Genomic DNA, 56,355 nt, shown 5'->3' with positions numbered 1-56,355 from the left:
GCAGCATCGGCTATTCGTTCGGGGAGAATCCTTGAACCGGCCTTCGCGTTCGCTCGCGGTACGCATCGCGCTATCGTTCGCGGTGATCGTGTGCGTCGTCGTGGGCATGGTCGGCGCATCGCTGTATCACGCGACGAATCTCGCGCTCTCCACGCGGGCGGATTATCAATTGATCGGACGCGTCGAGCATTTTCGTTCGCTGCTGCACGATCTCTACACGATCAAGGAAATCGAAGCACGTCCCCGCCTCTTCGAAACGATGCTCGGCGACCGGCAGGACGTCATCATCTTTCGCCGCGCGGGCGTCACGCCTTTCATCAACGTGAATCCCGAACAGATGCCGCTGCCGCCGCTGAAGGTCGTGCCGGTGACGCGTCCCATCGGGCTCGACGATCTCTACGAAGGCACGCGCGCGGATGGCGTGCGCATGCGCTGGCTCGGCGCGCAGGCGCGTATCGGTGAAAGCGGCGAGGTCGTGGAGATCATCGCGGCTCACGTGATGACGCAGGAAGCGCATGTGTTATCGACGTATCTGGTGCGCGTGTGGATCAACGTGATCGGCGCGGTGCTCGTCACGCTGCTGCTCGCCTGGTGGGTCACGAGCCGCGGGCTGAAGCCGCTCAGATCGATGGCCGACAAAGCCGCGGAGATCACGCCGAACCAGTTGTCTTCACGGCTCGATGTCGCGCATGCGCCCGCGGAATTGCAGAGTCTCGCCGCTTCGTTCAATGCAATGCTCGATCGTCTGGAGCACGGCTACGAGCGTCTGCTGCAATTCTCCGCCGATCTCGCGCATGAATTGCGCACGCCCATCGGCGTGTTGATCGGCGAAACGCAGGTCACGCTCGCGCATGAGCGCAGCGTCGCGGAATATCGCAGTGTGCTCGAATCGAATCTCGAGGAACTGGAGCGGCTCGCGCGCATCGCGCAGAACATTCTCTTTCTCGCACAGGCCGATCACGGGCCGCAACGCATCGAGCGCGAGCGGCTCGATATCCGCGAGGAGCTTGAAACGATTGGCGCTTATTTCGAAGGTATCGCCGACGAGCGCCGCATCACGTTCGAAATCGACGCTGACGGCGAGATGCTCGCGAATGCGATCATGTGCCGCAGAGCGATCGGCAATGTCGTCGTGAATGCAGTGCGTTATGCGGCGGCGGGGACCGTCGTGCGCCTGAGCGGGCACGCGGACGAAGAAGGCGCGCGCATCGTCGTGGGCAATCATGGCGCGCGCATCGGACAGGAAGAGCTCGAAAAGCTCTTCGACCGCTTCTATCGCGGCGACGCGGCGCGCAGCGAGTTCACCGAATCGAGCGGGCTCGGGTTATCGATCGTGCAGGCGATCATGCGTCTGCATGGCGGCAGCGCGTCCGCCACATGCACGCAAGACGGATGGATCGAATTCACGCTGCACTTTCCGTCCGCTCACGCGATGTGACCGGAATCGCCGCATAACCACGCACGCATCTGCGGCTGGAGCAGATAGTCGACGCACCACGCCCTCACCTTGCCGACGCCATCGGAGCGATGCGCGAGAAACAGCCGCGTCGCATGCTTCTGTTCCTGAATCGACTTGCTGACGAGGCGGGCGTCGCTGAATGCCGCGCGAATGTGTGCCGGCACATAACCGATCGCCGCGTTGCGCGCGATGATGCGCACGGCCATCGAGAAATCGGGAACGAAGATCGGCTTCTGTCCTTCGAGGAGCCACGCATGCATCGAATCGAAATCGATCGACGTGTCCTTGATGCACACGGCCGGATATCTGCGCAGTTCAGCGCTTGGCAGCATATGACTCGCATCCGCGAGCGGATGTTCCGCGCCCACGAGGAACTCCCATGCGAGATTGCCGAGCGGAACGCTCGTGATGCCATCGGTCTTCGGCACGAAGTGCGGCGCGCCGATCACGAGATCCGCCTTGTCGGCATATAGCGCGTCCCAGCAGCCGTTGTAGACCTCCTGTTGAATCGTCACGCGTGTCGCCGGAAACGCCTGTTCGAGATCGCACACGAACTGGATGAGCGCATCGCGCGGCACGATGTTGTTGACGGCCACGGTGAGCTCGGGCTCGACGCCGCCCTGAACGATGGCGAGATTGCACTTGAGCGCCAGCAGGTCATCGAGAATCGACTTGCTGTGCGCGATGAAATATTCGCCGGCGGCCGTGAGCCTGATATAGCAGCCGCGCCGCTCGAACAGCTTCGCGCCGAACGATTCCTCCAGCTTCCTGACCGTATAACTGATCGCCGACGGCACCTTGTTCAGACGTTCCGCTGCCGCCGTGATGCTTTCGTACTGCGCCACCATCCGGACTATCCGGATGCTTTCGTCCGATGTGAACATCGAGCCTGATCCCACATGAGTGTTCTTCTTCCGACACGCGAAAAGGGCGCGGATGCACCGCGCCCTTTTCGCTCACATAATCCGCGTCAATGCCGGCTTGGCCTGACGGCGCCGCGCGCCGGTGCGATGCGGCTCAGAATCATGTAGCCGACGCACGCGACGAGAATCGAATCGAGCGACGGGATCGACGTGACCGTGAACATGCCCTTCACGGTGGCGAAACCCGTCAGCGATCCGAGAATCCACGCGACGAACGTCATGAACTTGACCTGCGGCTCGCGCACGAGCGCGGCGGGATCATACCCCGCGCGGCGATACATCGCGAAGTCGGCGATATAGATGCCCGCGACGGGCGGCGTCGCGATGCCGAGGAACAGCAGAAACGGAATGAACCACGACATGATGTCCATGCTGCCGACGATCGCAGCGAGCACGCCGAGCGCCACGGTGATCTGCCACTTCGGAAAGCGCGTGAGGAGTGTCGAGGTGACGAGCGTGCCCTGAAACATGTTGCCCGCGTTGCCAGTCACAGTCGCGAAGATCAGCATCAGTGCGGCGGGCAGGGTCGCACCGAACATCGCCATCGCGGCGAGCAGCGAGTTCTTGCCGGTCAGTGCGCTCGGTGTCGCGCCAGCCCAGTAGAGCAGCGGATAGGCGATCAGGAACGCGAGCAGCGCGCCGCCGATTGCATGCTTGCGGTTGTGCGTGAAGCTGCCGAAATCCGGCAGCGTCGCGACGAGCACGATGATCGTTCCGACCACCGACGACACCGCGACGCCCATCGGCATGGCCGACATCATCTCGACGGAGGGCGCCTGGCCCCCGAGCGCTACGCGCACGAGATAGCACAGCATCAGTGCGATGACCGGAACGGCGAACTGTGCGATCTTGCCGAGCACGGCGAAGCCGAACGCGGTCGACGCGACGAAGATCACGCAGCCGATCGCGACCAGCAGCGGCACGGGCACATGCACGCCGTGCTGCGCGAGCAGATCGGCGACCGAATGGCCGAACATGCTGGCGGTGACGGCGATCCATCCGAACAGGCTGATTGCCAGCAGGACGTTGATGGCGATCGCGCCCTTCTCGCCGAACGGATATTTCACGATGCCGTAAGTCGGCAGGCGCGCCTTCTCGCCGACCGAGATCGTGATCGATGCGAGGATCGCGAGAATCAGGCTGCCGATGCACACGACCTTGATGAGATCGCCGTTCGACATCTGGTTGCCGAGGCTCGACGACGACAGCAGCACCGGCGTGACGGCGATGCCAAGCAGGATCATCGCGATTCGATGGCCGGGTGCGGTGCTCGACACCGCGCTTGCCCGGCTCTCGTTTGACTTGCTCATGACAGTTCCTTTGGAGTCTTGCCCGACCGATTCAGGGTGTGTGGCGATGGCCGGTGTATTCGCGCCATCCGCCTGACGCGGTGATTTCCTTCTGTCCTTCGACGAGCCACGGTTCCGCGAGCACGCCGAGCACTTCGCTGCCGTCCGCGAGCACGACCTTGCCGATCGAGAGGCCTGCAGGTTCGCTCAGCAGGAGCGTGCCGAGACTGGCCATCGGCAGCGCCCAGACTTCGAGCGATACGGCCACGCCGCCGCTCTTCACGCGCAGCATGCCGGGATGGCGATCGCCGATGCTCCAGATGCGATAGCACGCGTCCGTGCGGTCTTCGCGCACGAATTCGCCGTGCGCGGCGATCATGTTGTGATTCAGCTCGAGGCCGCGCATCAGCGTGCCGTTCACTGCAAGCAACGTCTTGTCGTTCATTATTTCGTGTTCCTTATTGAATTGGAGGATGCCGTCGCATCTTCACGGCGTGATCCAGGTTCCCGTGCGGCGTTCGAGTGCGGGTTTAATCGCCGCCGGGCTCGTGATGAGACCTTCGCCCGCGTGGCCGTCCGGTCCCGCGTGCGACACGAAACGCAGAATCGCTTCCACCTTCGGCAGCATGCTGCCCGCGCCGAATTGCCCCTGCGCGATGAGCTCGCGCGCCTCGCTCACGCTCATCGTGTCGAGCCAGCGTTGCTCGGGCGTGCCGAAGTTCACCGCAACCTGCTCGACGCCCGTCGGAATGAGCAGGAGATCGGCCTTCAATTGCTGCGCCAGCAACGCCGATGCGAGATCCTTGTCGATGACTGCCTCGACGCCCTGGAGCTTGCCGTTCTTGCGAACCACCGGAATGCCGCCGCCGCCGCATGCGATCACCACGCAGCCCTGCGCGAGCAATGTAGCGATCACATCGCGCTCGATGATTTCCAGCGGCTCCGGCGACGGCACCGTGCGCCGCCAGCCGCGCCCCGCGTCTTCCATCAGGGTCCAGCCGTACTCTTCCTGACGCTTCTTCGCGGTCGCTTCATCGAAGAATGCGCCGACCGGCTTGCTCGGCTTCTCGAAGGCCGGATCGTCCGCGCTCACGCACGTCTGCGTCACCAGTGCAACGACACGCCGCTCGATGCCGCGCCGCTTCAACTCGTTGGTGAGCGCCTTCTGGAACATGTAGCCGATCGCGCCCTGCGTATCGCCCACGGCGTAATCGAGCGGCACGGGCGCGACTTCCTGCGCGGCGAGTTCCGAGCGACGCAGGATGAAGCCGACCTGCGGGCCGTTGCCGTGCGTGAGCACGACGTTCCATCCCGCCGCGATCATGTCGGCAATATGCGTCGCGCTTTCCGTCACTGCTTCGTACTGGTCGGGAATGCTCAGATGATGATCGTCGCGAATGAGTGCGTTGCCGCCTACGGCGACGACGGCCAGAGGTTTTCGAATCGTCATGATGCTCGTCCTTCGTGATGTTTCACTGCATCGGCCAGTGCCTTGATGGCTTCGACGAAGCACTCCATCGGCGCGGTCGTGATGCCGGCGCCGATCTGCCCGACGCCCGCTTCCTTATGGGCGATGCCCGTGTTGATGACCGGCAGGATGCCGCGATCGGCGACCTTGCGCGCGTCGATGCCCGCTGCGGTCGGTGCGAAATTCAGCGCTGGCAGCGTGAAAGCCGGATTGCCGCCCGCCGTTTCAGTGATCGCGCTGTCGCCGAGATCGGCGGCGGCATCGTCCACACCGTAGCCGGGAAAGAACAGGCCTTCGACCGGATTGGCTTTCGCCTGGAACCAGCGGCCGCCCGTGCCCGACAGACGGATGCCGAAGTTCACGCCATTGCGCGCCATCACCGTGACCATCGAGCTGAACGGGACGTTGGCGGCGGCATCCATCATCGACTTGCACGCGGCCATCGAAATGTTCAGGAAGAAGTGATCATTGGCGATGATCGCCGCGCTCGCTTCGCGGATCTGCGCGAGCGGCAGCGGCGTGCCGAGCAGCGCCGGCACGATGCGCTTGATGAAAAGCCCGGTCGCCGCGCTGTTGCGGTTGTGGACCTCGTCGCCCATGTGCAGCGCCTGCGCCATCAGCGGCTTCAGTTCGATCTCGCCCGACACGGCGAGCGCGGCCTTCAGCGCGGGCGCGAGCGTCGCCTTCATCCAGCGCAGCCGTTCGAGCACTTCCGTACTGTTTGCGCCGAAGCGCAGCACCTTGCCAAGGCCTTCGTTCAGATTGCTGTAGGTGCGGTGCCCGTTGACCTTGTTTTCGACGACGAAGAGCGGCATCGACGGGCTGATGATGCCCGCCATCGGACCGACGGCGTCATGGTGATGACACGGTTCGAGATCGACCTTGCCGTCCAGGATCAGACGCTCGGCCGCGGCGTGATCCGCCGCCCAGCCTTCGAGCATCACTGCGCCGATGATCGCGCCCTTCACCGGACCGCACATGTCGTTCCACGCGATCGGTGGCCCGGAGTGCAGGATCAGCTTGCGTTCGTTCATGGCGGGAAGCGCATCGGCGGCCGTGACGACATCGGCGAGCACGGGCTGCGCTTCGAGATAGCGCGCGAACGCAGCTTCGTTCGCCGCCTCGACGAGCGGATGACGCATCAGCCAGGCGAGATCGAGGCCGGCGTCGACGTCGCCGAGTGCGGGCGGCTGCCAGTTCGCGTGGATGACGTCGCCGCCCGCGAGGCGCAGGTTGTCGGCGAAGCTCGACAGCCCGCAGTTCACCACTTTCAGTGGCTGACCAAACAATCGGTTCATTCTCTTGCTCCTGTTCTTTTACGCGTGACGCTGCGCCTGCAGGCGCGCGACGCGGCTCGCCCACAGCGCGGCCTCGGCATTGCATCCGGCGACCAGCACGCCGGCTTCACGCAACGCATCGATCTGACGGTTTCTGACTTGCGGATCGGCTTGCGTGCCGCACACGTGCGCGATGAGCACTGGCCTGTCATCGCGCGGTGCCCGTGCGAGCAACGCGATGAGGCCCTGCGCCGGTTCGCTCGCCGCGCCGTAGCCGAGCACGAGATCGAACAGCACGACGGCCGTTTCGGGATCGAGCATCTCGGCGCGCACGCGCTCGTCGCGCAAGGTCGGATCGATCATCGGATGGGGACGGCCGCGCGTGAAATCGTCGTCGCCCATGTCGACGATCGTGTGGCCCCGGCTCGCCCAGATGTCCGCGAGTTTCGCGTTGCCTTTCACCGGCGTGTTCGAGCTTGCTTCAAAGCCCTCGTCACGGCACAGCAACTGGCTTTCGTAGCAGAAGGTGCCGCCCGCGAACACGCCGCGGATGAACCTGCGCCGCGCGCCGAGCGCTTCACTGTGCGTGGCGAGCGTCGCTTCATCGTGCGGCTCGACGCGCGCAAGCGTGGCGGGCAGCGGCGCGCCGTTCAGCAACGCGACGGCGAACTGCGCGGCATCGACGAGCGTCGCGGCAGGCGTGATGCCCGGCGCGCGCATCTCGTCCTCGGCCGCGCCCAGGAAATTCACGACGACGGGTTTGCCCGCCTTCTGCGCGCGCTCGAGAATGCGCTCTGCCACCGCGCGCGCGGGCGGCTTCGAGATCAGCACGATCACGCGCGTGTCGGGGTCTTCGGCGAGTGCGTCGAGGCCGAACTGCATCGAGATTCCGCCGATCTCTTCGTGCAGGTCGTGTCCGCCCGTGCCGAGCGCCTGCGAAATGCCCGCGCCGAGCTGATCGATGCGGCAGGTCACTTCCTGCAAGCCGGTGCCCGAGGCGCCCACCACGCCGATGCCGCCGCGCCGCACCACGTTTGCGAAGCCGAGCGGCATGCCGTTGACGATGGCGGTGCCGCAGTCGGGCCCCATGACGATGAGCCGCTTCTCGCGCGCGAGCGTCTTGATGGCCTTTTCCTGCGCCATGCTGACGTTGTCGCTGAAAAGCATGACGTTCATGCCCAGTTGCAGCGCCTTGATGGCTTCCGCCACCGCGTAGTCGCCCGGCACCGAAATGAGCGCGAGGTTCGACGCCGCGTCTTCTTCGCAGGCCATCGCGAGACTCGTCGGCGCGAGCGCTTCGGTCGTCTGCGCTTCGGGGCTCGCCGCGCGCGCGCTCAGGCGCTCGCTCGCGAGGCGCAGCGCTTCGTCGCAGGCCGCTTCGTCGCCGCGCACGGCGATCACGAGATCGTTCGGGCTCGCCTGCACGTCGGCGCCGAGGCCGGCGTCGGCGAGCTGCACGAGATTGGCCGGCGTGCCCATGACGACCGACGCCTGCTCGACGCCCGGCAGCTTGCCGATCTGCGCCGAAATCTGCATCAGGGAAACCGAATCCTGATATAGATTCTTGAAAGTTTCGATTTTGGTGGCCATTGCACCTTCTCCATACTATTTTCGATTCGACTGAAATCGCCCATTCTCTTTATGCACATTGCCGGATTGATGTTTTCGCATCGCGCATGTGAAACACCTCCTGCCATGCGCGCATTCCGTGCAAAATGCCGGCGAGACAATCCACACCCGAAGCTGCGCCCCAACTCATGACGGCATCGGCTGCATCGACGAAATCCGCGCCTGGTTCCGCACTCGATGTGATCGATAAAAACCGGTCGACCGGCTCGGAAAAATGCCCGTCGAGCGCGAGTTGCAGATAATGGCGGCTGATATCGTTCGTCCGATGCAATTGCGCGCGCAAAATCGCCGATAAAGCGTGCCGGTGCGACTCGATTTCCGGCTGACCGTGTGCTCTCCAAAGCGCCGCGAGATAGCCCAGCAAATAGTCGTCGCCATCCGGCGTGAGGCCGCCGCCGAAACCCACCAGCGCGCGAACGGCGCCTGCAAGCGTTGCGGCGTCGTCCAGCGTGCTCAGCTTCACGGCGCGTGCATGCGCGGGCCAGCCGGGCAGCCACTGGAGCGCGCCATCGACGACATGCTGCGCGCAATGCGCCCGGAGACGCTGCGCGGCGAGCGCATACCGCACCGACAACGCTCGCGCCGACGGGCGCCCGCCATTGCCGCGTTGCGTGATAGGCCGCCAGCATGCCGCGCCCGCCAGATCGACCTGCCATCCCGCGCCACGAAGCTGCGCGCCTTGCACCGCGATCCGATCGCCCTGACGCGCGTGCGCCCGCCAGTCCCAATGCGGCGGCACGCTCACGCGCGCGCCGGAGGGCAGGTTTTCGCAGGCGGCATCGACGAGCGTGAGCCAACCACCCGCTTCCGTTGTTTCCGCGACGAGATTGAGCGCGTGCCGAAAGCTGCTGTGCACCGCGTAATGCGCGGTGCGCGACAAGCCCGGCTGCGCCAGATAGCCGATGCTCAGGCCTTGCAGCGAAATCGGGCTCATCCCGCTCAGCCGCGCAGCGCCTCGATCACCGCGCTGGCTTCGCTCACCCAGCCGAAGATCGCGCCTTGCGCCTTGATCATCTCGAGCGCGGACCTCTGGAACGCCGGGAAGTACGAGCCGACGCAGTCTTGCGGCACGATGCATTCGAAGCCGCGATCGTTTGCCTCGCGCACCGTGGTCGTGACGCACACCTCGGTCGTCACGCCGCACACGATGAGCGTGCGGATGTCGTGATTCTTCAGGATGAGATGCAGATCCGTTTCATAGAAGGCGCCCTTGCCCGGCTTGTCGATGACCGGCTCGCCGGCCAACGGATAGAGCTCGGGAATCAGGTCGTGGCCCTTCTCGCCGCGCACGAGGATGCGTCCCATCGGTCCGTCGGTGCCGATGAAGGTCTTGCCGCCGCGCGTGAGTTTCGCGGGCGGGCAATCGGTCAGATCGGCGCGATGCCCTTCACGCGTATGGATGACGAGCAAGCCGGCATCACGCGCGGCGCCCAGCACGCGCTTGCAAGGCTCGATGGCCGTGCGCACCAGCGACACGTCATTGCCCAGCGCTTCGCCGAATCCGCCCGGCTCGACGAAATCGCGCTGCATGTCGATCATCACGAGCGCGGTGCGTTGCGGCTCGAAAGCGAGATCGAAAGGCTCGGCATGAAAATGTTTTTGCGTCACGGCATACTCCTCTGCTTAGTTAATTGAAATGCATCGATCTGGCGTGCTTAAAGCGCGCGCGCGAATTCGGAAAATCAAAATAAATGATTTTCTGAAATTACACGCTCAATGATTTAGCTGCCCGATTTTAGCCTGCGTTAAATTCGCCAAGCTTTCAGCCGATTATAGGCAGCAAGAAATGAAAAACGTTGAAATCATTCAACGCAAGGGATCAAATTTCTTGAAGCTCAATAATGAGCAGCCACAAACGCAATACTGGCGCGGCTTTAAACACAATTTTGCAACTGGGACGGAATGTCGCGATAAAGAAGTTTTGCGCAATGACGAAAATAAAAACGGCCACTTCAGAGTGGCCGTTTGGGGATATCGATGAAGCGTTATTACCGCGCCGGTACGCTCAACGCCTCGCGTTTCGCCAGCAGCCCGTGAATCTGCGAGACGACCGCCGCGCCTTCGCCCACCGCAGCCGCAACGCGCTTGGTGGAACTGGAGCGCACGTCGCCGATTGCGAACACGCCCGGCACGCTCGTCTCGAGCGCGAGGACGCCTTGCGTGCGCCCTTCGTGTGCCTCGGGGCCGGTAAGCACGAAACCCTTGCCATCGACATTCACGTTGCAATTGCGCAGCCAGTCGGTGTTCGGGTCCGCGCCGGTGAAGAGAAACAGATGCCGCGAATCGATCGTGAGCGGCCCGTCGGGCGTCTTGCAGTTGACGGCGGTGAGTGCGCGGCCGTCGCCATCGAGCGAGGTGATCTGCGTATGCGTGCGCACCGTCACGTTCGGCAAGGAACCGATGCGTTCCACCAGATAATGCGACATGCTCGCCGCGAGCCCCGCGCCGCGAATCAGCACGTGCACGTGCTTCGCGTGCGAAGCCAGATACACGACCGCCTGCCCCGCCGAGTTGCCGCCGCCGACGAGCACGACTTCCGCGTTCTTGCACAGCTTCGCCTCGACCGGCGACGCCCAGTAATACGTGCCGTGCCCTTCGTACCGGTCGAGCCCGGCGATGTCCGGCCGCCGATACGCCGCACCCGACGCGATCACGACCGTCTGCGTCGTCACGCGCGTGCCGTTTTCCAGCTCGATCTGAATCGGATTGCAGTCGCAATGGAGCGCCTTGATCTTCGTCGGAATCGCGATATGCGCGCCGAACTTCTGCGCCTGCACGAACGCGCGGCCGGCGAGCGCCTGGCCGGAAATGCCCGTCGGAAATCCGAGATAGTTCTCGATGCGCGAGCTCGCGCCCGCCTGCCCGCCCGGCGCGCGGCAATCGAACACCGCCACCGACAGGCCTTCCGACGCCGCATACACCGCCGTCGCGAGACCGGCCGGCCCCGCGCCGACGATCGCCACATCGTAGATATGCGCCGGATCGAACTCGGGCAGCCAGCCGAGCTGCGTCGCGATCTGATTCTCGTCGGGCGCGCGCAGCACGGTGCCGTCCGGGCAGATGACGAGCGGGAAATCGGAGGTCGATGCCGAAATGCGTTCGAGCAGCGAAATGGCGTCGGGATCGGTGCAAGCGTCGATCACCGTATGCGGATAGCCGTTGCGCCGCAAAAAGCTTTGCAGCGACACGAGGCGGCCATCGTCCGACTGGCCCAGCAGCACCGGGCCGCTGCCTTTTTCGATGAGCCCGACGCGCCGCAAAATCAGCGCGCGCATGATGCGCTCGCCCAGTTCCGCTTCCGCGACGAGCAGGGCGCGCAGACGCTCCGGCGGAATCACGATGCCGTCGACGTCCTCGGCGGCCAGGCCATCGACGAGACACGGCTTGCCCGAAAGCTGCGCCACTTCGGCGAGAAAATGCCCCGGCCCGTGCTCGACGACGAGATGCTCCTGTCCGAGCGCATTGCGCCGCGTCACGCGCACGAGCCCGGCGAGCACGATCACCATGCCGCGCCCGGTTTCGCCCGTGCGGAACATCCACTCGCCACGACGCCAGTGTGCGGCGGTGCCGAAGCGGCTCATGCGCTCGATTTCGCTGTCCGTCAGGCGCGGAAACATCTGATGCGCGCGCGTTTCGAGCGGCGAGAACGGCGCGCTTTCATCCGTCGCGATGGGCGGAGCGGCGGGCGTCGGCACGACATTCGGGTTCGGATTCTCGATAGGCTCGCGCGCGCTCCATGCGACGACATTCGGCATGCCTGGTCCGTACTCGCCATTCGGGGTGGTGCTCATGCACGATCTCCGTGTGGAAAACCCGCTTCATGAAGGGATGCCGAACCCGCCGAGGATGCCGCCGCTTTCACCGGCCACGGGCACATCGCGGCCATTTCCGCGACTTCCTCGGGCGTCGTCGCCATGAGTTCGCCGAACTCGGTCAGCGTCGCGACATCGAAACCGGCGAGCCGCCACGCGTCGAGTCCGCCCATGAGCGGCACGACGTCGCGAAAACCCGCGTTGCGCATCGTCTTCGCCATCCACGCCGCCGACACTTCGTTCGGGCACGAGCAATAGATGACGACCTTGCGCGACTTGTCATAGCTTTCGATGATGTTCGCGAGATCGCGCTCGTCGGCGAAGAGCGAGCCGGGAATCGTCTGCGGATCGAGCATGCGCTTTTCCGGCGAGCGGATATCGAAGATGACGGGCACCGGCTCGTCGTTCATCAGCGCATACAGCTCGTCCACGCTGATGCGCGCCTTTTCCAGCGTCGCCATGAGCGCGCGGCGGCGCCACCAGCGATAAACGACATAGACCGCGAGCAACGCGGCGACGACCATCACCGCCTGGCGGCCGAGCTGCGAGATCATCGCGAAGACCATTTCCAGCTGCGCCGCGAAGATCACGCCGACGGTCAGCCCGACCGCGCCCCACAACGCGATGCCCGCGCCGTCGTGCGCGATGAAGCTGCGCAGGCGCACGCCCATCGCGCCCGCGAGCGGCACGGAGACGAGCGACAGACCGGGGATGAACTTCGCGACCAGCAGCACGCGCACGCCCCAGCGGCCGAAGAAGCGCTCGGTCTTTTTCACGCAGGTATCGCGCGAAAGGGAAAGTTTGCAGATGGTTTTGAGCGTCTTGTCGCCGTACTTGCGCCCGCCCTGAAACCAGACGAGATCGCCGAGCACGCCGCCCGCCACCGCGACGCACAGCACGCCGACGAGCGGCGGCCAGAACGCGCCGCCGTCGACCGCCATCAGTGCGACGGACGCGCCGACGATGATCATCGTCGGCATTGCGGGCACGGGCAGCCCGAGCGCCGAGCCCATCACGTTGACAAAAACGATCGCCGGGCCGAATCGATCGACTAGCTGATGCAACAACATGGGAAATCTCCCGCGCGGGAAGGTGTATTCGCGAGACGACGAAACGCGCGCCGCCGAACTGGTTCAGCGGCGCGGCGAAGGCGCAAGAAGCACGAAAGCGAGCGAGATACGAGCTTGCCACCGCCCGTGGTTCAACGCGGTGCACGCGGCGCCGGGCCGACGTTCGTCACATTTAAGAGATAAGTGTAGCCCGGAAATGCGAATGCACGCATGACCGGCGGGCATCGCGTTGCACGATGCCCGGTTGAGGGTACAGAGTTTGGGATTACGCGCGTTCGTCGGCAATATAGGCGCGGATCACGTCGGCGAAATTCCTGTCGCCCGAGAGGCCCAGTTGCTCCGCGCGCGCGGTGTTCCATGCGCCCGGCCAGCTGCCGACGATCTTCTCGATGCGCTCGTCGCGCTGCCAGTCGATGCGCCCGGCTGCCTCATCGCCCGCCACTTCACGCAGCGCCGCGACCATCTCGTTCACGCTCACCGACAAGCCCGGCAGATTGATCACGGGCCGATTGCCGAGCTTATCGCGATCGATCTCGCAGCCCGCGATGAGCGCTTCTACCGCGCTTTTCGGCGAGAGCAGCCACACGCGCGTTTCGCCGTCGACGGGACACGTCGAGCGCTCGCCGTTCAGCGGCTCGCGGATGATGCCGCTCGCGAACGACGACGCCGCCGCGTTCGGCTTGCCCGGCCGCACGCTGATGGTCGGCAGGCGCAGCACGCGGCCATCGACGAAACCGCGCCGTGCATAGTCCGACAGCAGCAATTCGGCGATCGCCTTCTGCGTTCCATACGACGATTGCGGATTGAGCGCGGTGTCGTCCTGCACGACATCGGGCAGCGTGCCGCCGTAGACCGCGACCGAGCTCGTGAACACGACGCGCGGCTTGTGCCCCGCCGCGCGGCACACTTCGAGCAGCGCGCGCGAGGCGTCAAGGTTGATCTTCATGCCGAGATCGAAGTCGGCTTCGGCCTGGCCGCTCACGATCGCGGCGAGATGGAAGATCGCTTCCGTCTGCGTATCGATATGGCGGCGCAGCACGGCAGGATCGGAGATATCGCCGGTTTCCGCGCGCACGCGTTTGTCGCTCAGAAGGCGTTCGTCGTGAGGGCGCGCGACGTCCAGCAGCACGATTTCCGTGACCGGCTTGCCGTTCAGTTCGTTTCGGTCCAGCAGACGCTTCGCGAGACGCTGGCCGATGAAACCCGCGCCGCCGGTGATGAGAATCTTCATGTGCGCTTCCTTTTTACAGATAAGGTTTGAGCCAACCGAGACCTTCAGATGTGCCCGCCTTCGGTTTGTATTCGCAGCCGACATAGCCCTCGTAGCCGAGGGAATCGATCAGGTCGAACAGATACGGATAGTTCAGCTCGCCGATGCTCGGTTCATGCCGCTCCGGCACGCCCGCGATCTGGATATGGCCGATGCCCGCGTTCGGGCGCTTCATGTCGCGTTTCAGTTTTATCGCGATGTCGCCTTCTACGATCTGGCAGTGGTAGATGTCGAATTGCACTTGCAGGTTTGGTGCTTTTATCTCGTCGCAGATTTGCTGGGCTTCGTCCTGGCGGTTCAGGAAGAAGCCGGGGATATCGCGGGTGTTGATCGGCTCGATTACGATGCCGATGTTTGCCTTCTGCGCTTCTCTTGCCGCGTATTCGAGGTTCTTTTTGTACGTTTCGCGGTGTTTGTCGCGAGGTTGATCTTTGGCGATCAGGCCGGCCATTACGTGGAGTTTCTTGTTGCCCAGCACGGCGGCGTATTCGAGGCCTTTCTCGACGCTTTGCCTGAACTCTTCTTCCCTTCCAGGTATGGACGCGATGCCTCGCTCGCCCTTGCTCCAATCGCCCGGTGGCGCGTTGAAAAGCGCTTGCGTCAGGTTGTTGTCTTTTAGACGCTGCTCGATGTCGCTTGCTGCAAAGTCGTACGGGAACAGGAATTCAACCGCCTTGAAGCCGTCTTTCGATGCCGCTGCGAAACGGTCAAGGAACGCATGCTCCGTGTACATCATCGTCAGGTTTGCTGCGAATTTTGGCATTTTCTTCGTGCTCCCTATGGAATCCTGATTTCATGTCGGTTTATTGGTGTTGCCCCTATGCGGGGCAGCAGTCACTTTCTTTGCTGCTGCAAAGAAAGTAACCAAAGAAACAGCTCTCCCCAGCCTAAGCACTTCACGCCGGCCGCGGCACAGGCGATTGGCTGAATGGAACCCGGAGTAGCGAGTGTTCTCGTAGGTCTGTTGCGGCGTGGATCGCGCACGGTCTGACACCTCGCATCGCTCAACTCTCTGGTGCAGCTCCTGCAAGCTCCGGCACTGCGCTGCGCGCTGCCGTGGGGTCGTTCTGGTTTCGGTTTGCTACCAGCGTGCGCCGAATGTTTTTCTTAGATCCTCTATCGCTGCTTCCGGTAACGGTTCGGGGCGCGGCATCATCGACAAATATAGCCGCGCCGTCTCCTCCAGCTCCTCCAGCGCATAACTCGCGTGCGATACCGTCTTCTCCCATACCACCGGTCCCAGACGCTCCAGCAACACCGCGCGCACCCTCGATGCCAACGCCGCCACTTCCTCCGCAACGCCCTCGTCTCCCGGACGGCGGTACGCTATCAACGGCACATGGCCCACCTTCATCACGTAGTACGGCGTGATCGGCGGCAAGACATCATCGTTGCTCCATACGCCGGCCAACGTCAGCGCGACCAGATGCGTCGAATGCGTGTGCACCACGCCTTTCGCTCCGGCATTGTTTTCATAGATCTTGCGATGCAGCGCCAGCGTCTTCGACGGCCTTCCGCCCGACACATGATTGCCCTTGCTGTCCACCTTCGCTATGTCGTTCGGATCGAGGCGGCCAAGGCACGCGTCCGTCGGTGTGATCAGCCAGCCATCATCGAGACGCGCACTGATATTGCCCGCGCTGCCAACCGTGTAACGACGCTCGTACAGGCTCTTGCCCGTCACGCAAATATCTTCCCGAATGCGGTTCTCGTTCGATGCCATCACAGTGCCTTCAACGCCTTCTCGAAGAAATCGGTCGTGCCGAAATTGCCGGACTTGAGCGCGAGACCGATGCTGTCTTCTTCGTTTCTGCCAATCGCTTGCGTCGCGGGCACGCCCGGATCGATCTGCGGCCCAATCCTCAAGCTGCGCACGTTCAGCGCTTGCACCACCGCGCCCGAGGTCTCGCCGCCCGCGACGACGAACTTGCGTACGCCCTCGTCCCGCAACTTGCGCGCGATCGACGCAAGCGCGTCTTCGACCAGATGCCCCGCCTTCTCGACGCCCAACTCCTTTTGCACCGCCTTTACTTCATCCGGTGATGACGTCGCGTAGATCAGCACCGTCTCGTTCTCCGCGAAACGATCGCGCGCGAACGCGACCGCTTCATCGACCACCGGCTCGCCGCGCGACAGCGCCATCGGATCGACTCGGAATGCCGGCTTCGTTTCGCGCCAGTGCGCAACCTGCGCGTTCGTCGCCTTCGATGCGCTGCCCGCCAGCACCACCGACTTGCCTTCGAGCTTCGGCAAGTCCGCGGCGTGTTCCGCGTGCGCAAGCAGATTCGCCGCGCGAAAGTTCTGCGGAAGCCCGAGCGCGATGCCAGAGCCGCCCGTGATCAGCGCGAGATCGCGGCACGCGTCGCCGAGCGTGTACAGATCGGCGTCGGAGACGGCATCGGCGATCGCCAGGCGCACGCCGTCCCGCTTCAATTCGTCGATGCGCGCGCGGATCGCGTCGGCGCCCTTCGCGATCGTGTCGTAGCGGATCAAACCGACCTTCGACTTCGTCTGCCGCTGCAAGACGCGCACGAGGTTCGGATCCGTCATCGGCGTGAGCGGATGATTCTCCATGCCCGATTCGTTCAGCAACACATCGCCGACAAACAGATTGCCGCGAAAGATCGTGCGGCCGTTCTCGGGAAACGCCGGGCACGCAATCGTGAAATCGTCTTTCAGCGCGTCCAGTAGTGCGTCCGCGACCGGGCCGATGTTGCCTTCGTCGGTGGAATCGAAGGTCGAGCAATACTTGAAGATGAACTGGCGACAGCCCCGCGCGCGCAGCCATTCGAGCGCGTCGAGCGACTGGCGCACGGCGTCGGCGGCGGGAATCGTGCGCGACTTCAGCGCGACGACGAGCGCGTCCGCGTCGATCTGCGTATCGGCAGAAGGAACGCCTATGGTCTGCACCGTGCGCATGCCGCCGCGCACGAGCATGTTGGCGAGATCGGTCGCGCCGGTGAAATCGTCGGCGATACAGCCGAGCAGTGCCTGCGCCGCTTGCGTCATGCCTTCGCTCCCTTCGGGATCTCGATGCCCGGAAAAATCTTGATGACCGCGGAATCGTCCTCGCCGCCGTGTCCGGCCGTGGACGCCATCATGAACATCTGATGCGCCGCCGCCGACAGCGGCAGCGGAAATTTCGACGTGCGCGCCGTATCGAGCACGAGGCCCAGATCCTTCACGAAGATATCGACAGCCGAGAGCGGCGTGTAGTCGCCCGCCAGAATGTGCGGCACGCGGTTCTCGAACATCCACGAGTTGCCAGCGCTATGCGTGATGACGTCGTAAAGCGCATCCGGATCGACGCCTTCGCGCAAGCCCAGCGCCATCGCCTCGGCCGACGCCGCGATATGCACGCCCGCCAGCAACTGATTGATGATCTTGACCTTCGAGCCCGCGCCGTGCGTGTCGCCCAGCCGATAAACCTTGCCCGCGACCGCGCCGAGCACGTCCTCGCACGCGGCGTAGGCGTCGGCAGGGCCGGACGTCATCATCGTCATGTCGCCGGAATTGGCCTTGGCCGCGCCGCCGGACAAGGGCGCGTCGAGCATCAGCACGCCTTTTTCGCCGATGCGCGCGCCGAGATCGGCGGCGAATTGCGGCGATACGGTCGCGCACGCGAGCACGACGCTGCCGCGCTTCATCGCGGGCACGGCGCCGTTTTCACCGAACAGCACGGCTTCCGTCTGCGCCGCATTGACGACGACCGTCAGCACGACATCGCACTTGCCGCCCAGCTCCGCAGGCGTTGCGCACGCGATGCCGCCTTCCGCCGCGAAGGCATCGAGCACGGGCTGGCGCACATCGCACGCATGCACCGCGAAGCCCGCGCGCAACAACGAACGCGCGACGCCCATGCCCATCGCGCCCAGGCCGATCACTCCGACGTTTCGTGTCATGTAGAGTCCTTAACAGATGCACGCTTCCGCCAGGCGGCGCGCGGCGTTGATGAGATGCGTCTGCGCGGCGGTGCGCGCGGCGGCTGCGTCGCGCGCGCGGATCGCCTCGACGATCGCGGCGTGCTCCTCGCGCACCTGACGCATGAAATCCTCGCGCAGCGCCTCGTTGCCGCGCGTGACGAGCGTGCCGGCTTCGAGATACTGGTTCAGAAAGGTGAGGGTTTTCAGGAAGTACGGATTGCCCGTCGCGTTCGCGATCTCGCGATGAAACGCGACGTCTTCAGCTACGCCGTCCTGTTTCGCGCGCACCGCTTCGTCGATGCGAGCGAGGGCGATATCGATCGCGGCCAGTTGTTCGTCGGTGCGGCGCAGCGCGGCTTCGGACGCGACTTCGGCTTCGATCGCGCGGCGCAGCGCCAGAATCTGCACGACCGCGCCCGGCTCGGCCGCCTGCGCGTAATCGATGCGCAACGGCCGGATGCCCGCCCGCTCGACGATGAACACGCCGCTGCCCTGCCGCGGCTCGACCATGCCCTCGTTCTTCAGCCGCGACACGGCTTCGCGAATGACCGTGCGGCTCACGCCGAACTCCTGCGCGAGCACGGCTTCGGTCGGCAGCTTGCCGGTCTCGGCGAAACTGCCCTTCTCGATCAGCTTCTGCAATTGCTGCGCAACGGTATCGCTCAACGCGCGCGGCGGAATCTTCTCGAACATGTGACCCGGTGAGGCTTGTAATGTCATCGGGTCATCATACAAGTTTTAGACACAAAATTTGACCAAGGGATTTCCCTTGGTCCGGCGCTATTGCGCGAGCGGTTCGTCGATGAGCGCGAGCGCGTCGCGGATTTCGGACGCGTCGCCGGGGCGCACGAGGCGTGCGACTTCCTTGCCGCCGAGCATGAAGACGAGCGTCGGCCAGAGCTTCACGCGAAACGAGCGGCCGAGCGGGCGGCCGGGGCCGTCCTCGATCTTCATGTGCTTCACGGCGCCATGCTGCTGAAACGCCTGCGCGATCAGCGGCTGCGCGGCGCGGCAGAAACCGCACCAGTCGGTGCCGAACTCGACGACCGTCGGCCCGCTCAGCGCGTCGACCTCCGCGCGCGCGGGCGCGGTCTTCGCGTATTCGATATTCATGCTCATGGCGCTCTTCCTTGCTCCTTTCGTTTCGATGAATTCAGCAGAAAACTTGCCCGGTGTTCATTGCCCTATGTTCATTGCCCGAATCCCGTCAGCCCGACGAGCGCGCCGCCCGCGAGCAGCCACAGCGGATGCAGCCGCGTCTTGTACGACACGACGGCGACGGCCGCGGTGATCGCCGCCAGCGTCCATGTGCGGTCGGACGCCTCCGCGATCAGCAACGCGCTCGCCGCGACGAGGCCCGCCGTGATCGGCACGAGGCCGAGCTGCACGAAGCGCCGCCACGGCCGGTCCTTGAAGCGCTCCCACGCGTGCAGCGCGCCGATCGTCACGAGCGACGACGGCCCGAACTTCGCGATCGACGTGACCAGCACGCCCGGCCAGCCCGCCACATGCCAGCCGATCAGCGTGACGACCATCATGTTCGGGCCGGGCGCCGCCTGCGCGAGCGCGAAGAGCGCGGAGAAATCGGCTCTCGACATCCATTCGTGCACCTGCACGACCTGGCGCTGCATTTCCGGCAGGATCGAATTGCCGCCGCCGAACGCGAGCAGCGAGAGCTGGCTGAAAATCGCGGCGAGCGAAAGGAGATCGCTTTTCATCGGCCGGCCTTCCATGCGATCAGCACCGAGAGCGGCGTGAAGACGAGCATCGTCGGCAGCAGCGGCGTGCGCAGAAACGCGATCGCGCCGAACATCAGCAGCGCGACGATGGCCGCTTCCGGCTTGCGGCGCAGCGGCCACATGATTTTCACGGCCATCGCGACGAGCAGGCCCGCCGCCGCTGCCGCGAGCCCCGCGAACAGATGCGCGATGCGCGGATCGTCATGTGTGCGCTGATAGATCACGCCGAGCCCGATCACGATCAGCGACGGCCCGACGAGCAGCCCGCACAGGCCCGCGAGCGCGCCCGGCACGCCGCGAAAGCGCATGCCGATCGCCACCGACAGATTGATCACGTTGCCGCCCGGAAGAAACTGGCAGAGGCCGAGCAGATCGGTGAACTCGTCGGCGTCGAGCCATTTGCGGCGCTCGACGATCTCGCGGCGCGCGAGCGGCAGCGCACCGCCGAACGCGGTCAGCCCGAGCGTGAGAAAGCCCGTGAATATTTCGGCGACGGTCGGGCGCGGCGGAGCGTCGTGCGTCATCGCGTGTCAGGCGCGCGCCCGGCGCGCTTCATACGCCTTCAGATGCGCGTACGCCACTTCCAGCATCGACGCGCCGTCCGGTTTCGTCCGACGCCGCGCAATCAGATCGCCGACGATGTGATCCGCTTCGATCGGCGCGTTGTTTTCCAGATCGCGCAGCATCGATGCGGTCATGGTCGAGCTGCGGTCCGTGAAGAACGAACGCGCGCGCTCGAGCACCGCTTCCGCCGGCGGATGATCGTTGTCCGCCGCGATGCCCTGACATTCCGTGAAGAGCCGCCGCAGCACGTCCTCGCCGCCGGGCGCCGCGAGGATGTCGCAGATCGGCGCGCGCATCAGGCAGGTGCCGGTGGCGAGCGTCGCGAGGAACACCCACTTGTCCCACATCGACTGGAGCACATCGTCGCTGACGGTCAGATCAAAGCCCGCATCGCCGAGTTGCCCAGCGACGGCCTCCACGCGCGGTGAACGCCCGCCCGCGCGCTCGCCGAACACGAGCGAATGCATGCTGCTCATCTGCACGATCTCGCCTTCCGCGTTGAGCGTCGCGGCAATCGAGCACTGGCCGCCAAGTACGTTCGCAGGATTGAAGCGCGCATCGAGCGCATCGAGATGGGCCATGCCGTTGAGAAGCGGCAGGATCAGCGTGTCCGGGCCGACGGCGGGCGCGAAGGAATCGATCGCGCCTTGCAGGTCATAGGCCTTGCAGCTCAGCAGCACGAGATCGAAAGGACGGTCGATGTCTTTCGCGAGCACCATCGGCGGACAGGCGAACGCGAGATCGCCTTCCGGGGTCTTCACTTTCAGGCCGCATTGCCGCAGCCGTTCCGCACGGCGCTCGCGCACGAGAAAGGTCACATTTCTGCCCGCATCGAGCAGCCGCGCGCCGAAATATCCGCCGATGGCCCCCGCGCCCACTACCAGAATCCGCATGTCTCGCTCCTTGTGTCAGATGCACGGCTTTACGCCTGCCATACGCCATAGCCCGCTTCCCGCAAGCCGATGGCCAGTTCCACTTCCATGTCGCGCGCGCCGTCGTAGGGCATCGGGTTGTACATCTCGTAGAGATGCGGCAGAAGCCGTAGCCCGAATTCGCGCACGAAGCGATTCGACTGAATGCCCGCCTTGTGTTTATCGAAACGCACGTCCGGATCGATGCCCGTCATGCCGACGTACACGAACGGCATGCCGATGACGTAATCCGGATTCGCGCGCCGAAAACGCGCTTCGTTCCAGACCGTGCCGGACAATTCGATCACATAGACGGAATAGTGATGACTGCGCGGACGCCGGGAATGCGGCATGTTTCTGCGGGCCTTCGCGGCGTGCTCGTTGCGGGCGTTCATTCTAAGGCGGCGTGGCGCAACGCGCTCATCCGGGCGGCACGCGCCCTGCCGGAAGCGGCTCAAAGTGGTAAATTCGGGCGGTCTGCGCTCGCGCAAAGCGGATCGCCGCATCGGTCGCCGTACTCACGCGCGTGCGCCGCTCCCATCGACACATTTTCATCCCGAAGCCGCGCGCCACGAGCCGCGACAAGCTTCGGTCATTCGGAGATCAAGCAATGAGCAAGCAAGCTATCGGCGTGGTGGGCCTCGCCGTCATGGGCCGTAATCTGGCCTTGAATATCGAGAGCCGCGGCCACGCCGTTTCGGTCTACAACCGCAGCCGCGCCAAAACCGACGAACTGATTGCCGAACATGCCGACAAGAAGCTCGTGCCGACCTACACGCTCGAAGAGTTCGTGGAATCGCTGGAAAAGCCGCGCCGCATCCTGATGATGGTGAAGGCCGGCGCCGGCACCGACGACACCATCGCCGCGCTGCGTCCGCTGCTGGACAAGGGCGACATTCTCATCGACGGCGGCAACACGCACTTCACCGACACCATCCGCCGCAATCAGGACCTCGCGAAGTCGGGGCTGCATTTCATCGGCACGGGCGTGTCGGGCGGTGAGGAAGGCGCACTGAAGGGCCCGTCGATCATGCCGGGCGGACAGAAGGAAGCGTACGAACTGGTCGCGCCGATTCTCACCGAGATCGCCGCGAAGGCGCCGGACGGCGAGCCGTGCGTCGCGTACATGGGTGCGGACGGCGCGGGCCACTTCGTGAAGATGGTGCACAACGGTATCGAGTACGGCGACATGCAGCTGATCGCCGAGAGCTATGACGTGCTGAAGCGCGTCGCCGGTTTGTCGAACGAAGAGCTCGGAAAGGTGTATGTCGAGTGGAATCAGGGCGAGCTGGATAGCTATCTGATCGAGATCACGTCGAAGATCTTTTCGAAGAAGGACGATGAAACGGGCAAGGATCTCGTCGATGTCATTCTCGATCGCGCCGCGCAAAAGGGCACGGGCAAGTGGACGAGCCAGAACGCTTTGGACCTGGGCGCGCCTTTGCCGCTGATTACCGAGGCCGTGTTCGCGCGCGTGCTGTCGTCGCTGAAGGATCAGCGCGTGGCGGCGAGCAAGGTGCTCGCAGGGCCGACGCCGAAGTTCGACGGCGATCGCGCCGCGTTCATCGAATCGGTGCGGCGCGCGTTGTATCTGTCGAAGATCGTTTCGTATGCGCAGGGCTTTGCGCAGTTGCGGGCAGCGTCGGAAGAATACAAGTGGGATCTGCATTACGGCGAGATCGCGAAGATCTTCCGGGCCGGTTGCATTATCCGCGCGCGCTTTTTGCAGAAGATCACGGATGCGTACGCGAAGAATGCGCAGCTCGCGAATCTGCTGCTCGATCCGTATTTCAGCGATATCGCGGCGAAGTATCAGGACGCATTGCGCGATGTCGTGGTCGCGGCGGTGAAGGCGGGGATTCCTGTTCCCGCGTTTTCATCGGCGATCGCTTATTTTGATGCGTATCGGTCGGAGAGGCTGCCCGCGAATCTCGTGCAGGCGCAGCGCGATTTCTTCGGCGCGCATACGTTCGAGCGGGTCGATAAGGCGGGGAGTTTTCACGCGAATTGGGGTTAAATCCATTCGCAGCAGAAAAAACGGGGCGGCTTTCGGGCCGCCCCGTTTTTTTCGTCCGTCCAGTTCAAGCCGCCTTCGCCCACGCGAAGGAAGCGCGTAGTTCTCGCAGCACATCGAACGTACTCCGTGTCGATACGCCAAAATCGCGGCACACGTTGGGAATCTTCACCATTTTCGAGTTCTCGCTGAACTCTTCGTGCGTCGCAATGTTCCATCCCATTGTTCGAGCCTTGGCGATCAGCCACGGATCGGCGCCGCCAATGAACTTGTCCTTGTTCGGTCGCGTGTACCGCTCAATCGATTCGATATGCTGAATAACTTCGGCAAATAAAGATTGCGTTTCGTCGTCAGTGACATCCAGAAACCATCCGCTGCCTTGACGCGCCTTGGTCCAGTCGGAAAGCGCATCGCTTCCCCGCACGAGTTCTTCGTAGACTTCGCTGATGCTTGCCACCAATCCTCGCTCATTGGCGTCGTCCAGCCAGTGCCAGAATCCCGGGCAGATATCGTTCGCGTAGTAGCGGTTCTGCGCTTCGATGAAGATATTCGTGTCCAGCAGATACATCTCACTTCTCTCCGTACACACTATCGGCAAGCTTGCGCAGATTCGCCGGCGCGATGCCTAGAAGATGGCCAGCGTCACGCAACAGCATCCGACCTTCGAACGCCGTTTCGAGCACCGCCCGGGTCAAGAGCTTGCTATTCCGGATCGTCGATGTCCTATAAGGGTTGCCGCCGCCCGAGCGCCGTGTCACGGCGGTTTCCCAGCGCGCCCGCTCAAGCTGGAAGAAACGCGTGAACGCGGGCCAGCTTGCCAAGCCAATTTCCACCGCCCTTCGCGCGACGACAACCGCGCTCACCTTGAATTCACGCGAGAGATCCCTGACCTGCGCCGCAAAATCGGTCCGCCGATCCCATCGAGCGCGGATTTCGCGGGCGGGAACCAGAAACTCGGCCGCCACGGCGTTGCAAAGCCGCTCGACCTCGCTGATGCGCACATGCTCGACGGCGAGCCCTTCATTGGAGACGCCGCTGACACCGATCCAAACGTGTGCGAGCTCGTGAATCAAAGTGAAAATCTGAGCCGCCTTCGCGTCCCTGCCGTTGAGAAAGATCACCGGGGCAAACGAATCGGCGAGCACGAAACCACGAAACTCTTCCACCGAAAGCGGACGGTGCGTGTTGTTCCCTACCACGCCGGAACGCATCACGAGCACACCCGCATCTTCGATTCGTTCGATCAGGAGCTTCAGATAAGCCTCCCAGTCGCGACTATCGATGCGACTCTGTTCGGAAAGGTCCAGCACGCGCTTAATGTCCGCGGCGATCTCCGCAGACGTGGCGTCAGTCCCGAATCGGCCGATGTAAGACAGCGGCCCGTCGCCTTGTTGCTGACGAAATTCCCGATACCACGTCTGCTTGCGCAAGACCATGTTCAGCAGCTCGCGGAAATCAGCGCTCAACGGTCGGACGGGATCATCGCCGACCGTTCTGAAATCGGCGATGGGCAGTTGCTCGTCCGGCGGGGCAGGAAGATACAGATATCCGAATGGGATGTGAGTGACTTCCGCGATTCGCTTGGCCTGCCGGAATGTTGGCTTACGCTCGCCTGTCTCCCACGACGACACACGCGCCGCCTCCGTGCCGAGTCTGTCGGCCAGCGCAGGCGCGCTGATACCCGAGCGCCGAAGCGCCCAGGTCAGTATCGCGGGATTGATGTGCGCCTCGGTCACGAGTGAAGACGGGATGATCGGAAGCCAAAAGAGTAGCACCGGAAAGTGTCGTCAGTCGTTGACTCGCGGCAGACGACAATTGAAAAGGAATCGATTTGCGAATCAACTGAGAGATACCCATTCCCCATCTTCCCCACTGCTCCTCAAAACCGCCTCCACAAACCTCAACCCCGCGACCCCATCCTCGACGGTCGTGAGCCAGTCATCCCCTTGCGTAGTCCCGCTCGCGATACACGCCGCTGCATCGGTATAAACCTGCGCGAACGCTTCCAGATAGCCCTCCGGATGCCCCGCCGGCACGCGCGTCGCGTGCAGCGCTTCGGGACTCTGCACGCGCCCGCGCGTGATGCGCTCCGACGCGCCTCCTATCGGCGTGAACCACAGTTCATTCGGCGCCTGCTGATGGAACGCGATGCCCGCCTTCGTGCCATACACGCGCAAGCGCAGCGCATTCTCCTCGCCCGCCGCGACCTGGCTCGCCCACAGCATGCCGCGCGCGCCGCCCGCGTAACGGAACATCGCCTGAACGTGATCGTCCACGCGCCGGTTCGGCACGAACGTCGTCACGTCCGCCGATAACGCCACTGGCCGCATCCCCGTCACGTATTCCGCAAGCTGATACGCATGCGTGCCGATATCGCCGAGACAGCCGGCCGGGCCCGCGAGCGCCGGATCGGTGCGCCACACGGCCTGCCGGTTCGATTGCGTCTCGACCGGCAACGAAAGCCAGTCCTGCGCATACTCCACCTGCACGACGCGTATATCGCCGAGCAAGCCGCGCCGCACCATCCCGCGCGCGTGACGCACGAGCGGATAGCCCGTGTACGTATAAGTCACCGCAAACACGCGATCCTTCTCGCGCGCGAGCTTCGCAAGCGCCTCGCCTTCGGCCAGCGATACCGCGAGCGGCTTGTCGCAGATCACGTGGATGCCCGCTTCGAGAAATGCCGTCGCGATCGGCGCATGCAGATGATTCGGCGTGACGATCGCCACCGCCTCGATGCCATCCGAGCGCCCCGCTTCGATGCGCGCCATCTCGCGATAATCGTCGTAACTGCGCGCAAGACCGATCGCCGCCGCGCTCGACGCCGCCCGCCGCGCATCCGACGACAACGCGCCCGCCACGAGTTCATAACGATCGTCGAGCCGCGCCGCAATCCGATGCACCGCGCCGATGAACGCGCCCTCGCCGCCGCCGACCATGCCTAGTCGCACGCGATTCATCGATCGTCTCCGACGATGCCCAACACGCCGCGCATCTGCTCGCGGCTCGCGCCGCTGCCGGCGAAGTCATCGAATGCGCGCTCCGCCACGCGGATGATGTGATCGCGTATGAACACCGCGCCCTCGCGCGCCCCGTCTTCGGGATGCTTCAGCGCGCATTCCCATTCGAGCACGGCCCAGCCGTCGAAATCGTATTGCGCCATCTTCGAGAAGATCGCCTTGAAGTCGATCTGACCATCGCCGAGCGATCGGAAGCGCCCCGCGCGATCGGCCCAGCCGGAATAGCCGCCGTACACGCCTTGTCGACCATTCGGCCGAAATTCAGCGTCCTTCACATGAAACGCCTTGATGCGCGCGTGATAGATATCGATGAACGCAAGGTAATCGAGTTGCTGCAAGACGAAATGACTCGGATCGAAGAGGATGTTCGCGCGCGGATGACCATCCACCGCCGCGAGAAAGCGCTCGAACGTCACGCCGTCATGCAGATCCTCGCCGGGATGCAGTTCGTAACAGACGTCGATGCCCGCGCGATCGAACTCATCGAGAATCGGGCGCCAGCGCTGCGCGAGTTCGTCGAATGCGGCTTCGACGAGACCCGCCGGACGCTGCGGCCACGGATAGACATACGGCCACGCGAGCGCGCCCGAAAACGTCACATGCGCGTTCAGGCCCAGGCGCTTCGATGCCGCCGCCGCGAGCTTCAGTTGCGCTATCGCCCATTCGGTGCGCGCCGCGGGATTGCCGCGCACGTGCGGCGCGGCAAAGCCATCGAACAGCGTGTCGTAAGCCGGATGCACCGCGATCAACTGGCCTTGCAGATGCGTCGACAGTTCGGTGATCGCGACGCCCGCGTCATCGACCGTGCGGCGGATTTCGCCGCAATACGCATCGCTCGATGCGGCCTTCTCGAGATCGATCAGACGCGGATCGGCGGGCACCTGTATGCCTTCATAACCAAGCGATGCCGCCCACTTCGCGAGGTTCGCAAGCGTATCGAACGGCGGCTGATCGCCCATGAATTGCGCGAGAAAAATCGCCGGCCCTTTGATGGTCTTCATCTTTCGCCTCTAGGAGAAAGAAGGCCGAATGAACGGCCTTCGCACATCAGAACGGCGAGTTCGGGAAATAGAACTGCTTGGCGTTCTCTTTCGTGATGAGCACCGAAGGGATGATCGTCGTCGGTGGCAGCTTGTCGCCCTTGAGACGCGCCTCGGCGGTCAGCTTGATCGCGTCGTAGATGAACTTCGGCGAGTACGAGACATCGGCCTTCACGCGCGAATCGCCATCGATGATGCGCTTCACCGCTTCCTTCGATCCCGCGCCGCCGAACACGATCTTGATGTCCGTGCGCTTCGCCTGATCGATCGCCTTCAGCACGCCGACCATCATGTCGTCATCGGCAGCCCAGACTGCATCGATATGCTTGAAGCGCGTCAGATAGTCCTGCATCACCTTGAAGGCGTCGTCGCGATTCCAGTTCGCGTACTTCGCGTCGAGAATCTTCATGTCGGGATGCTGCTTGATCACGCCCTCGAACGCGGTCCAGCGCTCGTTGTCGAGCGTCGTCGGAATGCCGCGCAGCGCGACGATATCGCCCTTGCCGTTCAGTTCCTTCGCGAGATATTCGGCGGGGATCTTGCCGAACGCGGTGTTGTCGCCGGCGACGTATGCGTCTTGCGCGCTGGTGTCGGTCAGGCCGCGATCGACCACCGTCACATACACGCCCTTCTTGTGAACCTGCGCGACCGGCTGCGTGAGGGATGCCGATTCCTGCGGGAAGATCACGAGCGCATTGATCTTGTTGACCGTCACGAGATCCTGCAACTGGTTCGCCTGCTCGGGCGCGGTGCCCGCCGTTTTGACGATCACCTTGAGATCGGGATGCGCTTTCTCCAGCTCTTTCTTCGCCTCGTTGGCCCACCAGACGATGCCGCCCGTGAAGCCATGATCCGCGGTCGGAATGGCGACGCCGAGCACGACCTTGTCGGCGGCCGATGCAGACGACGATGCAACGGCGAACGCACTCGCCGCGAGCGTGAGCGCGCCGAGCGCGCGAAGCATTTTCTTCATGACGATGTCTCCGGTTTTATAAAGGCAATCTCTATCGACGACCGCGCTGCAAGAAAGCTACGAGAATGATCACGGCGCCCTGCACCGCCGCGTTCAGATACACGCTGATGATGCTCGTGAGGTTGAGGATGTTGTTGATGACCGAAAGCAGAATCGCGCCGATGACCGTGCCGATCACGCGCCCTTCGCCGCCCTTGAGCGCCGTCCCGCCGACGACGACCGACGCGATCGCTTCGAGCTCCCACAAGAGGCCGGTCGTCGGCGTCGCGGACCCCAGGCGCGGCACATACAGAACCGTCGCAACCGAAACGCACATGCCGAGCAGGACATACGTGACGATCTTCACCCGATCGACGCGAATCGCCGCATAGCGCGCGACCTGCTCGTTCGATCCGATCGCCTGCACATGCCGTCCATACACCGTGCGATTGAGCACGAGCGCGCCGCCCGCCGCGACGATCAGAAACACCCAGATCGGCACCGGCACGTGCAGCACGCTCGCGTAATAGACCGGACCGTAGAGATCGACGAGCGAATTGTCGAGCGTGAGCGCGCCGCCATCGGCGAGCCATGTCAGGAGCGCGCGAAAGATGCCGAGCGTGCCCAGCGTGACGATGAACGGCTCGATGCGCCCCTTCGTCACGAGCACGCCATGCGCGAAGCCGAATACCGCGCCGAGCACGAGCGCGAGCACGATGCCCAGCGCGATGATCAGAAGCGGCGGCACCGCATGACCGTGAAAGCCCTGCATGAGCGCGTTCATCATGTAGATCATGCTGCCCGCGATCAGCGCGGCCATCGAGCCGACCGACAAGTCGATGCCGCCCGAAATGATCACGAACGTCATGCCCACCGCGATGATGCCGATGAACGACGTGCGCGTGAGCACGTTCATCGCGTTATCGAGGGTGGCGAAGTCGCTGTTGAGCAGCGTCCCGCCGATGCACAGCGCAATCAGCCCGATCAGCGGCCCGACGCCGAACAGAAAGCGCGCGACAGTGGAAAGGCGGCTCTCGCTTTCGGTGTCTTCAGTGTGTGCCGGTCGCATGCGCGATCAACCTCTCTTCGGTCAAATGATCCATGCCGAGCGTCGTGACGAGCTCGCCCGCGCGCATCACCGCGACGCGATGACATAAGCCGATCAGTTCGATCAGCTCGGAAGAAATCACGATCACCGCGCGCCCTTCCGCGGCGAGTCGATGGATCAGAAAGTAGATATCGCGTTTCGCGCCGACATCGACGCCGCGCGTGGGTTCGTCGAGCACGATCACGCGCGGATCGGGATGCAGGAACTTCGCGAGCGCGAGCTTCTGCTGATTGCCGCCCGAGAGCATGCGCGCGCGGATCGACGCATTGCCCGTGCGAATGCCGAAGTCCTTCACCGCTTCGTTCAACGCATCGCGTTCGGCGCGGGTATCGATGAGCGGACGAGCGTAGCGTTCGAGCGTCATCATCGTGAGATTGTCTTTCAGCGCCATGTCGACATGCAGGCCGCGTCCCTTGCGGTCTTCGCTCAGATACGTAAGGCCGTGACGCATCGCATCGCGCGGGCTGTTCAGCTTGACCGTTTTCGTATCGATGACGACGCGCCCCGCGCTCAACGCCCGCAATCCGACGAGCGCCTCGAACAGCTCCGTGCGCCCCGCGCCGACGAGCCCCGCGAAGCCGAACACTTCGCCCGCGCGCACCGCGAAGCTCACGTCGTGCGCCCAGCCGGGCACCGATGCGCCTTCGACCTTGATTGCGACGGGCGCGTCATCGGGCAACGAAGGCTTGTCGGGAAACATGTCGGAGACTTCGCGGCCGACCATCAGATTCGCCATCTGCTGACGCGTGAGTTCGTCGGTCGGCGCGCGCGCGACGAAGCGGCCATCGCGCATCACGATCACTTCGTCGGTCACGCGCTCCACTTCATCGAGCTTGTGCGAGATATAGACGATGGTCGTGCCAGCATCCTTCAGGCGCGCCATCAACGCGAAGAGGCGCTGCGTCTCGGATGGCGTGAGCGTCGCGGTCGGCTCGTCCATGATGAGCAGGCGAGACTTGCGCAACATCGCCTTCGCGATCTCGACCAGTTGCTTCTCCGCGACGATCAGATCGCGCACGCGCGTGTCCGGATTCTTGTGCAGACCGACATCGTTGAGCGCCGCGCGGGCGTCGTCTCGCATCGCGGTTTCATCGAGAAAGAAGCCCTTCTTCAGCTCGTGCCCGAGGAACATGTTCTGCGTGATGCTCAGGTGATCCGCGAGATTCAGTTCCTGGTGAATCAGCACGATGCCCGCGTGCTCCGCATCGCGCGAGCTCGTGAATTCGGCTTCGCGTTCGTCGATAAAGAACGCGCCCGCGTTCGCACGCTCGTAGCCCGCGAGAATCTTCATCAACGTGGATTTGCCCGCGCCGTTTTCGCCGAGCAAGCCGTAGATGCGCCCCGGCGCGAGATCGAAGGTGACGCCGTGCAACACGCGCACCGGCCCGAACTGTTTTTCGATTCCCTCGAAGCGCACGGCGAGGCTCATCGTCACGCGCTCCTTCTTTGAATCAGCCGATGCGGCAGCAGCACGCCCGGCACCTCCGCGCGCGGATCGCGCAGACGCTTGAGCAGCAGATCGGCCGCCGTTTCGCCGAGCAGCTGCATCGGCTGCGAGACGGTCGTCAAAGGCGGATCTACGTGCGCGGCCACGGCGATATCGTCGAAGCCGACGACGGCCACATCGTCGGGCACGGCATAGCCCGCGCCGCGAAAGCCGTTCATCACGCCGATGGCGAGCGTATCGGACACGGCGAACGCGGCGGTGGGACGCGCATCGCCGAGTGCCGCGAGTTGCGCGGCGGCGCGTTCGCCGGCGTCGTAATCGAGGCTATCGAGCTCGATCAGCCATGCCGGACGCGGTTCGATGCCGGCGTCCGCGAGCGCGTCGCGAAAGCCCGCGAGCCGCTGCCGTCCGTATAGATAACCTTGCCCCGAATTGATGAGCGCGATCTTGCGATGACCCTTGCCAATCAGATAACGCACGACATCGCCCGCCGCGAGATGATTGTCGATGCCGACATACGGCACGCCCGCCGACGGATCGAACTCGCAGCACGCGACCCACGGCAATGTCGATGCTTCTTCGGCAAGCGCCTTTTGCACCGCGGCCGGATCGAGACAGATGGCGCCATCGGCACGGCGTCCGCGCAAGAGATCGAAATAGCTTCGCTCGCGCAACGGGTCCGCGCCGGTATCGCACAACAGCATGAAATAGCCGTTCTGGCGCGCGACGCTGTCGATGCCGCGCACGATCGCCGCATAGAACGGATTGCCGAAGTCGGGGACCATCGTAAGAAGCAGGCGGCTTTCCGCCGTGCGCAAATTGCGCGCGAGCTCGTTGATGCGATAGCCGCTCGCTGCGACCGCCTGACGGACTTTTTCGCGTGTCGCCTCGCGAACGTTCGTGTGCCCGTTGAGCACGCGCGATACCGTAGCGACGGACACGCCCGCGCGCTCGGCGACGTCGGCAATCGATACTTCCTCGCGTGGACGAACGGTATCTGACATCGCTGAAGTCGCTCGTGGCGATCGACATGTAATGGATTACATTATTTGATCGTACGAGCGGGAAGGCAACAGCAATCGACTAGGGAGAAACGCTTAAGAGTGTGCATGTCGATCTCGTGTCATGTTGCTCGTCGTAGTTGTCGGAGCGGGCCGATGACGCCCGACACCAATACTCTCATTTCAAGGAGCGATCCACATGCGATTCATGATGCTGATGATCCCGCGCGGCTACGAAACCGCCGCACCCGGCACGATGCCGGCCGCGGACGCCGTCGCCGCCATGATGAAGTACAACGAGGAATTGCAAAAGGCCGGCGTGCTGCTCGCGCTCGACGGACTGCATCCGCCGTCGATGGGCGCGCGCGTCACGTTCGAAGGCGGCAAGCCGCGCGTGACGGACGGACCGTTCGCCGAAGCGAAGGAAGTGCTCGGCGGTTACTGGATGCTTCAGGTCAAGTCGCGTGAAGAAGCGATCGAGTGGGCGAAGCGTTGCCCAGCCTCGGACAGCGAGATGATCGAAGTGCGTCAGGTGATGGAAATGGACGATTTCCCGCCGGACGTGCAGCAGGCCGCGGCGGGATTCGAGGAGATGCAGAGCAGGAACAAGCCTTAAGAGCGTCAAGAGCCTTAAGCGACCGCCTCCAGCGCGAGCGCGATGCCCTGCCCGCCGCCGATGCACAGCGTCACGATGGCGCGCTTCACGCCATCGCGGCGCATCGCGTGAGCAAGGCGCGTCGTGAGCACCGCGCCGGTCGCGCCGATCGGATGGCCGTGCGCAATCGCGCCGCCTTCCACGTTGACGATGTCCTCCGGCACGCCGAGCGTTCGCGCCACCGCGATCGGCACCGCCGCGAACGCTTCGTTGATCTCGAAGCGCTCGACATCGCCGAGCGACCATCCCGCGCGCTGCAACGCCTGTTGCACCGCGGGCACCGGCCCGAGACCGAACATGCCCGGCTCGACCGCCGCCACGCCGAACGCCGCGAGCCGCACGAACGGTTCGATGCCGCGCGCGTCGGCTTCATTGCGGCTCGTCACGATCATCGCCGATGCGCCGCTGTTCAGCCCGGGCGCGTTGCCCGCCGTGATCGTGCCATCGGGACGGAACGCCGGGCGCAGCTTCGCGAGCGTCGCAAGCGTCGTATCCGGACGCGGCTGCTCGTCGCGCACGAACGCGACGGTTTGCTTGCCCTGCTTCACGTCGATGCTCGCGATTTCGGCATCGAACACGCCGTCGCGTTGCGCCGCCGCGAACAGCTGCTGCGAGCGCTCCGCCCAGCGGTCCTGCGCCTCGCGCGTGATATCGAGCTTCGTCACGAGATCTTCCGTGTGCCAGCCCGAATGTTCGCCGGAGAAGGCGTCGACGAGGCCGTCGCGCAACATGCTGTCGTAGATCTGCGCGTTGCCCATGCGATACCCGCGCCGGCCGCCATCGAGCAGATAGGGCGCGCGGTCCATGTTCTCCATGCCGCCCGCGATGGCGAGTTTAGCGACGCCCGCCGCAATTTCGATCGCCGCCGACGCGATGGCCTGCGCGCCCGAGCCGCACACGCGATTCACCGTCAGCGCGGGCACCGAGACCGGCAGGCCGCCGCCGACCGACGCCTGCCGCGCCGGATTCATGCGGTTACCGGCCTGGATCACATTCCCGAACGTCACCGAATCGATCGATGCGTGATCGAGCGACGCACCCGCGCGCCGCAGCGTTTCGGCGATCGCGGCGGCGCCGAGATCGACGGCGGGCGTATCCTTCAGCGCGCCGTTGAACGCGCCGATCGCCGTGCGCACCGGATGACACAACACGATGTCTTCTGAAAACATGTCGAACCTGCTTAGCTGGTAATGCCGGTGAGATAGATCGGCGCGTCCGTCGACAGCGACGCCTTGATCGCGCGGCCGGTGTCATCGACGGTCACTTCCTCCTGATTCTTCGCGACCGCCGCGAGCACTGCGTTCACGACATGCTCCGGCGACGATTTCGGCGCGGTGATCTGCCTGACCATATCCGTATCGATGAAGCCGGGATGCGCCGACACGACCAGCGTGCCCTGCCCGCGCAGTTCCTCGCGCAGCGCGTTGGTGGCCGCCCACGCCGCCGCCTTCGAGATGTGATACGCGCCGCCCGCGGGCAGCGACGCCCACGTCAGCACCGACAGGATATTGATGACCGCGCCGCCGCCGTTCTTCTTCAGCGTGGGCGCGAATGCCTGCGTGAGGGCGATCGGACCGAACGTGTTGATTTCGAGCAGATCGCGAATGCCTTGCGTCGACGCGGGATCGACGAGCAGGCCGCGCGTCGTCACGCCCGCGTTGTTCACGATCACGTCGACGTCGGTGTAAGTCGCCGCCGCTTCGGCGATATCGGCGGCGTTGGTCACATCGAGCCGGATCGCCTGGACGCCGGGAATATCGACGCTCTTCGGATCGCGCGCCGCCGCATAAACCTTCGTCGCGCCCGCTTTCAGCAGCGATTGCGCGAACTGCTTGCCGAGACCGCGATTCGCGCCGGTGACGAGTACCACTTTTCCTTCGATCTGCATGACGTTGCTCCGATTAACTGTGCATATACACTTGTATGGCCGAGTAAAAGGCCCGCGCGCTGCGGGCCTGCTGTAGACCGTTCACTCCATCGTCGTGAGTTCGAAGAGCGATGCGCGCAATGCCTTCGCGCGTTTCTCGCCGAACTTCGCCTCGAATTCCGCCTGCGCCGCGCGCCATTGCGCCGACGCCTTCACGAGCGTGTCCTTGCCCGCCGCCGTGAGCCGCAGGCCGACCGCGCGCGAATTCGCCGATTCCTGCGCCGCTTCGACGAGGCCGTCGCGCTGCAAAGGCTTGAGCGCACGGACGAGCGTCGTGCGGTCCATCACCATCGAGTCGGACAGTTCGGCCATCTGCACGCCGGGCTTGCGCCCGATCGCCGCGATGATCGTGAACTGCGCCGCCGTGATGCCAACGACCGCGATATGCCGTTCGTACATCTGCGACACGTAACGCGCGGCCTGACGGATCGCGAAACAGTTGCAGTCGAGGGGAGAAGAGCTGGGGTTCATGTGTCGCAGGATATTTGTGCATATGCACTTTGTCAACCGGGGAATTTTCAATCGATGCGATAGGCGCGGAGCGGCATTGACGGGAATCGTCGCGCGCGCTCGGGCGGCCAAACGCGCGAAGCCGCACCGGGCTTGCGAAAGCGGCGTACACGGGCTATGCCGAAATCCGCATCGCGCGCGCGACTAAACACCAAGACGCGCCGAAATTGGCTCCCTACATTGCGCATGTCCGCTGCTCGTGCCGGGCTGAGCGCGAAGCGGCTGTTCTCGGCGTACGCATCGTCGGACGTTTGAGGGCAAGCCCGTCTTGCCGGCACGGCATCGGTCGCGTTTCAATCGACTTCAGACCAAAAAAGGAGAGCAATCCATGCGCGTTCGTACCCAACCTCTGGCGTGGCTCGTGGCATGCGCCACGGCGTCTCTCGGCGCAATGCCCTTCGCGGCGAGCGCCGAGGATCTCGCGGTGAAAGTCGGTTTCGCCGCGCCGCTCACCGGCGCGAATGCGGGCTATGGCAAGGACCTGCAGAACGGCGTGCAACTCGCGCTCGACGAAGCGAACGCGAAAAAGATCACGATCGGCGGCAAGACCGCGAAGTTCGAGATCCACGCGGAAGACGATCAGGCCGATCCGCGCATCGGCGTGCAGGCGGCGCAGAAGCTCGTCGATGACGGCGTGTCGGTCGTCGTCGGCCACTTCAATTCGGGCACGACGCTGCCTGCCTCGCCGATCTACAACACCGCGGGCATCCCGATGATCGATCCCGCCGCGACCAACCCGACCATCACCACACGCGGACTGGAGAACGTCTTCACGGTCATTTCGAGCGATGCGCAGAACGCCGGCAACGCGGGCGTCTATGCGGTGACCACGACGAAGGCGAAACGCATCGCGATCATCGACGACCGCACGGCCTTCGGCCAGGGCGAAGCCGACGAGTTCGAAAAGGCGGTGAAAGCGAAAGGCGGCACGATCGTCACGCGCGAATACAGCGACAACCAGACTGTCGATTTCAGCGCGCAACTCACGCGCATCAAGGCGGCGAACGCGGATCTGGTCTTCTTCGGCGGCCTCGACCGCCAGGCGGCCGCGGTCGTCAAACGGATGAAGCAGCTCGGCATGAACGCGCAGTTCGTGGGCGGCGGCGGCGTGATGGACGCCGATTTCCTCAAGCTCGCCGGCGACGCCGCCGAGGGCGCGCAAGCATGGGAATACGGCAGCCCGCTCGACAAGCTGCCCGACGGCAAGGCATTCAGCGACAAGTTCCAGAAGCGCTTCGGCGTGGCGATCCTGTCGTATGCGCCGTTCGGCTACGACGCCGCGTGGGCCGCCATCAACGCGATGCAAAAGGCCAATTCCGCCGACCCGAACGTGTACCGGCCGGTGCTGAAGTCGAACAAGTTCGAAGGCATTACCGGACCGATCGCGTTCGACAGCAATGGTGCGCTGAAGAACGCGTCGTCGACGCTGTATCAGGTGAAGAACGGGCAGTGGGCATCGGTCGTCACCAAGCACGGCATGTAAGGTTCGGTCTGCACGGCGCGCCGCTGCCAGCTTTGGCCGCGGCGCGCCTTCCCCCTCTCAGGCCGCCCTCGAATCCTGCGCTTACGCGGTCGCCGCGATGAATCGCTCGAGGCGCTCATTGCACGCAATGATGTCGGCGAGACGCACCTCGCGCAATTGCCGGTCGTGCTCGTTGACGATGGCGGTCAGGCCCGGCAGCTTCGTCTCCGAGATCCGCCACTCACCCGTCTGCGCGCCGGCATCCAGCATCGCCAGCATGCCCTCCTCGGCCTCGAGAATGATCTCCGGGTCCAGCAATCCGTGCCCCACTTCAGACAACAGCCGCGTCAACAGAACGGCATGCGCGATGCACTGCGCTTCCGTCTGGCTCGCGCCGCCTTTGCGGATGACCTCGAGCGCAAGACGGTATTGCAGGATGACGGTATCGGCATCGCGTTGAGGCATCGGCAACCAGTAGGCTCGCGCAGTGCGCGGACGGCTGCTCTTCGCGGATTTTCTGTTTTTGGAATGTGGCATTTTTCTGGGAACGAGATCGACGTTTCGCGGATTCAGGTAAGCACGACGAGCGCGAGCGTGGACGTCAAGGCGAGCCACGCATTCAGATAGATGAACCAGGACGATCTGAGAAACCGGAACAGCGATGGCGGCGGCATGAAGTCGCCCTTTTCGTCGAACCGCCACAGATCGATGTACATGGTGATCGTGCTGCACACCATGGCCATCGTGGCGCTTCCCAATATGATAAGCAGTACGAATGTGAACCATTCCTCCGGATAGATTGCCGTGTAGTCAGGGTACATGACCCGCCTCCGCCGAATCGATTGTCGCGTGGATTGTTATTTCTTCATGTCTTCGCCGAAAATTCGATCCGAACGAAGGCCATGACTCGATGCTATCCGAGTCAATCCTTCATCGCGCTATCACGAACGCATCGGATAACCAAGTGTTTGTACCGATATATCGATTCAATCCGCTCGCGTGCGCAACACGTAGCCGAGGCCGCGCAAAGTCATGATCTGCGCGCTCGACGATGACAGATGCTTGCGCAGCCGATGAATATAGATATCGATGGCGTCGTCGCTCGGCGCGTCGTCGAGGCTGGAGATGCTGTCCACGAGCATCGTCTTCGAAACTGTTTTGCCCTGGCGCAACATGAGCGCTTCCAGAATCGCGTGCTCGCGTCGCCGCAGCGAAAGAATATCGTCGTGCAGACAGAATTCGCGCGTGTCGAACCGGTAGTAAAGATCGCCGCACGTCAATTCGCTATCGTGCTGCCCCGACTGGCGGCGCACCAGCGCCTTGATGCGCGCTACCAGCTCGCGCACGTCGACGGGCTTGACGACGTAGTCATCGGCGCCCGCGTTGAAACAATCCACCTTGTCATCGACGGAACCGTGCGCGGTGAGCATCAGCACCGGCATGTTCTTGCCGCGGCGCCGAAGCCGCGCGAGCAGATCCTTGCCGCTCATCGACGGCAGCCGTATGTCGAGGAGCACGACGTCGTAGCCCGGTTGCTGGAGCATCGCCTCGGCTCGTTCGGCGTCGGGAACGTAGTCGATCACGAAGCCTTCGGCCTTCAGCAGCCTGACGAGCCACTCGGAGAGTTCGGCGTTATCGTCGACCAGCAGCAGCTTCATCGCCGGCCCCCTGACTGCGCGCCGCAGGCAATATCACCGTGGCGGTCAAACCCTGGCCATCGGCGCCCGGAGCGAGTTCCACATCGCCGCCGTGCCGGCGCGCGATTTCCCTCGCGATCGGCAAGCCGAGGCCGGTGCCGTCCGTCGATGTCGAACCGCGCACGAAGCGCTCGAAAGCGCGCTCGCGGATATCGTCTGGAAGCCCCGGTCCGTTGTCCATCACCTGCGACTCGATTCGGTCTGCTTCGCGTTTCGCGACCACGGTCACCCGGCCTCCTGTCTGCGTGTAGCGAATGGCGTTGTCGATGAGATTGGTCACGAGCGCCATCAGCAGTTCCGGATTGCCCTTCACGCACAGGTTTTCGCCGATTTCCGCGCCGAGATCGATGTTGCGCCGCTGCGCCGCCGCGAGCATCTCTTCGAGCGCCGATGCCAGCACTGCGCCGAAATCCGTTTCGATGAGCGCAGGTTGCGGCGTCGACTCCGCCTGCGCCATCATCAGCAACTGATTGGTCATGTCCTTCAACTTTTGCGTGCTGCGGCATGCCCCGAAGAGCGCATCGGCGCGGGCGGCGGCGTTTTCATCGAGGCGGCGCGCGTACTGGAGCTGCGCGTCGAGCAGCGCGAGCGGCGTGCGCAGCTGATGAGCGGCGTCGGCAACGAACTGCCGCTGCGCCTCGCTGTGCAGCTTCAGTTGCGCGATACATTGATTGATGGCATCGACGATCGGCTGCAGCTCGCGCGGCAGGCCTTGCGCGCACATCGGTTCGAGCTGCAGCGGCTCACGCCCGGCGACTTCGTCCTTCAGCTTCATCAGCGGGTCGAGCTCGAATTTCAGTCCCAAGGGAACCAGCACGGCGACCAGCAACAACATCAGCGATCCGACGAGCAGCTGCGGACGCCACAGCTCATCGAGCATCGCGCAGCGCGACCCCTCGGTCTTGGCGACGATCACCGTCACCGGCACCACCTTGCCCGCGTCGTACAGCTCGCGCCGGTACGCGACCGCGCGCACCGGCATGCCGGCGAGGCTCACGTGATAGAAGACGGGCCAGGCGGTTCGCGCTTCCGGCGCGGCCAGATCGGGCCGGCCGCCGAGCAACTGCCCCGTCCCCGTTTCGATCTTGTAGAAAACGTGATCGCGATAGGGCGATTCGAAAAGCTCGAGCGCGGCGGGCGGAATATCGGCGACGGGCCCGCCATCCTTCCAGTCGACGTCCTCCGCGATGATCCGCGCGGAGGCCAGCAACGTTCTGTCCTGCAAACGATCCGCGGTGCGGCGCGCGTTGTCGTAGCCGGTGATCGCCGCCATCGAGACGAACAGCGCGAGCGGCACGAGCAGCCACAACAGCAGCCGCGCGCGCAGGCCAGGCTGGACGCCGGCGGCATCGCGCGTCAGCGCCGGTCTGAGCGGGCGGTGGCTATGCGCCTCGTACGGGGGAGCATGGCCCGGAATTTCGATGCGATCGTCAGGTGTCTTTAATTTGAGTCCGAGCATATCCGGCCGCGGCCATTGCGCACGTGACGGAAGAATCCGAGTCGCGCTCAGAGATGTCCGTCGGTTGATCGAGCTGCGCGGTGCAGCCTTATCTTGCGCGGATTTTATGTGATTAAATCCTTCGTGCCGCTTTCGCGAATTCCCTTAGGCATGGGGGAATACCATGAGCGCAGTCAGCAATGCGCGAGGTTCGCACCGATCAGTGCTCCTGGCCGCTTGTTTCGCGCGTCGTTCTGGCCTCGCCGTCGAGCCATTGCGCGAACTGCTGCAACGCCTGCGAGGGCGCCGGTCTTTCCGGGTAGACGAGGTAGTACGCGGCGCCGCTCGCAACGCGCAGTGGAAACGGCGCGATCACGCGCCGCGCCCGCAGGTCTTCCTCGATCAGCGATACATCGCCGATAGTCACGCCGAGGCCCTGCATCGCCGACGAAATCGCCAGATCGAGTGTGTCGAAATGTTGCGCTTTCGTCGACGGCAGGCCCGTGTAGCCGTACGCGCCGAGCCACAGGAGCCAGTCGCGGCGGTCGCGCGTGGGATGAAGCAGGGTCTTGCCCGCGAGATCGTCGGGCGTCGGCGTGGCGTTCTTTCGCGGTTTCCACAATTCCGGCGCGCAGACCGGGGTCAGCACTTCGTCGAAGAGATGATGCGCCGTCAGACCCTTCAGCGACGGCGCATCGCCGAAAACGATGGCCGCATCGAACTGCTCCGCGCCGAACTCGACACCGTGCGACACCGATGCGGTCACCTCCACCACTAGGTCCGGCCGCTCGTTTTGCAGACGGATGACGCGCGGGAGCACCCAGCGCATCGCGCAGGTCGGGCATTTCACGCGCAGAATGCCGGATTGCGCGCCGCCTTTCGCGAGCGCATCGCCGATCTGTGCGAAAGCCTGCTGCAAGGGCGCGACGAGCAGTGCGCCGTGGTGCGTGAGCGCGAGCCCGCGCGCCTGCCGCGTGAAGAGCGCGTAGCCGAGATGCGCCTCCAGCCCCGCGATCTGGCGGCTGACCGCGCCCTGCGTGACGTTCAGGGTGTCGGCGGCGCGCGTGAAATTGAGTTTCTGCGCGACGACCAGGAACGTTTTCAGGACATCGAGGGAAGGCAGCGGTTTCATCGGGTTTTTGACATGTAGCCATGATCTGCAAGCATGGCTAGTATGACAAAGTTTCGATTGTCCGCGCTTTATGGCTGCGGTTGAATCATCGGCAATATCGTCGAACCGCAATTCCGGAGACACCCGCCGTGCACAGCGCCTGTATTCCCGAGTCGAAGCTGCCGAACGTCGGCACGACCATTTTCACCGTCATCGGCCAGTTGGCCGACGAGCATCACGCGCTCAATCTGTCGCAAGGCGCGCCGAATTTCGCGTGCGACCCGAAGCTCATCGAAGGCGTCGAACGAGCCATGCGGGCAGGACATAACCAGTACTCGCCGATGTCGGGCGTGCTCGCGCTGCGCGAGGCGATCGCGGTGAAAACGCAAAACCTGTATGGCGCGACCTATGACCCGGGCACGGAAATCACGGTGGTCGCGAGCGCGAGCGAAGGCCTGTACGCGACGATCAGCGCGCTCGTGCATCCCGGCGACGAGGTGATCTACTTCGAGCCGTCGTTCGACAGCTATGCGCCCATCGTTCAATTGCAGGGCGCGACGCCCGTCGCGATCAAGCTGTCGCCGCAGGATTTCCGCATCGACTGGGACGAAGTCGCGGCCGCGATCACGCCGAAGACGCGCATGATCCTCGTCAACACGCCGCACAATCCGACGGGCAGCGCGTTCACGTCCGCCGACATCGAGCGGCTCACTGCCCTCACGCGCGGCACGAAGATCATCGTGCTGTCCGATGAAGTCTACGAGCACGTCGTGTTCGACGGCGCGCTGCATCACGGCATGGCGCGCTATCCCGAGCTGGCGGAGCGCAGCGTGATCGTGTCGTCGTTCGGCAAGTCGTATCACGTGACGGGCTGGCGCGTCGGCTACTGTCTCGCGCCCGCTGCGCTGACGGCCGAGATCCGCAAGGTTCACCAGTTCATGACCTTTTCCGCCGACACGCCGATGCAGATGGCGTTCGCCGAAGCGCTCGCAGATGCATCGAGCTATCTGAATCTCGGCCCGTTCTATCAGCACAAGCGCGATCTGCTCGCCGAGTCGCTGAAGGGCTCGCGTTTCGAACTGTTGCCGAGCGCGGGCAGCTTCTTCATGCTTGCGCGTTACGACGCGATTTCGAACGAGAGCGACAGCGACTTCGTGCTGCGCCTGATCCGCGAGGCGCGCGTCGCGACGATTCCGCTGTCGGCGTTCTACACCGACGGCACCGACAACCGCCTGATCCGTCTTTCCTTTGCGAAGGACGACGACACGCTCATCGAAGGCGCGCGCCGCCTTTGCTCGATCTGACGATTTTATTGGAGACCAACACGATGAAACTGAACCACATCGCCGGCGCCTTGTTTGTCGCGTGCACCTTCGCAAGCGGCGCCGCACTCGCCGCCGACACCTTGCGCTTCGGGCTGGAGGCGCAATATCCGCCGTTCGAATCGAAATCGTCGACGGGCGAGCTGCAAGGGCTCGATATCGATGTCGGCAATGCGGTGTGCGTCGCCGCGAAGATGCAGTGCAAATGGGTCGAAACCTCGTTCGACGGCCTGATTCCCGCGCTGCAGGGCCGCAAGTTCGACGCGATCAATTCCGCGATGAACGCGACCGAACAGCGCCGCCAGGCGATCGACTTCACGACGGTCGTGTATCGCGTGCCGACGCAACTCATCGCGAAGAAGGGCAGCGGTCTGGAACCGACGTCGGCGTCGCTGAAGGGCAAGAGCGTGGGCGTGCTGCAAGGCTCGATTCAGGAGACGTTTGCGAAGGCGCATTGGGAAAACGAAGGCGTGAAGGTCGTGCCGTATCAGGACCAGAATCAGGTGTACGCGGATCTGAAATCCGGTCGTCTCGATGGGACGCTCGTGCTCGCGCCTGCGGGACAGAGCGGTTTCCTGTCGAAGCCGGATGGCGAAGGCTATGCGTTCGTCGGCGCGCCGGTGCGGGACGACAAGATTCTCGGCAGCGGCATCGCTTACGGCGTGCGCAAGGGCGACGATGCGCTCAAGGCGAAGCTCAATGCGGCGATCGAAAAGGTCAAGGCGGACGGCACCATCGACAAGTACGCGAAGAAGTATCTGGGGAATATCGATATTTCGGCGAAGTGATCGGGCGGGCGCGCGGCGGCGAGGGTGCGCGCTGCGGAACGCGCTTCATTGCAGGTGCTCGCGCGTCTGGAGCGCCGCGCGAACATCTTCTCCCGTTCGGCTAAGCAGAGTTTTTTAAGCACTGGCACACTGGCGGCTTGATCCGATTCGGCCGCGCCTCGTACATGGCAATGCAGCGGCTTCACGCACGGAATCCGCATGAGCACGCCGTCGACGCCGAACCCCGCCGCCGCACCGCCGCCGCTCGAAGGCGGCAAACTCGTCCTCGCCACCTTCGCGGTGGCGCTCGCGACCTTTATGAACGTGCTGGATTCGTCGATCGCCAATGTCGCGATTCCGACGATTTCCGGCAATCTCGGCGTGTCCGTCAACGAAGGAACATGGGTGATCACCGTGTTCGCGGCGTCGAACGCCGTCTCGATCCCGCTGACCGGCTGGCTCACGCAGCGGCTCGGCCAGGTGCGTCTTTTCGTCGGCGCGATTTTGATGTTCGTGCTGTCGTCGTGGCTATGCGGGCTCGCGCCCAATCTGCCGGTGCTGCTGTTCGCGCGCGTGCTGCAAGGCGCGGTCGCCGGCCCGCTGATTCCACTGTCGCAGGCGATCCTGCTCGGCTCGTATCCGAAAGAGAAGTCGTCGATGGCGCTGTCCCTCTGGGCGATGACCGCGACCGTCGGCCCGATCGCCGGTCCCGCGCTCGGCGGCTGGATCACCGACAGCTATTCGTGGTCGTGGATCTTCTACATCAACATTCCGGTGGGCATTTTCGCGGCGGGCGTGACGTGGCTCATCTATCGCGAGCGCGAGTCGCCGACGCGCAAGGCGCCGATCGACGTGATCGGGCTGGCGCTGCTGATTACATGGGTCGCGTCGCTGCAGATCATGCTCGACAAGGGACGCGATCTCGACTGGTTTTCGTCGCCGCTGATCGTCGTGCTGGCGATCGTCGCGGCGATCGCGTTCGCGTTCTTCGTCGTGTGGGAGCTGACGGACCCCAATCCCGTCGTCGATTTGCGGCTTTTTACCGGGCGCAATTTCTTCGGCGGGACGGTGGCGATATCCGTCGCGTACGGCGTGTTCTTCGGCAACCTCGTGCTGCTGCCGCAATGGATGCAGCAGTATCTGAACTACCGTTCCGTCGATGCCGGGCTCGTCACCGCGCCGCTCGGCATCTTCGCCGTCGTGCTCGCGCCGGTGATGGGCAAGGTCCTGCCGCGCAGCGACGCGCGCATCATCGCGACGGCGGCGTTCATCGGTTTCGCGTTCGTCTTCTGGCTGCGCTCGAAGTACGTGATCGAGATCGACACGTGGCATCTCGTCTTGCCGACGCTGCTGCAAGGCATCCCAATGGCGATGTTCTTCGTGCCGCTCACGGCGATCGTGCTGTCGGGCCTGCCGCCGTCGAAAATTCCGGCGGCGGCGGGCTTATCGAACTTCGCGCGGGTGTTTTGCGGCGCGGTGGGCACGTCGCTCGCGGGCAATGCGTGGGATAACCGCACCGCGCTGCATCACGAGCGGCTGACCGAGCAGGCGAACGTCTACAACCCGGCGTTTCTGCAGTCGCTCGGGCTGTCGCGATCGACGCTCGATGTCAGCGAGGCGCAGGCGCGCGGCATGTTCAATTTCACGGTGAACTCGCAAGCCGCGATGATGGGGCTCAACGATATTTTTCTGATCTCGGCGGTGATCTTCATTCTGATCATTCCGCTGATCTGGATCACGAAGGTGGCGAAGGGGGGCGGTGGTGGCGCGGCTTCGGGGGCGCATTGAGGCGCGCGAGCCGGATGGCTCGCGCGTCGAGGGTTACTCGGGCAGAAAACCCTTCGACAGAACCGACGACATCGGCCAAGGGCAGGTCTCCGGGAAATCGGCGAAACCGATACGCGTTTCATTCGCCGCCTGTTCGCGCGCATCGCCCCACATATCGTCGATCCAGTCCTCTTCGGCAAGCATCGGCTTGAGACTCGGCGTTTTTCTGAGCCGTCGCTCGATTGCGGCGCGCTGGGTCAGGATCGTGCTCGTCCAGCTACGGGTTCGCCGTTCCGGTTGAAACTGCCACTTCAGCAGATGCGCCAGCAACACCGCCATCCTGCTCGCAAATTCCCTTTGTTCGCTCTTGCCCACGTCCTCGATTTCCTCTGCGATATGCTCGATATCGATGGACGCAAGCTTCCCTGCACGCAGCAGCGCGGCCTGTTCTCTGGCCCACGCCACTACGTCCTTCTCATAAGGTGTTCCCATCGGCTGATTCCCGTCTTCCTTCGGATTGTCGGTATCGCCGATATTAGTCTTCGTTTTCTCGTTCATTCAGTCGTCCAAACGGCCAACGCCGCTCACTTCAACCCAAGCTCCACGCGCGAACCCGCGCCCTTGTCCTTGATATCGTCCGCGCTCATCTTCGGCGCCACGACGAAAATGCGCGTGTTGTCGATTTTCCCGTCGAAATATTCCTGCACCGCCTGCGCGCGGCGCTGTGCCAGATCGCGCAGCGAGCCTTCGTCCACCGGCGCGTTTTTCGTCAGCGCCGCCTTCATGTCGTCGTCAGGTAACGACTTCGTCATGCCGATGAGATTCGTCGGCTTCTTGAAGTCCGCCGACTTGTACACCTTCGTCAGATACTTGTCGTAGTCGGCATCCGATACCTTGATCGCGTTCCAGTCGACGTTCTCGCCGCTGCTCGACATATCGCGCACCTTCGCGCGCTTCACCTGGCTGTCGACCCACGCGGCGCGCAACGCGGGCTCGTCGGTCTTCGGGTCGACACGGCCCGTCACGTCCACGCGCACCGATGGCTTGTCGGCCAACGCCTTCGCGATCGTATCGAGCTTCTTCTGCGCGTTATCGCTGAGGCTGGCCGAGCCCGCATCGAACTCGACGTAGTTCAGATCCTCGCCGCCCCCGCCGAACGCATGCGCGAGCAGCGTGAACGGCGCGGTCACCGCCTTTTGCACGAGATTCAGAATAGCCTGCCACACGAGCCCGCCGATCGAAAACTCCGGATTGTCGAGCGAGCCGGTAATCGGAATGTTCACATCGATTTCGCCGCGCGAGTTCTTCAGCAGCGACACCGCGAGCCGCACCGGCAGTTTCGTCGCCGTCGGATTGTCGATGTGATCGCCGAACGTCAACTGATCGATGAACAAATGGTTGTTCGCCGTGAGCTTGTTGTCGGCGAGCATGTAATGCAGATCGACGTTGAGCTTGCCCTTCGTGATCGGATAGCCCGCATACTTCGACGAATACGGCGTGAGGTTCGTCAGCTCGACGCCGTGCGCGCTCGCCGTCAGATCGAGCGCGGGCTTGTCGATCAGCGGATTGACCTGCCCCTTGATCGACACCGGTCCGTTCGCCGCCAGTTTCGCCGATACATCGACGGGCGCGGGGGTCGTCGAATGCGTGCCGAACGCGCCGATCGTACCGTTGATCGCGACGAGATTCGCCGTGTAGTTCGGCTTGATGAAGTTGTCCGTGTACGTGACGCGGCCGTCCTGCAGCACGAGTTGGCCGAAGCGCATGTTGAGCGGCGGCCCGGCCGTCGCGGCGGTCTTCACCGGCACGGTCGCGGGCGCGCTCGCCGCCGCCGGCGCGGAGGCGCCCTCGTCTTTTCCTGCGTCGCGCGTCACGGAGCGCGGCCCGCCCTCGCCCGCCACGACGCTCTTCAGGTTCAGCTTGCCCTGCGCATCGAGCAGCACGCGGCCGTAGAACTTCGCGAAGGTCACGCGCGCCGCGTCGATATCGGTGCCGCGCTCGCCGTAGTTCACCTTCACGTTGGTCAACCCGAGCAGCTTCCAGCCGGCGAAGCGGTCGGACGTCGCCTTGTCGAGCATGCGCACGTCCGACAGCGACACATCGCCCTTGTACGACGCCGCGAGCGTCTTGCCGCTGCCCGACATCGCTACGTCGCCGTTCGCGTTCAGATATCCGCTCGTCACTTCGATATTCAGCTTGTCGCCGAAATACGGCTCGAACGCGGACGCATCGACCTGATCGCCCTTCACGTGCAGCGCGAGCTTCAGCGGCGTGACCGTCACATTGCCGCCGATCGCGAGCGCGCCCTTGCCGTTCAGCGTGAGCTTGCCGTCGACGGCGAGGGGTTTCGTGAGGTCGTCGCTGAACTGCTTGACGTTGACCGCGAGCGGTGCGATGCGCAGTTTGACGGGCCGCGCCGTGGTTTCATCGGTGATATTCGCCGATGCACCGTCCAGCGAAATCTGCCCGATCTGATACCGCCACGCCGGCCCCGCCTGCTGCGCTTTCTGAATCTTGCGCGTCGCGGTCTGCTCGGGCGCGGCCTCGTGCGGCCCCGCGAGCGCGGCGAGGTCGATGCTGCCGTCCTTGCGGCGCGTCGCATCGAGCGCGAGGCCGTTCACGTGCACGCTGTCGAGCGATGCCTGGCGCGCGGAAACATCGACCTTGAAGATCTTCGCCACCGCCGACTGAAGCTTGATCGGCGCGCCGCCGCCCGCATTCGGCACGAGCGTGAGCGCGTCGAGCTTCACGTCGCCCGAACCGACCTGCACGCCGCCATCGGCCTTGCTCCAGTCGACGGACACCGGCAGGTTCGCGCCGAGCGTGCCGCTCGTGACGCGCGCGGCCACCAGGTTCGCGAGATACGGCTGCAACGGCGGCAGCACGAAGCCGTTCAGCGCGAGCTTCGCGTCAGCCGTCTTCGCAGCGAGCGCGACGTTGCCGGATGCGTCGAGCGTGCCGCCATGATCGAACGCCGTCTTGAGCGTATACTTCGCCGGTGACTTCGAGAGCGTGGAAAACCCGTCGAGCGTCACGGCGAGTCCGGTCAGCGCGCCCTGCACGCGCGCCTTGAGCAACTGGTCGTCGAGCGCGATCTTGCCGTCGTTGATTGCGAGATGGCGGATCGCGAGGTCGAGCGGCGGCGCTTCTTTCTGTGCTTCTTTCTGCGCTTCTTTCTGCGCCGGCTCAGCCGTTTGCTTCGGCGCGGGTCCGGCGAGCTTCTGCACGTTCAGCACGCCGGCCGAATCGCGCACGAGCCGCACATCCGGATTCGCGAGCGTGACTTCGTCGAGGTGATAGATATCGCGCAACGGCTCCGCATTGGCGATCTTCACATGCAGCGCGCGCGCGGCGACGAGCGGCGCGTCGGATTTGTCGGTGACGGCGAGATCGGCGAGATCGGCGGTGCCTTCGATGCGGATCGTCGGCGTTTCGCCGGAAATGGCGAAGCTGACGTTGAGATCGGTCGAGAGCTTGCCGCTCTTCACCGCGACCGGCACCGACGCCGGCGCGTAAGACGCGATCCGCGGCACGTCGAGCCCCTCGAGCGACAGCGCGACCTCCGATTCACGCGACTGCGCGAACGGCTTCGTGCGGCCCTTCACGACGAGCGGCGAGCCGTCGATGCGCGCCTGCAACAGCGGCGTCACGAAAATATTGGTGGCGGACGGCAGCGTCGCGATGAACGGAATGCCGAGCGCAACGCGGTCGATTACGTGCTTCGCCTTCAGAAGCCTGTCATCGAACGTGATCTGGCCGTTTTCGAGCCGGATGTTCGACACCGAGAAACGCGCGGGCTTCTCCGATGGCGTCGGCGACGGCTTCGCGAACTTCGCGATGAGATCGGAGAAATTGAAATGCTCGCCATCGAAGCGCACGACATTGATGCGCGGCGAATCGATTTTGAGTTCGTTGACGACCGGCGCGAGCCTGAAGACGGACGCCCACGACGTGCGCACGACGAGCCGCGACACATCGATGAAGTCGGCCGGACTGCCCGGCGCCTTCGCGAGATTCGCGGGCGATTCGCCGATATGCACGCCATCGGCTTCGAAATCGAGCGTATAGGGATTGAGCGAGATGCGCCGGATCGTGACGGGGCGGTCCAGTTGCTTCGCGAGTTGCTGTTCGGCGATATGCCGGATGACCGGCGGCGCGACGAAAAATCCGAGCGCGCCGATAACCAATAGTGCAATCAGCAAGCCGATGAAGATGCGCCGCGTGCGACGCGCGTGAACGACGCCGCGCAGCGTTTGACCCGCGGAAACGAGAGAAGACCTGGTGATGCTTGACATTCGATGCGCGGCGACGAGCCGCCCGTATGAGCGCCGCCCGAGCTTCGCCGTCCCGGGAAAAGATGAAGTTCGAGTATACGACGGCGCGGCGCGCAAACGTTGGCCAAACCGCGCTAGAAAAGCATAAAGGCCGCGAAAAAATCGCGGCCTTTATGTCATTCACGGCTCGGTCACTTGCGTTCGACGGGCGGCGGCGCCCACGAACCGTCGCTCGCCTGCGGCTTGGGCGCATACAGACGCATCGCGATCTGGAATTCGCCTTCGGGCGCGGGCAGCCAGTTCGCATCGCGCGCGCGTCCCGGCGGTTTCGCCGACACGATCACGTCGATGGAGCCATCGCGATTCTTCCTGAAACGATCGCGATCGGAGAGCGACAGGCGCGGCAGCTTCGTCGCGTCTGTGAGCGCGCCGTCCTTCGTATAGGCGGTGATCGTCCAGAAGCCGCGCACCGGCGGCAGCCGGTCCGGCGCGAAGTGCAGCGTGTACTGGTTCGCGCCGTTGAGCGCGTGCCCTTCGTCATCCACACGCGTGACGGGCTTCACCTCGCCTTCCTTCGTGCTCGTCGCGACCTGCTGGCGCGCGAGATAGGCGCGCAGCGTGTAGTCCATGCCGTAGATGCCGACGCCATCGCCGAACCAGGTCCAGCCGTTCTTCGTGACCGCATTCGACGGCACCGTCCCGAGCCGCTCGCGGGCATCGGCGAGACCGGAATCGAGCAGCGGCGCATCGGTCTTCCTGAACTGCACCGGCTCGCCCGGCTTCACGCCGAGTTCGGCGAGCTGACTCATCGCGTGGGTGTCGTCGGCGGCGGCGGGATTATCGTCGAGCGAACGGGCAAGGCGCGTGAAGAACGCGTTCGCATCGAGCGCTTCGGCCTGCGCGCCCGGCGTCGCTGCCGCCAGCGCGGAGGACAGCGGCGGCACCGCGGGCTGCTTCGCGCCGCTCGGAGGCCACGCGCCCGCGACGGCCGGCGTCGGGTCGGACACGGAACCCTTCGCGGGCGTGAGCGTGTCGATGCGCATCGCGGCCTGCAGCTTGCTCGCCTCACGCACGTCGCGCGGACCGTTCACGCGCACGCGCACCGAAAGCCACACGTAACGCGTGCGCGTCTCCACGCGCGTCGCATTCGCGGGCAGCGTGCCGGTCCAGCCCGCGGGCACGAACGCGATCAGCTGCATCTTCGGATACGGCGTCGTGTCGGCGCTGGAATAAAGCGCGTTGGTCCAGGCATCGAAGGCGCGGGCGTCGAGGTAACGGCCGCGCGGCGCGGCAGGCAGCGAGACGATGACGGGATCGGCGGAGACATCGAGCCAGGCGGTGGAATCGAGCGTGTCGACGCTCGGTGCGCCGGTCGCGCCGGCCGGCGGCAGCGCGCTCGCGTGGCGGAACGTATTGAGCGGCGCCTGGCCGGGCTGCCCGCCGCCGCTTGCCCGCTCGCGCGCGATGTCGGTGGCGACGAGCGGAAAGCCGAACGTATAGGCATCGGCGACCTGATTTTTCACCCAGCCGGTGGTGGTCGGTTTCAGCTCGGGCGTTTTCGTCGCACAGCCGGAGAGGATCGCAATTCCGGCGAGACTTACGCTCATCCAGATGGCGGCGTCGAGCGGAAACGTCCAGCGTCGGTTGTTCTTCATTCGAATGGAAATCCGGTTCTTCTTTCGATTTGAGTTCGCGCGCGATTCGACTCGCGATCGATCGGGGACACGCTCGCATTCGGATGACCGCCGCGTCCAGCCCCGCGCGGCGCACCACGAGCATTATCTCGAAACTCGGGTTTTAACTTATCCGCTGGCTATAGGCAAGATAAAGGACAAGGGGAAGCGAATAAAACAGCGAACCGTTTCGAAGCATGCACCAAACACCCGTCGAAAGCACGTGCGACGCGCCGCCCACGCTTCTCGCGTACCATCATCGTTCAATTGTCATTCCCAACTTTTCTTTTCCCCATTTTCCCGCCGAGTCCGCCGATGTATTTGCCTGCCCATTTCGATGAAAGCCGCGCGGAAGTTCTTCACGCGCTGATCGCCGCGTATCCGTTTGGCGCGCTCGTCACGCACGGTCCCGACGGACTCGATGCAAACCACGTGCCCTTCGAGCTCGATGCCGCCACGGGCGCGCACGGCACGCTGCGGGCGCACGTCGCGCGGGCGAATCCGGTGTGGCGCGGTGTAGGACAAGGCGACGACGTGCTCGTGATCTTCCAGGGCGAGCACGGCTACATCTCGCCGAATTTCTATCCGAGCAAGCAGGAAACGCATCGCCAGGTGCCGACCTGGAACTATCTCGTCGTGCACGCGCACGGCCGCATCACCATTCGCGACGACGAAGCCTACGTGCGCGGCGTCGTCGCGCGTCTCACGCGCAAGATGGAGGCAGGCGAGGCCGCGCCGTGGAAGATGGGCGACGCCCCGCGCGATTACATCGATCAGATGTTGACGGCCATCGTCGGTATCGAAATCGAAGTGACGCGGCTCGTCGGCAAGGCGAAGCTGTCGCAGAACAAGGAGGACGCCGATCGCGTGGGCGCCGTGAAAGGCCTGCGTGCGCGCGGCGGCGACGCGGCCAACGCCCTCGCCGACGCCATGGCCGGCACGATGAACGGCGCGGCGCGCGACTGACTTCAAGAAGCGCACGACGCAAATCATGCCGCCCTTGACCTTCCAATCATTGGAAGGTCGATACTGGTCTCGTAGGGGATTCGCGCGTTCAGTTTCACTTCGCGCGATCCCGGCCAGACCGGAGCGTTTCACCATGTCCACAGCAACATCCGAAAACCCCAGAACCGCCGAACTCGCCGTCAGCGGCATGACGTGCGCGTCGTGCGTCGCGCGCGTCGAGAAAGTGCTCAAACGCGTGCCGGGCGTCGAGAGCGTCGCGGTCAATCTCGCGACCGAGAAAGCGACGGTGCACGCGAGCGCCGCCGTCACCGACGACCAGCTCGTGGCTGCCATCGCGAAGGCCGGCTACGAAGCCGCGCCGATTTTGCCGGAAGCGCCGCCCGTTGCCGCACCGCAGGCGTTCGACCGCGAGTTGGCAGCCGTTCTCGCTTCTGCCGTGCTGACCCTGCCGCTGCTCGCGCCGATGCTCGGCCTGGCGCTGAATCCGTGGCTGCAGCTCGCGCTCGCGAGCGTCGTGCAATTCGGCTTCGGCGCGCGCTTTTATATCGGCGGCTGGCGCGCGGTGCGGGCGTTCGCGGGCAACATGGATCTGCTCGTCGCGCTGGGTACGTCGGCGGCGTGGGGCTTGTCGGTCTATCAAATGTTCATGCACGGCGGCATGACGGAGCATCTGTTCTTCGAGGCGTCGGCGGTCGTCATCACGCTCGTGCGCTTCGGCAAATGGCTGGAAGCGCGCGCGAAACGGCAGACCACCGACGCGATCCGCGCGCTCAATGCGCTGCGCCCGGACAAGGCGCGCGTGCGCGATCGCGACGATCCCGCACGCGAACGCGAAGTGGCGCTCGCCGACGTGCGGATCGGCGATATCGCCATCGTGCGGCCGGGCGAGCGCGTGCCCGTCGACGGCATCGTGCGCGAGGGCCGCACGCATATCGACGAATCGCTGATTACCGGCGAGAGCCTGCCGGTCGCGAAAGAGCCGGGCGCGCGCACGACGGGTGGCTCGATTAACGGCGAAGGCGTGATCGCGATCGAAACCACGGCGATCGGCGCGGAGACGACGCTCGCGCGCATCATCCGGCTGGTCGAATCGGCGCAGGCGGAGAAGGCGCCGATCCAGCGGCTCGTCGATCGCGTGTCGGCGGTCTTCGTGCCGGCGATTCTGGCGATCGCGCTCGTCACGCTCGGCGGCTGGCTGCTGCACGGCGCGGATGCCGAAACCGCGCTGCTGAACGCGGTCGCGGTGCTCGTGATCGCGTGCCCGTGCGCGCTCGGGCTGGCTACGCCGACCGCGATCATGGCGGGCACGGGCGTCGCGGCGCGCCAGGGCATTCTGATCAAGGACGCGCAGGCGCTGGAGCAGGCGCACGCCATCAAAATCGTCGCATTCGATAAAACCGGCACGCTGACTGTGGGAAAACCGGGCCTCGTCGCGTTCGATGCCGCGCCGGGTCAGGATCGCGATACGGCGCTCGCACTCGCCGCCGCCGTGCAGCGCATGAGCGAGCATCCGCTGGCGAAGGCCGTCGTCGCGGCGGCGGACGGCGTCGCGCGTCTCGACGCGAGCGCGGCGCGCGCCGTCGCGGGGCGCGGCGTGGAGGCGAATGTCGGCGAAAGGCGCATCGCGATTGGCAGCGCGCGCTGGCTCGCGGAGCTGAAGCTCAACGTGCCGCCGGCGCTCGCCGCGCGCGCTTACGAACTGGAAGCGCAGGGCAACACGATTTCCTGGCTCATCGATAACGACGCCGGTGTGCTCGCGCTCTTCGCATTCGGCGATACCGTCAAGCCGACCGCACGCGCCGCCATCGAGCGGCTCGCGGGCATGGGCGTGGCGAGCGCGCTCGTCACCGGCGACAACGAAGGCAGCGCGCGGGCCGTCGCGCGCGCGCTGGGCATTCCGTCGGAACGGGTGTTTGCGCAGACCTTGCCCGACGACAAGGCGCGCGTCGTCGCCAGCCTGAAAAACCGGGGCGTCGTGGCGATGGCAGGCGACGGCATCAACGACGCGCCCGCGCTCGCCGCCGCCGATATCGGCATTGCGATGGCGAGCGGCACGGACGTCGCGATCGAAGCGGCGGGCGTCACGCTGATGCGCGGCGACCCGGCGCTCGTCGCGGACGCGATCGACATATCACGGCGCACGTACCGCAAGATTCAGCAGAACCTGTTCTGGGCGTTCGTCTACAACCTGATCGGCATTCCGCTTGCGGCATTCGGGCTGCTCGATCCGATGTTCGCGGGCGCCGCGATGGCGTTTTCGAGCGTGAGCGTCGTGACCAACGCGCTGCTCTTGCGGACGTGGCGCGCTCAGGCGGGCGCGGCTGAAGAAGCGCGCGCCGGCAAGCCGATCACACGGCCCGCGTAACGCGCGTCCTTCACGGCGACGGTCGGCTCGGCGGCGATGCGCGCGGCGATGTCTTCATCGAACGATGCGGACTTCGGCGCGCCGCTCGAATCGATGTGCATCATCATCTGCTCGCATGCCGAGACCGGCTCGTTCGCGTCGCCTTCGAACATCTCCATGTAGAGATGGACGCGCTTTTTATCGTGCGCGATCACGCTCGTCTCGACGCGCACCGCCGCACCCTCCTTGATCTCGCGCAGATAGCTGATGTGCGTTTCGAGCGTGTAGAGCGTGCGTTGCCGCGCGCCTCGGCCGGCCTCGTCGAGACCGATGTGGTCCATGAACGCATCGGTCGTGAGGCTGTAGATCAGCATGTAGAACGCGTCGCGCAGATGGCCGTTGTAATCGACCCATTCGGGTTTGACCGTGTCGCGATAGATCATCGTCGTTTCCTTAGTCTTCGATGCCGTGCCGCGACTTCGCCTGCGCGATCGCTTCGATCACGCTCGCGATGCAGTCGTCGCGATAACGCTCCAGCGCCTTGATGCTGCGCCCGTTGGTCTGCCGCGACGTGCCGTCGACCACGCGGTCGATGAGTTCATCGGTCAGCGCCGGCGCGACGAGCTTCGTCCACGGCAATTCGAGCGCGGGGCCGAATTGCTGCATGAAGTGTCGCATGCCCGCCTCGCCGCCCGCCAGCGTGTACGTGAGGAAGCTGCCCATGAACGACCAGCGGATGCCTGCGCCGTAGCGGATCGCGTCGTCGATTTCGCCGGTCGTTGCGACCCCATCGTTGACGAGATGCAGCGCCTCGCGCCACAGCGCTTCGAGCAGCCGGTCCGCGATGAAGCCCGGCACTTCCTTCCTGACGCGCAACGGCCGCATGCCGATGGAGGCATAGAAGCCGATTGCCGCATCGATCGCTTCGCCGGATGTCCTTTCGCCGCCGAGCACTTCGACGAGCGGCAGCAGATACACCGGATTGAACGGATGCCCGACGACGCAGCGTTGCGGATTCACGGCGCGCGCGTAGAAATCGCTCGGCAGGAGACCCGACGTCGACGACGCGATGATCGCATCCGGTTTTGCCGCGCGGCTCACACGCTCGTGCAGCGCGAGCTTCAGTTCCTCGCGTTCGGGCGCGCTTTCCTGGATGAAATCCGCATCGGCGACGCATTCTTCGACGGTCGCCACGACGCGCAATCTTTCCTGCGATGCGCCCTTCGCCAGCCCGACGCGTTCGAGCGCGGGCCACGCGTTCGCGACGTTCGCGCGCAGTTGCGCCTCGGCGCCGGGCGCGGGATCCCACGCGGTGACGTCGAGACCCGCTCCGAGCGCGCGCGCTACCCAGCCGCTGCCGATCACACCCGCGCCGAGCGCGGAGAATTGCTTGACTTGCATGTTGGCGATGTCCTTTGAATTCAGGCGAGTTGTTCGAGCTTGCGTTTTTCGAGCGGACGTTCGCCGCGCGGCGGCAGGCCGATCTTTCTGCGTCCTTCGGCGGGCGTGAGCACGCGTGCGCCCAGGCGTTCGATGATCTCCACGGCGCGTTGCACGAGCGAGCCGTTGGTTGCATGCACACCGCGATCGAGCCACAGGTTGTCTTCGAGGCCGACGCGCACGTGACCGCCGAGCAGCATCGCTTGCGCGACCATCGGCATTTGCATGCGGCCGATGCCGAATCCGGCCCAGTGCGCGCCCGGCGGCAGGTTGTCGACCATGGCTTTCATCGTGCCGGTGTCGGGCGGCGCGCCCCACGGAATGCCCATGCAGAGCTGGAAGAGCGGCGGGTTATCGAGCAGGCCTTCTTTCAGCAGTTGGTTCGCGAACCACAGATGGCCGGTGTCGAAGATTTCCAGTTCCGGCTTCACGCCGAGTTCCTGAATGCGTTTGGCGCCGGCTCTTAGCTGGGCCGGCGTCGAGACGTAGATGTAGTCGCCATCGCCGAAGTTGAGCGTGCCGCAGTCGAGCGTGCAGATTTCGGGCAGCAGTTCTTCGACGTGGGCGAGACGCGTCAGGCCGCCGACGAGGTCGGTGCCTTTGCCGAAGCGCATCGGGTCTTCGCCCGGGCCGATTTCCAGATCGCCGCCCATGCCTGCCGTGAGATTGATGATGACGTCGGTGTCCGATGACCGGATGCGGTCGACGACTTCCCGGTATAGCGCGGGGTCGCGGCTGCCTCTGCCCGTCTTTGGATCGCGAACGTGGCAGTGCGCGACGGTTGCGCCCGCGCGGGCCGCTTCTATTGCTGCTTCTGCTATTTGTTTCGGTGTCACCGGGATTGAGGGGTGTCTTGCCGTCGTGTCGCCGGCGCCGGTTACTGCGCATGTCAATATCACTTCGTAGTTCATGGTTTTCTTGCTTCCTTTTACTGTTAGGGTTCCTTTGCTTTTCTTCGTTTCGTTTCGTGAAATCCTGAATTCATGTCGGTCTGTTTGCTCTGCCCCTGTGCGGGGCGGCAGTCACTTTCTTTGCTGCTGCAAAGAAAGTAACCAAAGAAACAGCTATCCCCAGCCTAAGCACTTC

54 protein-coding genes (1 of these 54 only partly in view) are annotated in these 56,355 nt (G+C 64.2%); 11 read left to right on the top strand and 43 right to left on the bottom strand.

Annotated elements, in window-relative coordinates:
- A protein-coding gene (locus AWB74_RS32960; protein WP_061150820.1) for a heavy metal response regulator transcription factor crosses the window boundary here: on the top strand, positions 1–35 show its 3' end. It extends 637 nt beyond the left edge of the window; 35 of the gene's 672 nt are visible here — the last part of the coding sequence; its start codon lies off the left edge, out of view; its stop codon occupies positions 33–35.
- On the top strand, positions 32–1,438 hold the full coding sequence (locus AWB74_RS32955; protein WP_061150805.1) for a heavy metal sensor histidine kinase: 1,407 nt from the start codon (positions 32–34) through the stop codon (positions 1,436–1,438). Before AWB74_RS32960 ends, AWB74_RS32955 begins: the two co-directional genes overlap by 4 nt.
- Here the strand turns inward: AWB74_RS32955 and AWB74_RS32950 are convergent.
- From AWB74_RS32950 to AWB74_RS32915, 8 genes are all read right to left on the bottom strand, one after another.
- Entirely contained in the window at positions 1,426–2,343 is a 918-nt protein-coding gene (locus tag AWB74_RS32950; RefSeq protein ID WP_061150819.1) for a LysR substrate-binding domain-containing protein, read from the bottom strand. The two genes, AWB74_RS32955 and AWB74_RS32950, sit on opposite strands and share 13 nt — an antisense overlap.
- Positions 2,344–2,429: 86 nt before the next feature.
- A complete protein-coding gene (locus AWB74_RS32945) occupies positions 2,430–3,692 on the bottom strand; it encodes a cytosine permease (RefSeq protein WP_061150804.1) in 1,263 nt (420 codons plus the stop codon).
- A gap of 31 nt (positions 3,693–3,723) precedes the next feature.
- Positions 3,724–4,116, bottom strand: coding sequence for an allophanate hydrolase-related protein (locus tag AWB74_RS32940; RefSeq protein WP_200822067.1), 393 nt, complete (start codon positions 4,114–4,116; stop codon positions 3,724–3,726).
- 42 nt (positions 4,117–4,158) lie between these two features.
- Positions 4,159–5,121 carry a carbamate kinase gene (arcC, locus tag AWB74_RS32935; RefSeq protein WP_061150802.1) on the bottom strand — a complete coding sequence of 321 codons (963 nt, stop codon included), beginning with the start codon at positions 5,119–5,121 and terminating at the stop codon, positions 4,159–4,161.
- Positions 5,118–6,437: a YlbE family protein gene (locus AWB74_RS32930; RefSeq protein WP_061150801.1), complete on the bottom strand. Its 1,320-nt coding sequence runs from the start codon at positions 6,435–6,437 to the stop codon at positions 5,118–5,120. The genes arcC and AWB74_RS32930 overlap by 4 nt, the downstream gene beginning before the upstream one ends.
- A gap of 18 nt (positions 6,438–6,455) precedes the next feature.
- On the bottom strand, positions 6,456–8,006 hold the full coding sequence (fdrA, locus tag AWB74_RS32925; RefSeq protein ID WP_061150800.1) for an acyl-CoA synthetase FdrA: 1,551 nt from the start codon (positions 8,004–8,006) through the stop codon (positions 6,456–6,458).
- Between the two features lie 49 nt (positions 8,007–8,055).
- Positions 8,056–8,979 (bottom strand): DUF2877 domain-containing protein, encoded by a 924-nt coding sequence (locus AWB74_RS32920; RefSeq protein WP_061150799.1) that lies wholly within the window; start codon positions 8,977–8,979, stop codon positions 8,056–8,058.
- A 5-nt stretch (positions 8,980–8,984) separates the two neighbouring features.
- Positions 8,985–9,653, bottom strand: coding sequence for a cysteine hydrolase family protein (locus AWB74_RS32915; protein WP_061150798.1), 669 nt, complete (start codon positions 9,651–9,653; stop codon positions 8,985–8,987).
- A gap of 178 nt (positions 9,654–9,831) precedes the next feature.
- Here AWB74_RS32915 and AWB74_RS45850 point away from each other — a divergent pair, with 178 nt between their 5' ends.
- The gene (locus AWB74_RS45850; protein ID WP_143749362.1) at positions 9,832–10,026 is read left to right on the top strand and encodes a hypothetical protein; all 195 of its coding nucleotides are present in this window, start codon (positions 9,832–9,834) and stop codon (positions 10,024–10,026) included.
- 7 nt (positions 10,027–10,033) lie between these two features.
- On the opposite strand, the gene AWB74_RS32910 is transcribed toward AWB74_RS45850, so the two are convergent.
- The 13 genes from AWB74_RS32910 to AWB74_RS32850 form a co-directional block, all read right to left on the bottom strand.
- Positions 10,034–11,836: an FAD-dependent oxidoreductase gene (locus tag AWB74_RS32910; protein WP_061150797.1), complete on the bottom strand. Its 1,803-nt coding sequence runs from the start codon at positions 11,834–11,836 to the stop codon at positions 10,034–10,036.
- Positions 11,833–12,924 (bottom strand): DedA family protein/thiosulfate sulfurtransferase GlpE, encoded by a 1,092-nt coding sequence (locus AWB74_RS32905; protein ID WP_407642498.1) that lies wholly within the window; start codon positions 12,922–12,924, stop codon positions 11,833–11,835. The genes AWB74_RS32910 and AWB74_RS32905 overlap by 4 nt, the downstream gene beginning before the upstream one ends.
- 268 nt (positions 12,925–13,192) lie before the next feature.
- Positions 13,193–14,158 carry a D-erythronate dehydrogenase gene (gene denD, locus AWB74_RS32900; protein ID WP_061150795.1) on the bottom strand — a complete coding sequence of 322 codons (966 nt, stop codon included), beginning with the start codon at positions 14,156–14,158 and terminating at the stop codon, positions 13,193–13,195.
- Between the two features lie 13 nt (positions 14,159–14,171).
- Positions 14,172–14,960, bottom strand: coding sequence for a 2-oxo-tetronate isomerase (otnI, locus tag AWB74_RS32895; protein WP_061150794.1), 789 nt, complete (start codon positions 14,958–14,960; stop codon positions 14,172–14,174).
- Positions 14,961–15,278: 318 nt separating this feature from the next.
- The gene (gene otnC, locus AWB74_RS32890) at positions 15,279–15,920 is read right to left on the bottom strand and encodes a 3-oxo-tetronate 4-phosphate decarboxylase (RefSeq protein WP_061150793.1); all 642 of its coding nucleotides are present in this window, start codon (positions 15,918–15,920) and stop codon (positions 15,279–15,281) included.
- On the bottom strand, positions 15,920–17,206 hold the full coding sequence (gene otnK, locus AWB74_RS32885; protein ID WP_061150792.1) for a 3-oxo-tetronate kinase: 1,287 nt from the start codon (positions 17,204–17,206) through the stop codon (positions 15,920–15,922). Before otnK ends, otnC begins: the two co-directional genes overlap by 1 nt.
- Complete coding sequence (gene ltnD, locus AWB74_RS32880) at positions 17,203–18,099, bottom strand: L-threonate dehydrogenase (RefSeq protein ID WP_061150791.1); 897 nt, start codon at positions 18,097–18,099, stop codon at positions 17,203–17,205. The genes otnK and ltnD overlap by 4 nt, the downstream gene beginning before the upstream one ends.
- Before the next feature lie 9 nt (positions 18,100–18,108).
- Positions 18,109–18,813: a FadR/GntR family transcriptional regulator gene (locus AWB74_RS32875; protein ID WP_061150790.1), complete on the bottom strand. Its 705-nt coding sequence runs from the start codon at positions 18,811–18,813 to the stop codon at positions 18,109–18,111.
- A gap of 87 nt (positions 18,814–18,900) precedes the next feature.
- Positions 18,901–19,239, bottom strand: coding sequence for a thioredoxin family protein (locus tag AWB74_RS32870; protein WP_061150789.1), 339 nt, complete (start codon positions 19,237–19,239; stop codon positions 18,901–18,903).
- A 71-nt stretch (positions 19,240–19,310) separates the two neighbouring features.
- Positions 19,311–19,838, bottom strand: coding sequence for a chromate transporter (locus tag AWB74_RS32865; protein ID WP_061150818.1), 528 nt, complete (start codon positions 19,836–19,838; stop codon positions 19,311–19,313).
- Positions 19,835–20,383, bottom strand: a complete 549-nt coding sequence (locus AWB74_RS32860; RefSeq protein WP_061150788.1) for a chromate transporter — start codon at positions 20,381–20,383, stop codon at positions 19,835–19,837. The genes AWB74_RS32865 and AWB74_RS32860 overlap by 4 nt, the downstream gene beginning before the upstream one ends.
- A gap of 6 nt (positions 20,384–20,389) precedes the next feature.
- On the bottom strand, positions 20,390–21,316 hold the full coding sequence (gene panE, locus AWB74_RS32855) for a 2-dehydropantoate 2-reductase (RefSeq protein ID WP_061150787.1): 927 nt from the start codon (positions 21,314–21,316) through the stop codon (positions 20,390–20,392).
- A gap of 29 nt (positions 21,317–21,345) precedes the next feature.
- The gene (locus AWB74_RS32850; protein ID WP_061150817.1) at positions 21,346–21,687 is read right to left on the bottom strand and encodes a hypothetical protein; all 342 of its coding nucleotides are present in this window, start codon (positions 21,685–21,687) and stop codon (positions 21,346–21,348) included.
- A gap of 257 nt (positions 21,688–21,944) precedes the next feature.
- Between AWB74_RS32850 and gndA the strand changes: the two genes are divergently transcribed.
- Positions 21,945–23,351, top strand: a complete 1,407-nt coding sequence (gndA, locus tag AWB74_RS32845) for an NADP-dependent phosphogluconate dehydrogenase (protein WP_061150786.1) — start codon at positions 21,945–21,947, stop codon at positions 23,349–23,351.
- Positions 23,352–23,415: 64 nt separating this feature from the next.
- Here gndA and AWB74_RS32840 read toward each other — a convergent pair whose 3' ends face one another.
- The 8 genes from AWB74_RS32840 to AWB74_RS32805 form a co-directional block, all read right to left on the bottom strand.
- Entirely contained in the window at positions 23,416–23,916 is a 501-nt protein-coding gene (locus AWB74_RS32840) for a DUF4411 family protein (protein ID WP_061150785.1), read from the bottom strand.
- A 1-nt stretch (position 23,917) separates the two neighbouring features.
- On the bottom strand, positions 23,918–25,084 hold the full coding sequence (locus AWB74_RS32835) for a helix-turn-helix domain-containing protein (RefSeq protein WP_061150784.1): 1,167 nt from the start codon (positions 25,082–25,084) through the stop codon (positions 23,918–23,920).
- Positions 25,085–25,186: 102 nt separating this feature from the next.
- Positions 25,187–26,308, bottom strand: coding sequence for a Gfo/Idh/MocA family protein (locus tag AWB74_RS32830; protein WP_061150783.1), 1,122 nt, complete (start codon positions 26,306–26,308; stop codon positions 25,187–25,189).
- Positions 26,305–27,369 (bottom strand): sugar phosphate isomerase/epimerase family protein, encoded by a 1,065-nt coding sequence (locus tag AWB74_RS32825; RefSeq protein WP_061150782.1) that lies wholly within the window; start codon positions 27,367–27,369, stop codon positions 26,305–26,307. The genes AWB74_RS32830 and AWB74_RS32825 overlap by 4 nt, the downstream gene beginning before the upstream one ends.
- Before the next feature lie 46 nt (positions 27,370–27,415).
- Complete coding sequence (locus AWB74_RS32820) at positions 27,416–28,381, bottom strand: substrate-binding domain-containing protein (RefSeq protein WP_061150781.1); 966 nt, start codon at positions 28,379–28,381, stop codon at positions 27,416–27,418.
- A 31-nt stretch (positions 28,382–28,412) separates the two neighbouring features.
- A complete protein-coding gene (locus tag AWB74_RS32815) occupies positions 28,413–29,429 on the bottom strand; it encodes an ABC transporter permease (RefSeq protein WP_061150780.1) in 1,017 nt (338 codons plus the stop codon).
- Positions 29,410–30,897, bottom strand: a complete 1,488-nt coding sequence (locus AWB74_RS32810; protein WP_061150779.1) for a sugar ABC transporter ATP-binding protein — start codon at positions 30,895–30,897, stop codon at positions 29,410–29,412. Before AWB74_RS32810 ends, AWB74_RS32815 begins: the two co-directional genes overlap by 20 nt.
- A 2-nt stretch (positions 30,898–30,899) precedes the next feature.
- Positions 30,900–31,919 carry a LacI family DNA-binding transcriptional regulator gene (locus AWB74_RS32805; protein ID WP_061150778.1) on the bottom strand — a complete coding sequence of 340 codons (1,020 nt, stop codon included), beginning with the start codon at positions 31,917–31,919 and terminating at the stop codon, positions 30,900–30,902.
- Positions 31,920–32,115: 196 nt separating this feature from the next.
- Here AWB74_RS32805 and AWB74_RS32800 point away from each other — a divergent pair, with 196 nt between their 5' ends.
- Positions 32,116–32,532: a YciI family protein gene (locus tag AWB74_RS32800; RefSeq protein ID WP_061150777.1), complete on the top strand. Its 417-nt coding sequence runs from the start codon at positions 32,116–32,118 to the stop codon at positions 32,530–32,532.
- A gap of 14 nt (positions 32,533–32,546) precedes the next feature.
- On the opposite strand, the gene AWB74_RS32795 is transcribed toward AWB74_RS32800, so the two are convergent.
- The 3 genes from AWB74_RS32795 to AWB74_RS32785 all read right to left on the bottom strand — a co-directional run bounded on the left by AWB74_RS32795 (position 32,547) and on the right by AWB74_RS32785 (position 34,969).
- Positions 32,547–33,740, bottom strand: coding sequence for a thiolase family protein (locus AWB74_RS32795; RefSeq protein ID WP_061150776.1), 1,194 nt, complete (start codon positions 33,738–33,740; stop codon positions 32,547–32,549).
- An 11-nt stretch (positions 33,741–33,751) separates the two neighbouring features.
- Positions 33,752–34,459 (bottom strand): SDR family oxidoreductase, encoded by a 708-nt coding sequence (locus AWB74_RS32790; RefSeq protein WP_061150775.1) that lies wholly within the window; start codon positions 34,457–34,459, stop codon positions 33,752–33,754.
- An 81-nt stretch (positions 34,460–34,540) separates the two neighbouring features.
- Positions 34,541–34,969, bottom strand: coding sequence for a MarR family winged helix-turn-helix transcriptional regulator (locus tag AWB74_RS32785; RefSeq protein WP_061127480.1), 429 nt, complete (start codon positions 34,967–34,969; stop codon positions 34,541–34,543).
- Between the two features lie 367 nt (positions 34,970–35,336).
- On the opposite strand from AWB74_RS32785, the gene AWB74_RS32780 reads away from it, so the two are divergent.
- The gene (locus AWB74_RS32780) at positions 35,337–36,491 is read left to right on the top strand and encodes a branched-chain amino acid ABC transporter substrate-binding protein (RefSeq protein ID WP_061150774.1); all 1,155 of its coding nucleotides are present in this window, start codon (positions 35,337–35,339) and stop codon (positions 36,489–36,491) included.
- Positions 36,492–36,572: 81 nt separating this feature from the next.
- On the opposite strand, the gene AWB74_RS32775 is transcribed toward AWB74_RS32780, so the two are convergent.
- The 5 genes from AWB74_RS32775 to AWB74_RS32755 form a co-directional block, all read right to left on the bottom strand.
- Complete coding sequence (locus AWB74_RS32775) at positions 36,573–36,935, bottom strand: Fis family transcriptional regulator (RefSeq protein ID WP_235024771.1); 363 nt, start codon at positions 36,933–36,935, stop codon at positions 36,573–36,575.
- A gap of 104 nt (positions 36,936–37,039) precedes the next feature.
- The gene (locus AWB74_RS32770; protein WP_061150772.1) at positions 37,040–37,291 is read right to left on the bottom strand and encodes a hypothetical protein; all 252 of its coding nucleotides are present in this window, start codon (positions 37,289–37,291) and stop codon (positions 37,040–37,042) included.
- Between the two features lie 165 nt (positions 37,292–37,456).
- Complete coding sequence (locus tag AWB74_RS32765) at positions 37,457–38,128, bottom strand: response regulator (RefSeq protein WP_061150771.1); 672 nt, start codon at positions 38,126–38,128, stop codon at positions 37,457–37,459.
- On the bottom strand, positions 38,103–39,440 hold the full coding sequence (locus tag AWB74_RS32760) for a sensor histidine kinase N-terminal domain-containing protein (RefSeq protein WP_407642496.1): 1,338 nt from the start codon (positions 39,438–39,440) through the stop codon (positions 38,103–38,105). Before AWB74_RS32760 ends, AWB74_RS32765 begins: the two co-directional genes overlap by 26 nt.
- Positions 39,441–39,825: 385 nt before the next feature.
- On the bottom strand, positions 39,826–40,737 hold the full coding sequence (locus AWB74_RS32755) for a LysR substrate-binding domain-containing protein (protein WP_061150770.1): 912 nt from the start codon (positions 40,735–40,737) through the stop codon (positions 39,826–39,828).
- Between the two features lie 128 nt (positions 40,738–40,865).
- Between AWB74_RS32755 and AWB74_RS32750 the strand changes: the two genes are divergently transcribed.
- The 3 genes from AWB74_RS32750 (at position 40,866) to AWB74_RS32740 (ending at position 44,593) form a co-directional block, all read left to right on the top strand.
- Positions 40,866–42,020 (top strand): methionine aminotransferase, encoded by a 1,155-nt coding sequence (locus AWB74_RS32750; protein WP_061150769.1) that lies wholly within the window; start codon positions 40,866–40,868, stop codon positions 42,018–42,020.
- Positions 42,021–42,043: 23 nt separating this feature from the next.
- Positions 42,044–42,826: an ABC transporter substrate-binding protein gene (locus AWB74_RS32745; RefSeq protein ID WP_061150815.1), complete on the top strand. Its 783-nt coding sequence runs from the start codon at positions 42,044–42,046 to the stop codon at positions 42,824–42,826.
- 198 nt (positions 42,827–43,024) lie between these two features.
- Positions 43,025–44,593, top strand: coding sequence for a DHA2 family efflux MFS transporter permease subunit (locus tag AWB74_RS32740; protein WP_061150768.1), 1,569 nt, complete (start codon positions 43,025–43,027; stop codon positions 44,591–44,593).
- A 33-nt stretch (positions 44,594–44,626) separates the two neighbouring features.
- On the opposite strand, the gene AWB74_RS32735 is transcribed toward AWB74_RS32740, so the two are convergent.
- The 3 genes from AWB74_RS32735 to AWB74_RS32725 form a co-directional block, all read right to left on the bottom strand.
- Entirely contained in the window at positions 44,627–45,064 is a 438-nt protein-coding gene (locus tag AWB74_RS32735) for a DUF29 domain-containing protein (protein WP_061150814.1), read from the bottom strand.
- A 92-nt stretch (positions 45,065–45,156) separates the two neighbouring features.
- Complete coding sequence (locus AWB74_RS32730) at positions 45,157–48,867, bottom strand: DUF748 domain-containing protein (protein ID WP_061150767.1); 3,711 nt, start codon at positions 48,865–48,867, stop codon at positions 45,157–45,159.
- Positions 48,868–49,037: 170 nt separating this feature from the next.
- On the bottom strand, positions 49,038–50,501 hold the full coding sequence (locus tag AWB74_RS32725) for a DUF1254 domain-containing protein (protein WP_061150766.1): 1,464 nt from the start codon (positions 50,499–50,501) through the stop codon (positions 49,038–49,040).
- A gap of 333 nt (positions 50,502–50,834) precedes the next feature.
- On the opposite strand from AWB74_RS32725, the gene AWB74_RS32720 reads away from it, so the two are divergent.
- A complete protein-coding gene (locus AWB74_RS32720; RefSeq protein WP_061150765.1) occupies positions 50,835–51,485 on the top strand; it encodes an FMN-binding negative transcriptional regulator in 651 nt (216 codons plus the stop codon).
- Positions 51,486–51,618: 133 nt separating this feature from the next.
- Positions 51,619–53,850, top strand: coding sequence for a heavy metal translocating P-type ATPase (locus tag AWB74_RS32715; RefSeq protein WP_061150764.1), 2,232 nt, complete (start codon positions 51,619–51,621; stop codon positions 53,848–53,850).
- Here the strand turns inward: AWB74_RS32715 and AWB74_RS32710 are convergent.
- The 3 genes from AWB74_RS32710 to AWB74_RS32700 are packed head-to-tail and all read right to left on the bottom strand — an operon-like array spanning position 53,793 to position 56,180.
- Positions 53,793–54,272 (bottom strand): thioesterase family protein, encoded by a 480-nt coding sequence (locus AWB74_RS32710; protein WP_061150763.1) that lies wholly within the window; start codon positions 54,270–54,272, stop codon positions 53,793–53,795. The two genes, AWB74_RS32715 and AWB74_RS32710, sit on opposite strands and share 58 nt — an antisense overlap.
- Positions 54,273–54,282: 10 nt before the next feature.
- Complete coding sequence (locus tag AWB74_RS32705; protein WP_061150762.1) at positions 54,283–55,230, bottom strand: L-carnitine dehydrogenase; 948 nt, start codon at positions 55,228–55,230, stop codon at positions 54,283–54,285.
- A gap of 20 nt (positions 55,231–55,250) precedes the next feature.
- On the bottom strand, positions 55,251–56,180 hold the full coding sequence (locus tag AWB74_RS32700; RefSeq protein WP_061150761.1) for a BKACE family enzyme: 930 nt from the start codon (positions 56,178–56,180) through the stop codon (positions 55,251–55,253).
- Between the last annotated feature and the right edge of the window lie 175 nt (positions 56,181–56,355).

The sequence above is a fragment of the Caballeronia arvi genome (assembly GCF_001544695.2).
In the GTDB taxonomy this organism is placed as follows: Bacteria; Pseudomonadota; Gammaproteobacteria; order Burkholderiales; family Burkholderiaceae; genus Caballeronia; species Caballeronia arvi.
Note: the sequence above shows the minus strand (reverse complement) of the source record. Positions and strands in the feature narration are given on the sequence as shown.

Excerpts from the sequence above, each read along its gene's own strand:
- AWB74_RS32790 (WP_061150775.1), bottom strand. The coding sequence starts at position 34,459 with ATGCAGATCGAAGGAAAAGTGGTACTCGTCACCGGCGCGAATCGCGGT.
- panE (WP_061150787.1), bottom strand. The coding sequence starts at position 21,316 with ATGCGGATTCTGGTAGTGGGCGCGGGGGCCATCGGCGGATATTTCGGC.
- AWB74_RS32945 (WP_061150804.1), bottom strand. The coding sequence starts at position 3,692 with ATGAGCAAGTCAAACGAGAGCCGGGCAAGCGCGGTGTCGAGCACCGCA.
- fdrA (WP_061150800.1), bottom strand. The coding sequence starts at position 8,006 with ATGGCCACCAAAATCGAAACTTTCAAGAATCTATATCAGGATTCGGTT.
- AWB74_RS32910 (WP_061150797.1), bottom strand. The coding sequence starts at position 11,836 with ATGAGCACCACCCCGAATGGCGAGTACGGACCAGGCATGCCGAATGTC.
- AWB74_RS32745 (WP_061150815.1), top strand. The coding sequence starts at position 42,044 with ATGAAACTGAACCACATCGCCGGCGCCTTGTTTGTCGCGTGCACCTTC.
- AWB74_RS32920 (WP_061150799.1), bottom strand. The coding sequence starts at position 8,979 with ATGAGCCCGATTTCGCTGCAAGGCCTGAGCATCGGCTATCTGGCGCAG.
- AWB74_RS32940 (WP_200822067.1), bottom strand. The coding sequence starts at position 4,116 with ATGAACGACAAGACGTTGCTTGCAGTGAACGGCACGCTGATGCGCGGC.
- AWB74_RS32785 (WP_061127480.1), bottom strand. The coding sequence starts at position 34,969 with ATGAACCCCAGCTCTTCTCCCCTCGACTGCAACTGTTTCGCGATCCGT.
- AWB74_RS32950 (WP_061150819.1), bottom strand. The coding sequence starts at position 2,343 with ATGTTCACATCGGACGAAAGCATCCGGATAGTCCGGATGGTGGCGCAG.
- AWB74_RS32870 (WP_061150789.1), bottom strand. The coding sequence starts at position 19,239 with ATGAGCATGAATATCGAATACGCGAAGACCGCGCCCGCGCGCGCGGAG.
- AWB74_RS32730 (WP_061150767.1), bottom strand. The coding sequence starts at position 48,867 with ATGTCAAGCATCACCAGGTCTTCTCTCGTTTCCGCGGGTCAAACGCTG.
- AWB74_RS32800 (WP_061150777.1), top strand. The coding sequence starts at position 32,116 with ATGCGATTCATGATGCTGATGATCCCGCGCGGCTACGAAACCGCCGCA.
- AWB74_RS32865 (WP_061150818.1), bottom strand. The coding sequence starts at position 19,838 with ATGAAAAGCGATCTCCTTTCGCTCGCCGCGATTTTCAGCCAGCTCTCG.
- AWB74_RS32760 (WP_407642496.1), bottom strand. The coding sequence starts at position 39,440 with ATGGCGGCGATCACCGGCTACGACAACGCGCGCCGCACCGCGGATCGT.
- AWB74_RS32715 (WP_061150764.1), top strand. The coding sequence starts at position 51,619 with ATGTCCACAGCAACATCCGAAAACCCCAGAACCGCCGAACTCGCCGTC.
- denD (WP_061150795.1), bottom strand. The coding sequence starts at position 14,158 with ATGAAGATTCTCATCACCGGCGGCGCGGGTTTCATCGGCCAGCGTCTC.
- AWB74_RS32705 (WP_061150762.1), bottom strand. The coding sequence starts at position 55,230 with ATGCAAGTCAAGCAATTCTCCGCGCTCGGCGCGGGTGTGATCGGCAGC.
- AWB74_RS32755 (WP_061150770.1), bottom strand. The coding sequence starts at position 40,737 with ATGAAACCGCTGCCTTCCCTCGATGTCCTGAAAACGTTCCTGGTCGTC.
- AWB74_RS32820 (WP_061150781.1), bottom strand. The coding sequence starts at position 28,381 with ATGAAGAAAATGCTTCGCGCGCTCGGCGCGCTCACGCTCGCGGCGAGT.
- AWB74_RS32740 (WP_061150768.1), top strand. The coding sequence starts at position 43,025 with ATGAGCACGCCGTCGACGCCGAACCCCGCCGCCGCACCGCCGCCGCTC.
- AWB74_RS32830 (WP_061150783.1), bottom strand. The coding sequence starts at position 26,308 with ATGAATCGCGTGCGACTAGGCATGGTCGGCGGCGGCGAGGGCGCGTTC.
- AWB74_RS32700 (WP_061150761.1), bottom strand. The coding sequence starts at position 56,180 with ATGAACTACGAAGTGATATTGACATGCGCAGTAACCGGCGCCGGCGAC.
- gndA (WP_061150786.1), top strand. The coding sequence starts at position 21,945 with ATGAGCAAGCAAGCTATCGGCGTGGTGGGCCTCGCCGTCATGGGCCGT.
- AWB74_RS32930 (WP_061150801.1), bottom strand. The coding sequence starts at position 6,437 with ATGAACCGATTGTTTGGTCAGCCACTGAAAGTGGTGAACTGCGGGCTG.
- AWB74_RS32765 (WP_061150771.1), bottom strand. The coding sequence starts at position 38,128 with ATGAAGCTGCTGCTGGTCGACGATAACGCCGAACTCTCCGAGTGGCTC.
- AWB74_RS32795 (WP_061150776.1), bottom strand. The coding sequence starts at position 33,740 with ATGTTTTCAGAAGACATCGTGTTGTGTCATCCGGTGCGCACGGCGATC.
- AWB74_RS32875 (WP_061150790.1), bottom strand. The coding sequence starts at position 18,813 with ATGTTCGAGAAGATTCCGCCGCGCGCGTTGAGCGATACCGTTGCGCAG.
- otnC (WP_061150793.1), bottom strand. The coding sequence starts at position 15,920 with ATGGCATCGAACGAGAACCGCATTCGGGAAGATATTTGCGTGACGGGC.
- otnI (WP_061150794.1), bottom strand. The coding sequence starts at position 14,960 with ATGCCAAAATTCGCAGCAAACCTGACGATGATGTACACGGAGCATGCG.
- AWB74_RS32810 (WP_061150779.1), bottom strand. The coding sequence starts at position 30,897 with ATGAGCCTCGCCGTGCGCTTCGAGGGAATCGAAAAACAGTTCGGGCCG.
- AWB74_RS32825 (WP_061150782.1), bottom strand. The coding sequence starts at position 27,369 with ATGAAGACCATCAAAGGGCCGGCGATTTTTCTCGCGCAATTCATGGGC.
- AWB74_RS45850 (WP_143749362.1), top strand. The coding sequence starts at position 9,832 with ATGAAAAACGTTGAAATCATTCAACGCAAGGGATCAAATTTCTTGAAG.
- AWB74_RS32850 (WP_061150817.1), bottom strand. The coding sequence starts at position 21,687 with ATGCCGCATTCCCGGCGTCCGCGCAGTCATCACTATTCCGTCTATGTG.
- ltnD (WP_061150791.1), bottom strand. The coding sequence starts at position 18,099 with ATGACACGAAACGTCGGAGTGATCGGCCTGGGCGCGATGGGCATGGGC.
- AWB74_RS32725 (WP_061150766.1), bottom strand. The coding sequence starts at position 50,501 with ATGAAGAACAACCGACGCTGGACGTTTCCGCTCGACGCCGCCATCTGG.
- arcC (WP_061150802.1), bottom strand. The coding sequence starts at position 5,121 with ATGACGATTCGAAAACCTCTGGCCGTCGTCGCCGTAGGCGGCAACGCA.
- AWB74_RS32770 (WP_061150772.1), bottom strand. The coding sequence starts at position 37,291 with ATGTACCCTGACTACACGGCAATCTATCCGGAGGAATGGTTCACATTC.
- AWB74_RS32815 (WP_061150780.1), bottom strand. The coding sequence starts at position 29,429 with ATGCGACCGGCACACACTGAAGACACCGAAAGCGAGAGCCGCCTTTCC.
- otnK (WP_061150792.1), bottom strand. The coding sequence starts at position 17,206 with ATGACGCAAGCGGCGCAGGCACTGCTCGGCTGTATCGCCGACGATTTC.
- AWB74_RS32805 (WP_061150778.1), bottom strand. The coding sequence starts at position 31,919 with ATGTCAGATACCGTTCGTCCACGCGAGGAAGTATCGATTGCCGACGTC.
- AWB74_RS32860 (WP_061150788.1), bottom strand. The coding sequence starts at position 20,383 with ATGACGCACGACGCTCCGCCGCGCCCGACCGTCGCCGAAATATTCACG.
- AWB74_RS32735 (WP_061150814.1), bottom strand. The coding sequence starts at position 45,064 with ATGGGAACACCTTATGAGAAGGACGTAGTGGCGTGGGCCAGAGAACAG.
- AWB74_RS32840 (WP_061150785.1), bottom strand. The coding sequence starts at position 23,916 with ATGTATCTGCTGGACACGAATATCTTCATCGAAGCGCAGAACCGCTAC.
- AWB74_RS32720 (WP_061150765.1), top strand. The coding sequence starts at position 50,835 with ATGTATTTGCCTGCCCATTTCGATGAAAGCCGCGCGGAAGTTCTTCAC.
- AWB74_RS32710 (WP_061150763.1), bottom strand. The coding sequence starts at position 54,272 with ATGATCTATCGCGACACGGTCAAACCCGAATGGGTCGATTACAACGGC.
- AWB74_RS32780 (WP_061150774.1), top strand. The coding sequence starts at position 35,337 with ATGCGCGTTCGTACCCAACCTCTGGCGTGGCTCGTGGCATGCGCCACG.
- AWB74_RS32775 (WP_235024771.1), bottom strand. The coding sequence starts at position 36,935 with ATGCCTCAACGCGATGCCGATACCGTCATCCTGCAATACCGTCTTGCG.